The 53,387-nt window shown below is 69.7% G+C and carries 60 protein-coding genes (2 of these 60 cut by a window edge); 31 read left to right on the forward strand and 29 right to left on the reverse strand.

The features are described from left to right. From QRN19_RS00285 to QRN19_RS00295, 3 genes are all read right to left on the reverse strand, one after another. Positions 1 to 681, reverse strand: partial view of an HNH endonuclease signature motif containing protein gene (locus tag QRN19_RS00285; protein ID WP_285024536.1) — the 5' portion only. 591 nt of this gene lie to the left of the window's left edge; the window shows 681 of its 1,272 coding nt (coding positions 1-681); the start codon lies at positions 679 to 681; its stop codon lies off the left edge, out of view. A 299-nt stretch (positions 682 to 980) separates the two neighbouring features. Then, entirely contained in the window at positions 981 to 1,412 is a 432-nt protein-coding gene (locus QRN19_RS00290) for a hypothetical protein (protein WP_285024538.1), read from the reverse strand. Between the two features lie 142 nt (positions 1,413 to 1,554). After that, the gene (locus QRN19_RS00295) at positions 1,555 to 2,202 is read right to left on the reverse strand and encodes a TetR/AcrR family transcriptional regulator (RefSeq protein ID WP_079704852.1); all 648 of its coding nucleotides are present in this window, start codon (positions 2,200 to 2,202) and stop codon (positions 1,555 to 1,557) included. Between the two features lie 132 nt (positions 2,203 to 2,334). On the opposite strand from QRN19_RS00295, the gene QRN19_RS00300 reads away from it, so the two are divergent. From QRN19_RS00300 to QRN19_RS00325, 6 genes are all read left to right on the forward strand, one after another. Next, positions 2,335 to 3,993, forward strand: coding sequence for an ABC transporter substrate-binding protein (locus tag QRN19_RS00300; RefSeq protein ID WP_285024540.1), 1,659 nt, complete (start codon positions 2,335 to 2,337; stop codon positions 3,991 to 3,993). 103 nt (positions 3,994 to 4,096) lie between these two features. Beyond that, entirely contained in the window at positions 4,097 to 4,969 is an 873-nt protein-coding gene (locus QRN19_RS00305) for an ABC transporter ATP-binding protein (protein WP_138946183.1), read from the forward strand. Further along, on the forward strand, positions 4,966 to 5,763 hold the full coding sequence (locus QRN19_RS00310) for an ABC transporter ATP-binding protein (protein ID WP_285024541.1): 798 nt from the start codon (positions 4,966 to 4,968) through the stop codon (positions 5,761 to 5,763). The genes QRN19_RS00305 and QRN19_RS00310 overlap by 4 nt, the downstream gene beginning before the upstream one ends. Then, positions 5,760 to 6,743: an ABC transporter permease gene (locus QRN19_RS00315; RefSeq protein ID WP_079704856.1), complete on the forward strand. Its 984-nt coding sequence runs from the start codon at positions 5,760 to 5,762 to the stop codon at positions 6,741 to 6,743. The genes QRN19_RS00310 and QRN19_RS00315 overlap by 4 nt, the downstream gene beginning before the upstream one ends. A gap of 1 nt (position 6,744) precedes the next feature. Then, on the forward strand, positions 6,745 to 7,797 hold the full coding sequence (locus QRN19_RS00320) for an ABC transporter permease (RefSeq protein WP_285024542.1): 1,053 nt from the start codon (positions 6,745 to 6,747) through the stop codon (positions 7,795 to 7,797). Further along, positions 7,794 to 10,106 (forward strand): exo-beta-d-1,3/1,6-glucosidase, encoded by a 2,313-nt coding sequence (locus QRN19_RS00325; RefSeq protein WP_285024543.1) that lies wholly within the window; start codon positions 7,794 to 7,796, stop codon positions 10,104 to 10,106. The genes QRN19_RS00320 and QRN19_RS00325 overlap by 4 nt, the downstream gene beginning before the upstream one ends. 79 nt (positions 10,107 to 10,185) lie before the next feature. Here QRN19_RS00325 and QRN19_RS00330 read toward each other — a convergent pair whose 3' ends face one another. From QRN19_RS00330 to QRN19_RS00340, 3 genes are all read right to left on the reverse strand, one after another. After that, the gene (locus QRN19_RS00330) at positions 10,186 to 10,488 is read right to left on the reverse strand and encodes a DUF7882 family protein (protein ID WP_085512050.1); all 303 of its coding nucleotides are present in this window, start codon (positions 10,486 to 10,488) and stop codon (positions 10,186 to 10,188) included. 180 nt (positions 10,489 to 10,668) lie between these two features. Then, positions 10,669 to 10,935, reverse strand: coding sequence for a hypothetical protein (locus QRN19_RS00335; RefSeq protein WP_285024544.1), 267 nt, complete (start codon positions 10,933 to 10,935; stop codon positions 10,669 to 10,671). Further along, positions 10,932 to 11,252 (reverse strand): DUF7882 family protein, encoded by a 321-nt coding sequence (locus QRN19_RS00340; protein ID WP_064297077.1) that lies wholly within the window; start codon positions 11,250 to 11,252, stop codon positions 10,932 to 10,934. The genes QRN19_RS00335 and QRN19_RS00340 overlap by 4 nt, the downstream gene beginning before the upstream one ends. A gap of 188 nt (positions 11,253 to 11,440) precedes the next feature. On the opposite strand from QRN19_RS00340, the gene QRN19_RS00345 reads away from it, so the two are divergent. Next, the gene (locus tag QRN19_RS00345; protein ID WP_285024546.1) at positions 11,441 to 12,004 is read left to right on the forward strand and encodes a Dps family protein; all 564 of its coding nucleotides are present in this window, start codon (positions 11,441 to 11,443) and stop codon (positions 12,002 to 12,004) included. Between the two features lie 72 nt (positions 12,005 to 12,076). On the opposite strand, the gene QRN19_RS00350 is transcribed toward QRN19_RS00345, so the two are convergent. Then, positions 12,077 to 12,205, reverse strand: coding sequence for a hypothetical protein (locus tag QRN19_RS00350; protein ID WP_255467562.1), 129 nt, complete (start codon positions 12,203 to 12,205; stop codon positions 12,077 to 12,079). Between the two features lie 114 nt (positions 12,206 to 12,319). Between QRN19_RS00350 and QRN19_RS00355 the strand changes: the two genes are divergently transcribed. Further along, on the forward strand, positions 12,320 to 13,516 hold the full coding sequence (locus tag QRN19_RS00355) for an FUSC family protein (RefSeq protein ID WP_285024547.1): 1,197 nt from the start codon (positions 12,320 to 12,322) through the stop codon (positions 13,514 to 13,516). A 63-nt stretch (positions 13,517 to 13,579) separates the two neighbouring features. On the opposite strand, the gene QRN19_RS00360 is transcribed toward QRN19_RS00355, so the two are convergent. Further along, positions 13,580 to 14,419: an SDR family oxidoreductase gene (locus QRN19_RS00360; protein WP_285024549.1), complete on the reverse strand. Its 840-nt coding sequence runs from the start codon at positions 14,417 to 14,419 to the stop codon at positions 13,580 to 13,582. 185 nt (positions 14,420 to 14,604) lie between these two features. Here QRN19_RS00360 and QRN19_RS00365 point away from each other — a divergent pair, with 185 nt between their 5' ends. The 3 genes from QRN19_RS00365 (at position 14,605) to QRN19_RS00375 (ending at position 18,360) form a co-directional block, all read left to right on the forward strand. Beyond that, positions 14,605 to 16,389, forward strand: a complete 1,785-nt coding sequence (locus QRN19_RS00365) for a glycoside hydrolase family 15 protein (protein ID WP_285024550.1) — start codon at positions 14,605 to 14,607, stop codon at positions 16,387 to 16,389. Positions 16,390 to 16,496: 107 nt separating this feature from the next. Beyond that, complete coding sequence (locus QRN19_RS00370) at positions 16,497 to 17,405, forward strand: SMP-30/gluconolactonase/LRE family protein (protein ID WP_285024551.1); 909 nt, start codon at positions 16,497 to 16,499, stop codon at positions 17,403 to 17,405. A gap of 58 nt (positions 17,406 to 17,463) precedes the next feature. Next, the gene (locus tag QRN19_RS00375) at positions 17,464 to 18,360 is read left to right on the forward strand and encodes an SDR family oxidoreductase (protein ID WP_285024552.1); all 897 of its coding nucleotides are present in this window, start codon (positions 17,464 to 17,466) and stop codon (positions 18,358 to 18,360) included. Positions 18,361 to 18,454: 94 nt separating this feature from the next. On the opposite strand, the gene QRN19_RS00380 is transcribed toward QRN19_RS00375, so the two are convergent. Genes QRN19_RS00380 through QRN19_RS00390 form a run of 3 tightly spaced genes read right to left on the reverse strand, consistent with a single transcriptional unit; the run spans position 18,455 to position 20,215 of the window. Then, the gene (locus QRN19_RS00380) at positions 18,455 to 19,528 is read right to left on the reverse strand and encodes a YihY/virulence factor BrkB family protein (protein WP_285024553.1); all 1,074 of its coding nucleotides are present in this window, start codon (positions 19,526 to 19,528) and stop codon (positions 18,455 to 18,457) included. After that, complete coding sequence (locus tag QRN19_RS00385) at positions 19,521 to 19,763, reverse strand: DUF3618 domain-containing protein (protein ID WP_064297084.1); 243 nt, start codon at positions 19,761 to 19,763, stop codon at positions 19,521 to 19,523. The genes QRN19_RS00380 and QRN19_RS00385 overlap by 8 nt, the downstream gene beginning before the upstream one ends. Beyond that, positions 19,760 to 20,215 (reverse strand): phage holin family protein, encoded by a 456-nt coding sequence (locus QRN19_RS00390; protein WP_071261765.1) that lies wholly within the window; start codon positions 20,213 to 20,215, stop codon positions 19,760 to 19,762. Before QRN19_RS00390 ends, QRN19_RS00385 begins: the two co-directional genes overlap by 4 nt. A gap of 167 nt (positions 20,216 to 20,382) precedes the next feature. On the opposite strand from QRN19_RS00390, the gene QRN19_RS00395 reads away from it, so the two are divergent. Continuing rightward, complete coding sequence (locus QRN19_RS00395) at positions 20,383 to 21,297, forward strand: VOC family protein (protein ID WP_285024554.1); 915 nt, start codon at positions 20,383 to 20,385, stop codon at positions 21,295 to 21,297. After that, positions 21,294 to 21,926 carry an alpha/beta hydrolase gene (locus tag QRN19_RS00400; protein ID WP_285024555.1) on the forward strand — a complete coding sequence of 211 codons (633 nt, stop codon included), beginning with the start codon at positions 21,294 to 21,296 and terminating at the stop codon, positions 21,924 to 21,926. The genes QRN19_RS00395 and QRN19_RS00400 overlap by 4 nt, the downstream gene beginning before the upstream one ends. Positions 21,927 to 21,930: 4 nt before the next feature. On the opposite strand, the gene QRN19_RS00405 is transcribed toward QRN19_RS00400, so the two are convergent. Further along, positions 21,931 to 22,395 (reverse strand): Lrp/AsnC family transcriptional regulator, encoded by a 465-nt coding sequence (locus QRN19_RS00405; protein ID WP_285024556.1) that lies wholly within the window; start codon positions 22,393 to 22,395, stop codon positions 21,931 to 21,933. Between the two features lie 106 nt (positions 22,396 to 22,501). On the opposite strand from QRN19_RS00405, the gene QRN19_RS00410 reads away from it, so the two are divergent. The 3 genes from QRN19_RS00410 (at position 22,502) to QRN19_RS00420 (ending at position 24,290) form a co-directional block, all read left to right on the forward strand. Further along, positions 22,502 to 22,975, forward strand: coding sequence for a DUF2000 domain-containing protein (locus QRN19_RS00410; protein WP_285024558.1), 474 nt, complete (start codon positions 22,502 to 22,504; stop codon positions 22,973 to 22,975). A gap of 56 nt (positions 22,976 to 23,031) precedes the next feature. Next, positions 23,032 to 23,730: a Pr6Pr family membrane protein gene (locus tag QRN19_RS00415; protein WP_285024559.1), complete on the forward strand. Its 699-nt coding sequence runs from the start codon at positions 23,032 to 23,034 to the stop codon at positions 23,728 to 23,730. A gap of 74 nt (positions 23,731 to 23,804) precedes the next feature. Then, positions 23,805 to 24,290 carry an SRPBCC family protein gene (locus QRN19_RS00420; RefSeq protein ID WP_285024560.1) on the forward strand — a complete coding sequence of 162 codons (486 nt, stop codon included), beginning with the start codon at positions 23,805 to 23,807 and terminating at the stop codon, positions 24,288 to 24,290. Positions 24,291 to 24,298: 8 nt separating this feature from the next. Here the strand turns inward: QRN19_RS00420 and QRN19_RS00425 are convergent, their stop codons facing one another. Together QRN19_RS00425 and QRN19_RS00430 are read right to left on the reverse strand one after the other, a co-directional pair. Continuing rightward, positions 24,299 to 25,051, reverse strand: coding sequence for a YqjF family protein (locus QRN19_RS00425; RefSeq protein WP_285024561.1), 753 nt, complete (start codon positions 25,049 to 25,051; stop codon positions 24,299 to 24,301). Continuing rightward, entirely contained in the window at positions 25,048 to 26,256 is a 1,209-nt protein-coding gene (locus tag QRN19_RS00430) for an FAD-dependent monooxygenase (RefSeq protein WP_285024562.1), read from the reverse strand. The genes QRN19_RS00425 and QRN19_RS00430 overlap by 4 nt, the downstream gene beginning before the upstream one ends. 129 nt (positions 26,257 to 26,385) lie before the next feature. Here QRN19_RS00430 and QRN19_RS00435 point away from each other — a divergent pair, with 129 nt between their 5' ends. Beyond that, on the forward strand, positions 26,386 to 27,369 hold the full coding sequence (locus QRN19_RS00435; protein WP_285024563.1) for an alpha/beta fold hydrolase: 984 nt from the start codon (positions 26,386 to 26,388) through the stop codon (positions 27,367 to 27,369). A gap of 57 nt (positions 27,370 to 27,426) precedes the next feature. Here the strand turns inward: QRN19_RS00435 and QRN19_RS00440 are convergent, their stop codons facing one another. Then, the gene (locus QRN19_RS00440; protein WP_285024564.1) at positions 27,427 to 28,032 is read right to left on the reverse strand and encodes a class I SAM-dependent methyltransferase; all 606 of its coding nucleotides are present in this window, start codon (positions 28,030 to 28,032) and stop codon (positions 27,427 to 27,429) included. Between the two features lie 108 nt (positions 28,033 to 28,140). On the opposite strand from QRN19_RS00440, the gene QRN19_RS00445 reads away from it, so the two are divergent. Genes QRN19_RS00445 through QRN19_RS00455 form a run of 3 tightly spaced genes read left to right on the forward strand, consistent with a single transcriptional unit; the run spans position 28,141 to position 30,009 of the window. Further along, on the forward strand, positions 28,141 to 28,518 hold the full coding sequence (locus QRN19_RS00445) for a GntR family transcriptional regulator (RefSeq protein ID WP_285024565.1): 378 nt from the start codon (positions 28,141 to 28,143) through the stop codon (positions 28,516 to 28,518). Next, the gene (locus tag QRN19_RS00450) at positions 28,511 to 29,362 is read left to right on the forward strand and encodes an ABC transporter ATP-binding protein (RefSeq protein ID WP_285024566.1); all 852 of its coding nucleotides are present in this window, start codon (positions 28,511 to 28,513) and stop codon (positions 29,360 to 29,362) included. Before QRN19_RS00445 ends, QRN19_RS00450 begins: the two co-directional genes overlap by 8 nt. Beyond that, a complete protein-coding gene (locus QRN19_RS00455; RefSeq protein ID WP_285024567.1) occupies positions 29,359 to 30,009 on the forward strand; it encodes an ABC-2 transporter permease in 651 nt (216 codons plus the stop codon). Before QRN19_RS00450 ends, QRN19_RS00455 begins: the two co-directional genes overlap by 4 nt. A 33-nt stretch (positions 30,010 to 30,042) precedes the next feature. Here QRN19_RS00455 and QRN19_RS00460 read toward each other — a convergent pair whose 3' ends face one another. Together QRN19_RS00460 and QRN19_RS00465 are read right to left on the reverse strand one after the other, a co-directional pair. Next, positions 30,043 to 31,446, reverse strand: a complete 1,404-nt coding sequence (locus tag QRN19_RS00460) for an epoxide hydrolase N-terminal domain-containing protein (RefSeq protein ID WP_285024569.1) — start codon at positions 31,444 to 31,446, stop codon at positions 30,043 to 30,045. 4 nt (positions 31,447 to 31,450) lie between these two features. Further along, positions 31,451 to 32,641: a DUF418 domain-containing protein gene (locus tag QRN19_RS00465; RefSeq protein ID WP_285024570.1), complete on the reverse strand. Its 1,191-nt coding sequence runs from the start codon at positions 32,639 to 32,641 to the stop codon at positions 31,451 to 31,453. On the opposite strand from QRN19_RS00465, the gene QRN19_RS00470 reads away from it, so the two are divergent. Further along, positions 32,640 to 33,266, forward strand: coding sequence for a TetR/AcrR family transcriptional regulator (locus QRN19_RS00470; RefSeq protein WP_285024571.1), 627 nt, complete (start codon positions 32,640 to 32,642; stop codon positions 33,264 to 33,266). The two genes, QRN19_RS00465 and QRN19_RS00470, sit on opposite strands and share 2 nt — an antisense overlap. Positions 33,267 to 33,282: 16 nt before the next feature. Here QRN19_RS00470 and QRN19_RS00475 read toward each other — a convergent pair whose 3' ends face one another. Then, positions 33,283 to 34,497: a GNAT family N-acetyltransferase gene (locus tag QRN19_RS00475; protein ID WP_285024572.1), complete on the reverse strand. Its 1,215-nt coding sequence runs from the start codon at positions 34,495 to 34,497 to the stop codon at positions 33,283 to 33,285. Positions 34,498 to 34,979: 482 nt separating this feature from the next. On the opposite strand from QRN19_RS00475, the gene QRN19_RS00480 reads away from it, so the two are divergent. From QRN19_RS00480 to QRN19_RS00490, 3 genes are all read left to right on the forward strand, one after another. Continuing rightward, the gene (locus QRN19_RS00480; RefSeq protein WP_285024573.1) at positions 34,980 to 35,261 is read left to right on the forward strand and encodes a hypothetical protein; all 282 of its coding nucleotides are present in this window, start codon (positions 34,980 to 34,982) and stop codon (positions 35,259 to 35,261) included. Positions 35,262 to 35,272: 11 nt separating this feature from the next. Continuing rightward, positions 35,273 to 35,782 carry an RNA polymerase sigma factor gene (locus QRN19_RS00485; RefSeq protein ID WP_285024574.1) on the forward strand — a complete coding sequence of 170 codons (510 nt, stop codon included), beginning with the start codon at positions 35,273 to 35,275 and terminating at the stop codon, positions 35,780 to 35,782. 64 nt (positions 35,783 to 35,846) lie between these two features. Then, a complete protein-coding gene (locus tag QRN19_RS00490) occupies positions 35,847 to 36,734 on the forward strand; it encodes an exonuclease domain-containing protein (protein ID WP_285024576.1) in 888 nt (295 codons plus the stop codon). A 72-nt stretch (positions 36,735 to 36,806) separates the two neighbouring features. Here QRN19_RS00490 and hpaD read toward each other — a convergent pair whose 3' ends face one another. The 6 genes from hpaD to QRN19_RS00520 are packed head-to-tail and all read right to left on the reverse strand — an operon-like array spanning position 36,807 to position 43,432. Further along, positions 36,807 to 37,946, reverse strand: coding sequence for a 3,4-dihydroxyphenylacetate 2,3-dioxygenase (hpaD, locus tag QRN19_RS00495; RefSeq protein ID WP_285024577.1), 1,140 nt, complete (start codon positions 37,944 to 37,946; stop codon positions 36,807 to 36,809). A gap of 51 nt (positions 37,947 to 37,997) precedes the next feature. Beyond that, positions 37,998 to 39,512, reverse strand: a complete 1,515-nt coding sequence (hpaE, locus tag QRN19_RS00500) for a 5-carboxymethyl-2-hydroxymuconate semialdehyde dehydrogenase (protein ID WP_285024578.1) — start codon at positions 39,510 to 39,512, stop codon at positions 37,998 to 38,000. After that, a complete protein-coding gene (locus QRN19_RS00505) occupies positions 39,509 to 40,255 on the reverse strand; it encodes a GntR family transcriptional regulator (protein WP_285024579.1) in 747 nt (248 codons plus the stop codon). The genes hpaE and QRN19_RS00505 overlap by 4 nt, the downstream gene beginning before the upstream one ends. Continuing rightward, positions 40,252 to 41,793 (reverse strand): fumarylacetoacetate hydrolase family protein, encoded by a 1,542-nt coding sequence (locus QRN19_RS00510; protein ID WP_285024581.1) that lies wholly within the window; start codon positions 41,791 to 41,793, stop codon positions 40,252 to 40,254. The genes QRN19_RS00505 and QRN19_RS00510 overlap by 4 nt, the downstream gene beginning before the upstream one ends. A 59-nt stretch (positions 41,794 to 41,852) precedes the next feature. Beyond that, complete coding sequence (locus tag QRN19_RS00515) at positions 41,853 to 42,665, reverse strand: HpcH/HpaI aldolase family protein (RefSeq protein WP_285024582.1); 813 nt, start codon at positions 42,663 to 42,665, stop codon at positions 41,853 to 41,855. Beyond that, entirely contained in the window at positions 42,650 to 43,432 is a 783-nt protein-coding gene (locus QRN19_RS00520) for a 2-keto-4-pentenoate hydratase (protein ID WP_285024583.1), read from the reverse strand. The genes QRN19_RS00515 and QRN19_RS00520 overlap by 16 nt, the downstream gene beginning before the upstream one ends. A 157-nt stretch (positions 43,433 to 43,589) precedes the next feature. Here QRN19_RS00520 and QRN19_RS00525 point away from each other — a divergent pair, with 157 nt between their 5' ends. Further along, entirely contained in the window at positions 43,590 to 44,963 is a 1,374-nt protein-coding gene (locus QRN19_RS00525; RefSeq protein WP_285024584.1) for an MFS transporter, read from the forward strand. A gap of 6 nt (positions 44,964 to 44,969) precedes the next feature. Here QRN19_RS00525 and QRN19_RS00530 read toward each other — a convergent pair whose 3' ends face one another. The 3 genes from QRN19_RS00530 to QRN19_RS00540 all read right to left on the reverse strand — a co-directional run bounded on the left by QRN19_RS00530 (position 44,970) and on the right by QRN19_RS00540 (position 47,271). Beyond that, positions 44,970 to 45,668 carry an IclR family transcriptional regulator gene (locus QRN19_RS00530; protein ID WP_285024585.1) on the reverse strand — a complete coding sequence of 233 codons (699 nt, stop codon included), beginning with the start codon at positions 45,666 to 45,668 and terminating at the stop codon, positions 44,970 to 44,972. A 79-nt stretch (positions 45,669 to 45,747) separates the two neighbouring features. Continuing rightward, a complete protein-coding gene (locus QRN19_RS00535) occupies positions 45,748 to 46,632 on the reverse strand; it encodes a TolB family protein (RefSeq protein WP_285024586.1) in 885 nt (294 codons plus the stop codon). A gap of 66 nt (positions 46,633 to 46,698) precedes the next feature. Further along, the gene (locus QRN19_RS00540) at positions 46,699 to 47,271 is read right to left on the reverse strand and encodes an NADPH-dependent F420 reductase (protein WP_285024587.1); all 573 of its coding nucleotides are present in this window, start codon (positions 47,269 to 47,271) and stop codon (positions 46,699 to 46,701) included. Between the two features lie 105 nt (positions 47,272 to 47,376). Here QRN19_RS00540 and QRN19_RS00545 point away from each other — a divergent pair, with 105 nt between their 5' ends. After that, positions 47,377 to 47,859: a MarR family winged helix-turn-helix transcriptional regulator gene (locus QRN19_RS00545; RefSeq protein ID WP_285024588.1), complete on the forward strand. Its 483-nt coding sequence runs from the start codon at positions 47,377 to 47,379 to the stop codon at positions 47,857 to 47,859. Between the two features lie 97 nt (positions 47,860 to 47,956). Beyond that, the gene (locus tag QRN19_RS00550) at positions 47,957 to 48,238 is read left to right on the forward strand and encodes a hypothetical protein (RefSeq protein WP_285024589.1); all 282 of its coding nucleotides are present in this window, start codon (positions 47,957 to 47,959) and stop codon (positions 48,236 to 48,238) included. Positions 48,239 to 48,334: 96 nt separating this feature from the next. Here the strand turns inward: QRN19_RS00550 and QRN19_RS00555 are convergent, their stop codons facing one another. Further along, positions 48,335 to 49,543, reverse strand: coding sequence for a cysteine desulfurase-like protein (locus QRN19_RS00555; RefSeq protein WP_285024590.1), 1,209 nt, complete (start codon positions 49,541 to 49,543; stop codon positions 48,335 to 48,337). A 330-nt stretch (positions 49,544 to 49,873) separates the two neighbouring features. Between QRN19_RS00555 and QRN19_RS00560 the strand changes: the two genes are divergently transcribed. Continuing rightward, positions 49,874 to 50,368 (forward strand): FBP domain-containing protein, encoded by a 495-nt coding sequence (locus tag QRN19_RS00560; protein ID WP_285024591.1) that lies wholly within the window; start codon positions 49,874 to 49,876, stop codon positions 50,366 to 50,368. A gap of 59 nt (positions 50,369 to 50,427) precedes the next feature. Here the strand turns inward: QRN19_RS00560 and QRN19_RS00565 are convergent, their stop codons facing one another. Further along, positions 50,428 to 51,303: an endonuclease domain-containing protein gene (locus QRN19_RS00565; protein WP_285024592.1), complete on the reverse strand. Its 876-nt coding sequence runs from the start codon at positions 51,301 to 51,303 to the stop codon at positions 50,428 to 50,430. A 138-nt stretch (positions 51,304 to 51,441) separates the two neighbouring features. On the opposite strand from QRN19_RS00565, the gene QRN19_RS00570 reads away from it, so the two are divergent. The 3 genes from QRN19_RS00570 to QRN19_RS00580 all read left to right on the forward strand — a co-directional run. Next, positions 51,442 to 52,320 carry a CPBP family intramembrane glutamic endopeptidase gene (locus QRN19_RS00570; RefSeq protein ID WP_285024593.1) on the forward strand — a complete coding sequence of 293 codons (879 nt, stop codon included), beginning with the start codon at positions 51,442 to 51,444 and terminating at the stop codon, positions 52,318 to 52,320. Positions 52,321 to 52,363: 43 nt separating this feature from the next. Beyond that, the gene (locus QRN19_RS00575) at positions 52,364 to 53,023 is read left to right on the forward strand and encodes an IMPACT family protein (RefSeq protein WP_285024595.1); all 660 of its coding nucleotides are present in this window, start codon (positions 52,364 to 52,366) and stop codon (positions 53,021 to 53,023) included. Positions 53,024 to 53,107: 84 nt separating this feature from the next. Beyond that, positions 53,108 to 53,387, forward strand: partial view of a DUF1349 domain-containing protein gene (locus QRN19_RS00580; protein WP_285024596.1) — the 5' portion only. The gene runs 332 nt beyond the window's last position; the window shows 280 of its 612 coding nt (coding positions 1-280); it begins with the start codon at positions 53,108 to 53,110; its stop codon lies beyond the right edge, outside the window.

Consider the following 53,387-nt stretch of genomic DNA (forward strand, 5'->3'; position numbering starts at 1 on the left):
GCGAGTGTCACCCGCATTGCGCGACTCCGCTGCCGCGGCCTCGACGCGCTCCGCGATGCCCTGCGCGATGGGCGCCGTGGTGAACAGGTGCACCCACGCCATGCCGTCGGCCGCGGGCTCGAACTCGACCCGGCGGTCGGCCTCCGACCGCCGGGCGCGTGCGGTGATGGACTCGGGGTGGAGCCGTTCGCGCAGGACGCGGGCGCGTCTCCGCAGGTTCGCGTTGGTGGACTCTTCCGCAACCGGCAGGACCTCAGCTAGGAACACCGCCCGCCCTGCTGTCGGCACGTCACTGAGTTGGTCGACGATCGTCTGCGCGTGCCGGGCCGAGATGCGCCCGGCCTCGAGCGACTCGAGCACTGCTGGGGCTTCGTTGACGAGGCGTTCCGCGTAGTCCGTCGCCCGCTGGACCGTCTGCTCAGGCGTTCGGGTCGCCATGGCGAGGGCCGCGCAGGTGGAGCGGCGGGAGAGCGCCAGGCGCTCGGCCGGCGGGAATGCGGCCGGAACGACCGAGTCTGCGAACGCGTCGGCATAGGCGGCGGAACGGGCGAGCAGACGCGCTTTCCGTGCGTCCAGGACGGCTTGCTGCCGGTGGATCTCCGCCCACTCGTCCGAGAACTCCGCGAGCTGCGCGGCGTATTCGTCGCCTGCGCGGATCGCAGCGGAGGTGGTCTCGGACATGGGACAAGTTCACCATGGACCACTGACATTCCAGATGCCGAGTTGCGCCGGTTGTGGAAGTTGCTCGTGTGCCCTTCGACAAGCTCAGGGACCGGGAGAAGATCACCGGAGCAGGAGGTTCCTCGTGTGCCCTTCGACAGGCTCAGGGACCGGAAGGGGTCTGCCGGATTGGCGAGGTTTCCTCGTGGGCCCTTCGACAGGCTCAGGGAACGGGGGAAGGGCGCCCGATTCTCGGGTCCGTGTTCCCTTCTGCAGGGTCAGGGACCGGAGGAGGGCACTCGACGAGCGACCGGACGGGGTCAGACGGCCCGGGCGAGCAGGTCCGCGACGCGCTTCGCGACGGCGTCGTTCCACGCGGTGACCCCGAACGCGGTCGGCCACAGGTCGCCGTCGTCGAGCTTCGCGGAGTCGTTGAATCCGATGGTCGCGTAGCGCGCCTTGAACTTCGCCGCCGCCTGGAAGAACACGACCGCCTTACCGTCGGCACCGACGTAGGCGGGCATGCCGTACCAGGTCTTGGCCGCGAGGCCGGAGTCGCCGCCCATGATCAGTTCGTGCAACGGCTCGGCGATCGCACGGTCCGCGTCCTCCATGTCGGCGATCGCGTCGACGACGGCCTGCAGCGCCTCCTCGCGACTCGCGGCCGCCTTCAGCTCCTTGGCGCGCTCCTTCATCGCCACGCGTTCCTCGGCGCTGAATCCGCTCTTCGTGCTCGACTGCTTCTCGGCCATGTCGGCGTCCTTCCGTTCGGGGCTGTGGTCCGCCTCTCACGGTAGCCCTGAGAGCCCCACGGCGCTTCTCGAATCCTGCTCAGCCCAGTGAGTCGCCCAGAAGTGCTCGAAACGAGGCCGAAAACGGACCGATCCGGGCGACTCAGCCGTCCAGCGCGCCCGGTCCGAGCACCGACTCCACGATGACCCGGATCGCGTACTCGCTCGTCTCGGCGAGGTCGACGTCCGCAGGGTCGATGAGCCACTGGACCTGCAGGCCGTCCATGACCGCCAGGATCGACGCCGCCGCACGGTGGATCGTCTCGGGCGCATCCACGCCCCGCTCGGCGCACACCACCTCGAACGCCTCCGCGATCTCACGCCGCAGGGTCCGGTAGCGGTCGTCGAAGTAGTGCCTGGCCGGGTGGTCCTCGGTCACCGACTCAGCCGACAGGACGACGAACGCCTGCACGATCCCGGCGCGCTGCGCGTTCGCGGCTGCGGTGCGGATCAGGTGCTTGAACAGGTCGATACCGCCGGGGATGTGCTGGTCGTCGAGGTCCTGGACGTCCGTCGCGTCGCGATAGCTGAGCACCTCGAGGAGCAGCTGGTCCTTCGACCCGAAGTGGTGCAGGATGCCCGCCGGCGTCATGTCGACGAGCTCGGCGATGTCGATGAGGGTGCCGTTCGCGTACCCCTTGGCGCCGAAGACGTCCAGCGCGGAGCGGACGACCTCTGCTCGCCTCGCCACGGTCGCCGGGCGTGGCTGGGCCGGTCGTTTCGCCGTGTTCTGTCGTTTCACCGTGCTCATGGTGTCCGTTCCGCGGGGGCCTCGATGCGCCCGACACTACCGCGCTTGCTAACTTACTGAATGGTCAGTAAGTTATCACCGAATCCCGACTTGCGCCGCACTGCCGCAGCGCACACCCAAGAGGAGAAAGCGATGAAGCTGAGAACCCCACTGCTGGCCGCGTTCGCGGCCACAGCCCTGCTGCTCACCGGATGCACCGGTGGCGGCGGGTCGAGCGACGGCCCCGAGAGCGGCGCCGCCCTGACGATCGCGAAGCCGGACGGCTCGATCGCCACGGAGTCCAACAACCCCTACGTCGGCGACTCGTCCGCGATGAAGCTCGGTTACATCAACGCGATCCTGGAGCCGCTCGCGATCGTCAACCTCGTCGACCCGAGTGCCGAGGTGAAGCCCTGGCTCGCGTCCGAGATCGCCTGGTCCGACGACTACACCTCCGTCGCCCTGACCGCCCGCGAGGGCGTCACCTGGAACGACGGCGAGGCGTTCAGCGCCGACGACATCGCGTTCACCTTCCAGCAGTTCATCGACCACCCCGAACTCGACAACTCGGCCCTCGGCCTCACCACGGTCGCGACCGAGGGCGACACCGTCACCCTGTCGTTCACGAACCCGATGTTCGTGAAGCAGGACAAGGTGCTCCTCAAGCAGATCGTCCCGAAGCACGTGTGGGAGTCCGTCGACGACCCCGCCACCTTCGAGAACCCCGAGCCCGTCGGCACCGGTCCGTACACGCTCACGAGCTTCAGCACCGAGAGCGTCGAGCTCTCCGCCCGCGACGACTACTGGGGTGAGCAGCCTGCCGTGCCGACGCTCTACTACGTGTCGTACAACGACAACACGGCCCTCACCACCGCGCTCGCGAACGGTGACGCCGACTGGGCGCAGGCCTTCATCCCGAACGTGCAGTCCGCGTACCTCGACAAGGACAAGGAGCACAACGTCTACTGGGCGGCCGCCGGTCTCGCCGTCGACGCGATGTTCGTGAACACGCAGACGAAGCCGTTCAACGACCCGGCGTTCCGCCAGGCGGTGAACCTCGTCATCGACCGCGAGCAGCACCAGCAGATCGCCCGTGAGGGCGGCGTCCCCGAGCTCAGCTCGGTGACCGGCCTCCCGACCCCGGCGGGCGACGCGTTCATCGCCCCCGAGTTCGAGGGCGAGGACTACACCGTCGACGCGAAGGCCGCCAAGCAGGTCCTGACCGACGCCGGCTACACCTGGGAGGACGACGTCCTCACCGACCCGTCCGGCGAGGCCGTCACCTTCACGCTGTCGGTGCCACAGGGCTGGAACGACTACGTGACCGGCATCAGCCTCATCGCCGACTCGGTCAAGACGCTGGGCGTCACCGCCACGGTCGACACCCCCGACCAGGACACCTGGTGGGCGGCGAAGTCGGACGGCGACTTCCAGGCCATCCTGCACTGGACCGACACCGGCGCGACGCCGTACGACCTGTACTCCGACATCATGGACGGCCGCTGGCTCGTCGCCGAGGGTGAGGCGGCCGACTTCAACTTCGGTCGGTACGACAGCCCGGAGGCCACCGCGGCGCTCGCCGCCTACGCCAACGCGACGGACGACGCGACGCGGGCAGCCGCCCTCGAGACCGTCCAGAAGCTGTTCGTCTCGGACGTCCCGGCGATGCCGATCGGCACGCGTCCGTTCATCGGCTCGTACAACACGCGGAACTACACCGGATGGCCGAGCGAGGACGACCCCTACGCGCCCGCCGACCCGACGCAGCCGACCGCGGTCTACATCCTCACGCAGCTCAAGGCCGCGAAGTAGACACGGGCTCCACACCGACGGGCGGGGTGCTCATCCGCCCCGCCCGTCACCTCCGGCATGCGCAACGGCATGCACCGCGATCAGCACAGAACGGACTCATGCAGTGACCAACGACGACCTGCTGACGGTGTCCTCCTTCAGCGTCACCTACGACGTGGAGCCTCCCGTCGAAGCCGTGCGCGACGTCTCGCTCACCCTCCGCCGCGGCGAGATCCTCGGCCTGGCCGGCGAGTCCGGCTGCGGCAAGACCACCCTCGCCTACGGCCTGCAACGGCTCCTCAAACCACCGGCGGTCATCACGGGTGGGACCGCCGTCTTCCACGACGAGTCCGGCGAGGACATCGACCTCGGCAGGCTGGGTGAGGAGGAGATGCGCGCGTTCCGCTGGGACAAGGCCTCCATGGTGTTCCAGGGTGCGATGAACGCCCTCAACCCGGTCACCTCGATCGGGCGGCAGCTCGACGACGTCTTCACCACGCACCGCCGGGGCATGTCACGCGCCGAACGCCGCGAGGAGGCGGGCAAGCTGCTCGACATCGTCGGGGTCGGCCGCGACCGCCTGAAGTCCTACCCGCACGAGCTCTCCGGCGGCATGCGCCAGCGCGTCATGATCGCGATGGCGCTCGCCCTGAAGCCGCAGCTGATGATCATGGACGAGCCGACCACCGCGCTCGACGTGCTCGTGCAGCGCGAGATCCTCCAACAGATCTCCGAGCTCCGCACCGAGTTCGGCTTCTCGGTCATCTTCATCACCCACGACCTCCCGCTGCTCCTCGAGATCTCCGACCGCATCGCCGTCATGCGTGCCGGCCGGCTCGTCGAGATCGACACGGCGGAACGCATCTACCGACAGGCGAAGGACCCGTACACGCGGAAGCTGCTCGCGTCCTTCCCGAGCCTCACCGGCGAGCGCGGCGACTTCGTCCGCGGGACCGGTGCCGCCACGTCGGCCACCCAGGCAGGAGTGACCGCATGACCACCCTCGAGTTCTCGCACGTCTCGAAGCGCTACCGGGTCCGTGGTTCCGGCCACATGCTCGCGCTCGACGACGTCAGCTTCACCCTGCGGTCCGGCCAGACGCTCGCCCTCGTCGGTCAGTCCGGCAGTGGCAAGTCGACCATCGCGAAGATCGTCACCCAGTTGGAACGGGCGACGAGCGGCGACATCCTGCTCGACGGCAAGCCCATCCCGCGTCGTGGTCGTGCACTCCGCCGCTACCGCCAGCAGGTCCGCATGGTCTTCCAGGACCCGTTCGCCTCGCTGAACCCGTCGCACACGATCCGCCACCACCTGGAGCGACCGCTGCGCCTCGACCACGTCGTGCCAGAGGCCGAGGTCGAGGACGAGGTGCACCGCCTCCTCGATCGCGTGCAGCTCGACCCGGCCGGCACGATCGACCGCCGGCCCCACGAACTGTCCGGCGGTCAGCGCCAGCGGGTCGCCATCGCGCGTGCGCTCGCGTCGCGTCCGTCCCTCCTCATCGCCGACGAGCCCGTCTCGATGCTCGACGTCTCCATCCGGCTGGGTGTCCTCAACCTCCTGGCCGAGCTGCAGCGCGAGTCGCAACTCGGCGTGCTCTACATCACGCACGACCTCGCGACCGCGCGGCACTTCAGCGACGAGATCATGGTCCTGCACCACGGCGAGGTGGTCGAGCGGGGCCCGGCCGACGACGTCATCCTCCGCCCGCAGCACCCCTACACGCTCGCCCTCCGCAACGCGTCGCCCGACCCCGACCGACACTTCGCGGGAACGGAGACCATCGCATGACCTTCTTCCTCCGTCGCGCCGCCTTCTACGCGTTCACCGCCTGGGCCGCGATCACGATCAACTTCTTCCTGCCACGGATGCTCAAGGGCGACCCGGTCTCGGCGTACATCGCGAAGAACCAGGGCCGCATCAGCCCGGAGGCCGCGGACTCGCTGCGCACCCTGTTCGGACTCGACGCCGACAAGTCGATGCTCGAGCAGTACCTCGACTACTGGCGGTTGCTCTTCTCGGGCGACCTCGGACGGTCCTTCTCGAAGGGCCTCGCGCCCGTCACCGACGTGATCGCCGCCGCCCTGCCGTGGACCGTTGGTCTCGTCGGAATCGCGACGATCCTGTCGTTCGTCCTCGGCACGTCCATCGGCGCCCTCATCGGATGGCGACGCGGCAGCAAAGCGGACTTCATCGTCCCGCTGTCCACCTTCTTCTCGACGGTGCCGTACTTCTGGATGGGCCTCATCGCGATCGCGGTGTTCTCCACCCTGCTCGGCTGGTTCCCCGCCTCCCATGCGTACGGCAAGGGGTCGAGGCCCGAGTTCTCGCTCGACTTCTTCGGGCAGGTGATCGCGCACGGCTTCCTCCCGGCGGCGACGATCGTGCTCGCCTCGCTCGGCGGCTGGATCCTCGGCATGCGCAACATGATGGTCACCGTCCTCGACGAGGACTACGTGACCGTCGCGCAGGCGAAGGGGCTGCCGACCCGCCGGGTGCTCGTCGACTACGCCGCACGCAACGCGATGCTGCCGCAGCTGTCGAGCTTCGCCCTGTCGCTCGGCTTCATCGTCGGCGGCACGATCGTCATGGAGATGGTCTTCTCCTATCCGGGCGTCGGCAAGCTCCTGCTCGACGCCACGACGGCGAAGGACTACCCGCTCATGCAGGGGCTCTTCCTCGTCATCACGCTCACCGTCCTCGTCGCGAACATCCTGGCCGACGTCGCCTACGCGGTGCTCGACCCCCGCACCCGCCAGATGGAGTCCTGACATGACCATCCCCACCACCGAGGCCCTCGCCACCGCCGAGGCGCCCAAGCCGACGCCCACGGGCCGCTCGGTCGCCGCCCGCATCGCATCGTCGTTCGCGATGTTCCGGAACGGCAAGTCGATCGCGGGGCTCTGCATCCTCGGGTTCTTCGTCCTCGTCGCGGTCTTCGGCGACCTCATCGCGCCGTACGGCCCGCTCGAGAAGGACTTCACCGCGCTGCGCCAGGCACCGTCCGCCGCGCACCTGCTCGGCACGACGCACATGGGCGAGGACGTCCTGAGCCAGCTCATCTACGGCACCCGGGGCGTGCTCCTCGTCGGCTTCCTCGCGGGGATCTTCGCGACGATCATCGCCGTCGCCATCGGGGTCACCGCCGGGTACGTCTCGGGGTTCACGAGCGAGTCGCTGTCCGCACTGACGAACGTCTTCCTCGTCATCCCGGGGCTCCCGCTCATGATCATCGTGGCGTCCCAGTACGACAACCCGAGCCTGTTCCTCATCGCCGGTGTCCTCGCGCTCACCGGGTGGGCGTGGGGCGGCCGGGTGCTCCGTGCGCAGACGATGTCGCTGCGGAACCGCGACTTCATCCAGGCGGCGAAGGCGAACGGGGAGTCCCTCTTCCGGATCATCACCGTCGAGATGCTGCCGAACCTCACCGCCATCATCGCCTCGAGCTTCGTCGGCACGGTTACCGCCGCAGTGCTCGGGCTCACCACGCTCGCGTTCATCGGCGTCATCCCCATCACGAACCTCAACTGGGGCACCATCCTGTTCTGGGCCCAGCAGAACGGCGCCTTCCCCGACTTCTGGTGGTGGTACGTGCCCGCCGGTGTCTGCATCGCCCTGCTCGGCGTCGCGCTGTCGCTCATCAACTTCGGGATCGACGAGTACGTGAACCCGAGGCTCCGCTCGGCGGGTGAACGCGCCAGGGCCCTCCGCAAGCGCGGCATCAAGCCCGGGGCGAGCGTCACCGCCGTCCGCACCGAGACGACCGGCCCGGCCACGATCACCGACACGACCCACACCGAACGCGCTGGAGCGACCGAACGATGAAGACCGACACCACCCGTCACCTCGACGCGGCCCGCTACCTCGACGCCACGCTGCCCATCGCGGCCCGTGTCGACGACCTCGTCGAGCGGATGACCGTCCGCGAGAAGGTCGGGCAGATGATGCAGCTCGACGCGCGCGACGACATCGAGGCGCACGTCCTCGAGACGCACGTCGGCTCGATCCTGCACGCGTCGCCGGAGCGTCTCGCGGTCGCCCATGAACTCGTCGGGCGCACGCGACTGCAGATCCCGCTGATCGTGGGGGAGGACTGCATCCACGGTCACTCCTTCCACCTCGGCGCGACGATCTTCCCCACGCAACTGGCGATGGCCGCGAGCTGGGACGCAGGACTGCTCGAGCGGGTCGCCAGGGCCACTGCCGTCGAGGTCGCCGCGACGGGTGTCCACTGGACGTTCTCGCCCGTGCTCTGCATCGCCCGCGACCTGCGCTGGGGACGCGTCGGTGAGACCTTCGGTGAGGACCCGTTCCTCATCGGCGAGCTCGCGTCCGCGATGGTGCGCGGCTACCAGGGCGACGGCCTGTCCGACCCGACCGCCATCCTCGCGACGGCCAAGCACTTCGCCGGGTACTCCGAGACGCAGGGTGGGCGCGACGCGAGCGAGGCCGACATCTCCCCGCGCAAACTGCGGTCGTGGTTCCTCCCGCCGTTCGAGCGGGTCGCCCGCGAGGGCTGCGCCAGCTTCATGCTCGGCTACCAGTCCATCGACGGCGTGCCGATCACGGTCAACGAGTGGCTGCTCAACGACGTCCTGCGCGGTGAATGGGGGTACGAGGGGACGCTCATCACCGACTGGGACAACGTGGGCCGCATGGTGTGGGAGCAGCACGTCAGCCCGGACTACGTGCACGCCTCCGCCGCGGCGATCCGTGCCGGGAACGACATGGTGATGACCACGCCCGGCTTCTTCGAGGGTGCCCTGGAGGCGCTCGAGCGCGGGCTACTCGAGGAGGCCGATCTGGATCGGGCCGTGCGACGCATCCTCACCCTCAAGTTCGCGCTCGGCCTGTTCGAGCACCCGCGGCACCCGGACGCCGCGGAGCAGCTCGCCGTGATCGGTTCGCCGGAGCACACCGAGCTCAACCTCGAGACTGCGCGTCGCTCGCTCGTCCTGCTCCGCAACGACGGCGTGCTGCCGCTCGCCGGCGGCTACCGCGGGGACGAGGCCGGCAGGGCGATCGCGACGCCCGAGGCCGGGCCGCAGCGCATCGCCGTCGTGGGTCCGCTCGCGGACGACGCGCAGATGCAGCTCGGCGATTGGGCGGGCAACTCCGGCCAGGCCGGTTGGTTGCCCGACGGCCAGCCGCGCGAGATGATCACCACCGTCGTCGACGGCCTGCGTGCGGTCGCACCCGCCGGGAGCACGGTCACGACCGCGTTCGGAGCCGACATCCTCACGCTCTCGCCCGATCCAGCGGGCGCGACCTTCCCCGACGGCCAGCCGCGCCCACCGCTCGTCACACCGGCGGAACCCGACGATGCGCTCATCGCGGAAGCCGTCGCGCTGGCCGAGGACGCCGACGTGGTCGTCGCCGTCGTGGGCGACCGCATCGAGCTCGTGGGGGAGGGCCGCTCCACCGCGACGCTCGAACTCATCGGCGGACAGGTGGCACTGCTCGACGCTCTGGCAGCCACCGGGAAGCCGCTCGTCGTGGTCCTTCTCGCCTCGAAGCCGCTCGTCCTGCCGCCGTCCGCGCTGTACGCCGACGCGATCGTGTGGGCGGCGAGTCCCGGCATGCAGGGCGGCCGCGCGATCGCGGAACTCCTGCTCGGTCTCATCGAGCCGACCGGTCGCCTGCCGATCTCCTTCGCCCGGCACGCCGGCCAGCAGCCGACGTACTACAACCAGATCCGCGGACAGCACGGCGACCGCTACGCCGACCTCACGCAGGAGCCTGCGTTCGCCTTCGGCGACGGCCTGTCCTACACGAGCGTCGAGTACGGCGAGCCACGCCTCGACCAGGCCGTCTACGGACGTGGCGACACCCTCCGCGCCGTGGTCGAGGTGCGCAACAGCGGTTCACGCCCGGTCCTCGAGACGGTGCAGGTGTACGTCAGCGACCTCGTCACCTCGGTGAGCTGGGCCGACCAGGAGCTGAAGACGTTCCGTCAGGTCGCCGTCGAACCCGGCGAGACGGCGACGGTCACGATCGACCTGCCCGTCGCCGACTGCTCGATCGTCGACGCCAGAGGGCGAAGGGTCGTCGAAACCGGGGAGTTCGAGCTGCGGGTGGGCGGCTCGTCACGGGCCGATGCACTGCACGCGGTCCGATTCACGATCGCCGACTGAGCCGTCGGCAGCCGGGACCCTCACGGGGCCGCACGAAGTCCCTCCTGTTTCGTGCGGCACCCGTGAGTGGTCCCGAGGACTACGCCAGTTCGTCCGCGTCAGCGCGGACGGTGACCTCGCCGCCGTTGGCGCCGTGCATGAGGTCCTCGAGCAACGGGCGGTCCATCTCGAACGTCTCGTCCGAATCGAAGCTGAACTGCAGCGGGATCGACGGGTGCAGCCAGAGCGTGACGCGGCCGCGTTCCGTGGAGGTGTCGCGCAGGGTCACCGAGAACGACTCGTTCCGGCGGAGCTTCATCAGGGTGATGGTCTTGACGTGGGCCAGCATCCGGTCCTCGAGGTGGAACCGGTTCTCGCCCGTTCCGTATACGATCGCGCCCATATGCTGTGCCCTTCTCTGGACCTCCGACAATCGACACGGCGAGATGCGCCGGTGTCGAGCGGCCAGCCTGGAGACCCACTTCAACGTCCGCCGAACAAGTGTAGGAAACTTGAAATCGTCGCTCTGAACTGTTGATTTCCGAGTGTCGGCTGCGCTATGCGCGTGCGACCGCTGGGCCGGTCAGGACAGCAGGTCGGGGTCCTGTCCCTGGGGGAGTGCCGAGGACGGCGTGTCCTGGGAAGGACCGTCCGGCGTACCCATCGCGATGCCGATCCCGGGGCCGATGAGGAGGTTGATGGGCTCCAGCTGGCCCTCACCGCGGTCGACCTGCAGCCAACGGAACTGTCCGGCGGCGATGCTGTCGAGCACCTCGGCGCGGAACTCGTCCGGGTCAGAGACGGCGATCGAGTACGGCAGTCCCTGGTAGACGATCTCCATACGGCTCATGCGACTTGTCCTGTCCGGCTCGGAGCGGGCTCCGCGATGACCGAGAGGCCGTGAGCGGAGTTCGCCGTGACGTTGAGCGCGTCGATCCACGCGCGGTTGAGGTCGATCGGGACGCTGCCCGAGTACTTGAATCGCAGCGGCACCGAGGGGTGGATCCAGATGACACTGCGTCCGTCGCCTGCGCGAGGGTCGTCCTTCCAACCGAAGTAGAAGGCCTCGTTCCGGCGGAGCTTCGCACCGATCACGAACTGCAGGTGCGCAAGCAGCCGGTCCTCGAAGGTGATCGAGACCTCAGAACCGTAGATCAGTTTTCCCATGGCGGGCCATGCTCTCCTCGTTGTGCGTCACGCGGTGTCTATCGCGGTGTCGCTTCACCCTAAGACTCCCGGCTCCGAAAACCCAGCTGACGGCCGCGCGGGCGCGAATGGGACGCTTCGGCGGTGATGTCAAGGGCCCCGGGATCGACAGGTGGGGTGCGTAACCTGCCGTGCAGGAGGTGCCAACCATGGCAACAGCAGAGAAGACCAGCAAGACCGAGAGCACGACCCGATCGGCTCCCGGAGGATCCGGGCCGAAGCCCACCCGTCGGCAGAACGCCGAGAAGGGCTTCGTCGCGTCGAAGGAACTCGACGCGAACATGCAGGCCGTCCTCGTCGACCTCATCGAGCTGTCGATCCAGGGCAAGCAGGCGCACTGGAACGTCGTCGGACGCAACTTCCGCGACACGCACCTGCAGCTCGACGAGATCATCGACGCCGCGCGCGAGTTCAGCGACACCGTCGCGGAGCGCATGCGGGCCCTGCACGCTGTGCCGGACGGCCGCAGCGACATCGTGGCCGAGACCACGACGCTGCCCGAGTACCCGCAGGGCGAGATCGACACCTCGGAGACGATCGACCTGATCACCGTCCGACTCGAAGCGGTCGTCGGCACGATGCGTCGCGTCCACGACGAGGTCGACGAGGAGGACCCGACGAGCGCGGACATCCTCCACGCGATCATCCAGCAGCTGGAGCAGTTCGCGTGGATGATCAGCGCGGAGAACCGGACGGCCACCCGCAGTCGTTGACCTGGGGCGGCGTCCGACGGCGAATCGTCGTCGGACGCCGCCACCCGTCGGGGTCGGATGTCGGTTCGACGACTACTTGTCGTCGGCGCCGCCACCCGACGCCGTGTCTTCGCCGTCGTTCGGCTCGGAACCGTCGGAGCCCGACCCGTCGGGGATCTCTTCCGCGTCGGGACGTGAGGATGATGCAGATGCGTTCGTCATGTTCGCTTCCTTCCTGGTGGTACTCGTCGTCACCGTCGGAGACGACTGGCCCCACGCTACGGCTCCAAGTCGGTGGCAGGCTGGGGGTTGACGACTCGAACAGGCGGGAACAGCATGACGGCGGTGATGAGTGGCGGTGACGCACCCGGGCGGCGGACGCCGACGGGGAGCATCCGTACCCCACGACAGCGCTTCACGGCCTGGGTGACGCCCGCCCTCCGCCCATGGCGGCTCATGCTCGCTCTGAAGGTCGCCATCGCCGCCACCGCGGCCTGGTTCATCGGCAGGCTGCTCCCGGGGGAGCTCGGGGACTTCTCCTACTACGCACCCCTCGGCGCGCTCGTGAGTCTCACCCCGTCGCTGATGGACTCGGTGCGGTCCAGCGTGCAGACCCTCGTCGGTCTGGGCGTCGGCATCGGCCTGGCGTGGACGCTCATCGTGTCGCCCGCACCGGGGTGGGTGTCGGTGGGCCTGTCGGTGGGGCTCGGAACCGTGCTCGCCGGTCTGCCGGGTCTCGGTCAGGGACGCGACTACGTGCCGATCGCCGCGCTCTTCGTGATCATCATCGGCGGGGCGGACGCGAACGAGTTCTCGCTCGGGTACCTCGTGCAGATGGCCCTCGGTGTCGCCGTCGGGCTGCTCGTCAACCTGCTCATCGTCCCCCCGCTGTTCGTCCGGGAGTCGGCCGCCGGGATCGCCGCGGCGCGTGCGCGCATGGTCGACGCCCTCCGCAGCATGTCCACGACGGTCGCATCGGAGACCGAACCGGCAGCCGATGATCCCCCCGCCTGGGATCCGTCGGTGACCGCACTACGTCACGACATCGACGCGGCCCGCCGACTCGTCCGCGATGCGGCGGAGAGTCGACGGGTGAACCCCCGGACGCGCTGGACGAAGTACGACTTCCGCGGCGATGAAGGGGCGTTGACGGCACTCGAACGCATCGCGCCGGCGGTCGTGGACCTCGGTGACGCGCTGCGAGCCGCGCTGTGGGGGATCCCCGTCCCCGTCCGGCTCCCGGTTTCGGTCCGATCCACGCTCGCCGACGCCCTGCAGGCCGCCGCCGACCTGGTCGACGCCGCCATCGACGACGAGCGACTGCCCGAGGCCCTCGAGACCTCTGACCGGGCGCTCGTCGCCCTGCGGCGGGCGGTCAGGACGGCCCATGCGGAGGCGGTGAACCGTGCGTCGTCCGCTGGCGAGTCGACCGAGGATCCTGCCGACGACCCGGGCGGCGAGAACCTGCTCTTCGCCCTGCGGCGCGTCCATGCCGAGATCGAGGGCTCCAAGCGGACCGACCAGGCCGAGTGAGCGCCCGATCCGCCAATGGGACGCCCCGCGCCAGGCGGGACGTCCCATTGATCCGTTCCGGCGTCAGAGGATCGGCTTGCCGCCGGTCACCGCGATGACGGCGCCCGAGATGTAGCTCCCCTCGTCCGAGGCGAGCAGCACGTAGGGCGGAGCGACCTCGGCGGGCTGGCCCGGACGGCCGAGCGGGGTGTCCGTCCCGAACGACTCGACCGTCTCAGACGGCATCGTCGACGGGATGAGGGGTGTCCAGATCGGACCGGGCGCGACCGCGTTCACGCGGATCCCGTCGCCGCCGAGCATCTGCGCGAGCGAGGCGGTCATACTCGCGAGACCCGCCTTCGTCATGGCATAGGGCATGAGCTGCGGCGACGGCGAGTCGGCCTGCACCGAGCTCGTCGCGATGATCGACGAGCCCGGAGCCATGTGTGGGACGGCCGCCTTGCTCAGGTGGAAGAACGCGCTCAGGTTCGTGGCGAGCGTGTGGTCCCACTCCTCGTCGGGGATGTCGGCGAGGCTCTCGCGGGTCATCTGGTAGGCGGCGTTGCTCACGAGGATGTCGACCTTGCCGAACCGCTCGACCGTCGCGCGCACGATCTCGCGGCAGTGCTCGGGGCTCGTGAGGTCTCCACCGATGCTGAGGGCGGTCCGGCCCGCCTCCTCGACCCAGCGGACCGTGTCGGCTGCGTCCTCGTCCTCGTCGAGGTAGCTGACGACGACGTCCGCTCCTTCGCGCGCGTAGGCGATCGCGACGGCCTTGCCGATGCCGCTGTCGCCGCCGGTGATGATGGCGACCTTGCCCTCGAGCTTGCCCGAGCCCCGGTAGCCGGTCTCGCCGTGGTCGGCCTGCGGGGTGAGTTCGCCCTCGGTCCCGGGCGGCTGCTGCTGCTGAGCGGGCTGGTTCATGGTGTTCCTCCCTGTGCTGCTGTGGATCCGTGCTGCTGCGGTTGCGGTGCTCCAACCCAAGCCGATCCGAGCGACCCGCCTCCAGGGGTTGACGCCCGCTCGGCACGAGGGGTCCCGCGCTAGCAGCCGCGTGGCGGGGCCGCCAGCCCCGGCGATTCGGAGGCGCGGCTCGTAGGGTGAAGCGCATGACCGCAGCTGGCGAGGATCTCCGTTCGTACGCACCGATCGGGGACGGCCGTACCGTCGCCCTCATCGGCCTCCGAGGCCAGGTCGACTGGTTGCCGATCCCCGACCTCGGCTCCATGCCGGTGTTCGCCCGGCTGCTCGACGACGACTCCGGCGGGTGCATCGAGCTCGAGCCGGTCGGCGAGTACACCGTCACGCGGCGCTACGTGTCCGGCACCAACGTGCTGCGCACGACCTTCACGACCGAGCACGGGCGTGCGACGATCACGGACGCGCTCGTAACCGGCATCGCGGGTCGCCTGCCCTGGGCCGAACTCGCGCGCCGGATCGACGGAGTGTCCGGCAGCGTCGAGTTCACCTGGCGCGTCCGGCCCGGGACGGCGCTGGGGACGGCCTCGCCCTGGATCGAGGACAGCACGCGCGGCCCCATCATCCGCTCCGGCGCGACGACGATCGCGGTCGTCGGTGACGAGTACGGGCCGGAGGCGGTCGAGGTCGACGGGGCCATGCCGACGGAGCTCTCCGGTCGCTTCACGACGACCGAGAAGTCCCGTCACCTGCTGATCATCGTCGCCACCCACGGTGAGCCGATCCATCTGCCGGTCCCCGCGAACGTCGACGTGGGCATCGATCGGACGATCGACAACTGGCGCGCCTGGTCCCGGGCCTTCTCCTACGAAGGCCCCTGGGCGAATCAGGTGCAGCGGAGTGCGCTCGCGCTCAAACTCCTCATCTTCAGCCCCACGGGTGCCATCGCGGCCGCGGCGACCACCTCGCTGCCGGAGAACCCGCGCGGGGCCAAGAACTGGGACTACCGCTTCGCCTGGGTGCGCGACCTCGCGTACACCGCGCACGCGCTCGTCCGCTTCGGTCTCCGCGAGGAGACGCACGCCGCCGTGTCGTGGCTGCTGCGCACCATCCGCGAGAACGGGCCGGAGCTGCACATCTTCTACGGACTCGAGGGCGGCGTGCCCGACGGCGTCGTCGAGCACGACGTCGCAGGCTGGCGCGGCATCGGTCCGGTGGTCAGCGGGAACCCGGCCCAGGGGCAGTTGCAGCTCGGCGTCTACGGCGACCTCTTCGCGATCTGCCGCACCTACGTCGACGCCGGCAACGTGCTCGATGTGGAGACCGGCCGACTCCTCGCCGAGGTAGCCGATCGCACCTGCGACCTGTGGCGGAACCGCGACGCCGGCATGTGGGAGCTGCCCCAGGAGGAGCACTACGTCTCGTCCAAGATGGGCTGCTGGCAGGCGCTCGGCGACGCGGTGCACCTGGCGGAGCTCGGGCAGGTCGCCGGCAGCGCCGACCGCTGGCGCACCGAGCAGACCCGCATCCGGGAATGGATCGACGAGCACGGGTGGAACGAGGAGCGCGGGGCGTACGTCATGTTCCCCGGGAGCGACGACCTCGACGCCTCGGTGCTGCTGCACGCGATGAGCGGGTTCGACCGCGGTGACCGGATGTCCTCGACGATCGACGCCCTGACCGCCGAACTCGGCGAGGGGGCGCTGCTGTACCGGTACTCGGGCGTGCAGCAGGAGGAGTACACCTTCGTCGCCTGTGCGTTCTGGCGGGCCTCCGCGCTCGCCTGCGTCGGTCGTCACGACGAGGCGATCGCGGCCATGGACGAGCTCGTCGGCATGACCAACGACGTCGGGATCCTCGCCGAGATGATCGACCCGGCCGACGGTGCGCACTGGGGCAACCTGCCGCAGGCGCTGAGCCACCTCGCGCTCATCAACGCGGCGCTCACGATCAAGGAACTCACCGAGGAGGACTGAGCTCTTTGGTCCCTGAGCCTGTCGAAGGGCACGCACGCGGGTACCCGCCCGATGCTGGGAAAGCAAGCCCCGCGGGGACACCCGCTGCGGTCCGTACCGTGGAGGCGATGGATGTTCAGCCACAGGTCTTCCGAGACACCCCCGCGATCCTCGTCGAGAGCATCTGGTGGGACGCGCGCACCGACGAGGTCGTGTGGGTGGACATCACTGCGGGCACCCTGCACCGCGGCCCGATCGACGGCGCCGTCGACGGTCGCGACGACCGCGTCACTGAACTCCCACCGCCGCTGAGCGCCGTGCAGCCGCGTGCCGCGGGCGGGTACATCGCCGCTCTCGGTGACCGCATCGTCACCCTCGACGACGACGGGCTCATCGCCGAGACCCTGGCGAAGCTCGCCCACGCCCACGCGGGCCTCCGCAGCAACGAGGCGAAGGTCGACCCGTTCGGCCGGCTCCTCGTCGGCTCCATGAACGTCACCACCGGCGAACCGAACGCCGCCCTGTACCTGCTCGACGACACCGGACTCCGCACGCTCCTCGGCGGCTTCGGCGTCACCAACGGCTTCGAGTGGTCCGACGACGGTCGCACCGTGTACGTGACCGACACCACCGTGAAGACGGTCTACCGGGCGAGCACGGGAGAAGACGGCCGACTCGGGCCGCTGGAGCCCTTCCTCGTCGGCTACGACTCCGACGGCCTCGCGCTCGACACCGACGGTCGATTCTGGAACGGCGTCAACGGCGGTGGTCGCGTGCTCCGGTGGAGCCCGGACGGCATCGTCGAGGACGAGTTGAGCGTGCCGGCCCCGGGCGTCACCTCGGTGGCTTTCGGCGGGCCCGAGCTCACGACGCTCTTCGTCGGGACAGCCCGTGAGAACCTCACCGAGGCGGACCTCGTGGAAGCACCACTCAGCGGCGGCATCTTCCGATTCGACGGACTCGCGACCGGCCGACCCGTCAATTCATACGGACGCCGATCGACCTCGGTGCCCGACCCGGCGACCGACCTCAGCTGACCTGAACCCTTCCGACCTGTCCGACCACGACCGAACACTGAACGAAAGGACCATCACCATGGCCAACGACCAGTACACCTTCACCGACCCGGCGAAGCTCTACGCCCACATCACCGCCGAGAAGCAGCACCAGCCCGAGCCCGGCCTCGACGCGAAGCTCGACCCGAAGGCCGACCTCGGCGAGGAGAGCTACCGCGGCTCGGGCCGCCTCACCGGCCGGAAGGCGCTCATCACCGGCGGTGACTCCGGTATCGGTGCCGCCACCGCGATCGCCTTCGCCCGCGAGGGTGCCTCCGTCGCCCTGTCCTATCTCCCGGAGGAGGAAGAGGACGCGCAGCGCATCGCCGGCATCGTCCGCGAGGCCGGCGCCATCGTCCTCACCCTGCCGGGCGACCTGCGGGACCCGTCCTACTGCCGCGACCTCGTCGCGCAGACGGTCGAGGGCCTCGGCGGACTCGACATCCTCGTGAACAACGGCGGCAAGCAGATGTTCAACGAGGACCTCACCACCCTCACGGACGAGCAGTTCGACGACACCTTCAAGACCAACGTCTACGCGATGTTCTGGCTCTCGAAGGCCGCCCTCCCGCACCTCCCGGCAGGCGCGTCGATCATCAACACGACGTCGATCCAGGCGTACTCGCCCTCCGATATCCTCGTGGACTACGCGTCGACCAAGGCGACCATCAACGCCTTCACGAAGGCGCTGGCGCAGCAGCTCGCGCCCAAGGGCATCCGCGTCAACGCGGTCGCGCCCGGCCCGATCTGGACGCCGCTCCAGGTGTCGGACGGACAGCCGCAGGACAAGATCGCCGAGTTCGGCGAGGACACCCCGCTCGGCCGCATGGGCCAGCCGGCCGAGCTCGCGCCCGCCTACGTGTTCCTCGCGTCGGCGGAGTCGTCCTACGTCCTCGGTGAGACCCTGAACGTCAACGGCGGCATGCCCACCCCGTAACCCGTCCCACCCCACAACAGCCCGCGAACTGTCAGTTCCGGCTAGTCAGACGCCGTCCGACTAGCCGTTTCTGACAGTTCGCGGGCTGTTTGGGTCAGTCGGAGCGGTCTGCCGCACGTCGGACGCGACGGCCCTCGAGCGCGTCCTTCGCGTCGCGGTCGGCGAGCGCCTTGATCGCGGCGTCCGATCGCAAGGGCAGCTGCAGCTCCTGCTCCGCGGCGACGCCCGAGGCCAGCTGACGGCCGCGCTGGATCTCGATGTCGAGCTGTGCGCCGAACAGCAGTGCGAGGTTCGCGATCCAGATCCACAGCAGGAAGATGATGATGCCGGCGAGCGAGCCGTAGGTGGCGTCGTAGTTGCTGAAGTTGGCGATGTAAAAGCCGAACCCGACCGAAGCGATGAGCAGGATCAGGAGTGCGGTGAGCGCACCGATGCTGATCCAACGGAACTTCTCCGGCTTGATGTTCGGCGTCGCGGAGTACAGCACGGCGATGACGAAGACGAGCGCGACGGCCATGACCGGCCACTTCGCGATCGACCAGACCGTGAGGCCCGTCTCGCCGAGACCGACCGCCTGTCCGATGGCCTGGGCGACCGGGCCGGACACGATGAGTGCGAGGGCGATCACTGAGATGACGAGCAGGACGACGAGGGTCACGCCGAGCTGCGTCGGACGCAGGGACCAGATCTTGCGACCCTCCTCGACCCCGTACATGCGGTTGAGCGCGCGACCGAAGCCGCCCACGTAGCCGGACGCCGACCACACGGCACCGCCGATACCGACGATGAGCGCGAAGCCGATCGCGGGTGACTCGACGAACTGGTTCACCGCGTCGGTCAGGAAGCCGAGGCTGTCGCCCGGTGCGAGGTTGCCGACGATCTCGAGGAGGGCGTCGGTGCCGTTGCGGCTCTGTCCGAAGAGGCCGAGGATCGAGACGAGTGCGAGGACGGCCGGGAACAGCGACAGGATCGCGAAGTAGGTGAGCCCCGCGGCGAGGTCGGTGCACTGGTTCGAGGTGAAGGAGTGCAGCGTCCGCTTCAGGACGTAGCCCCAGGGGACGGGGACGCGCTGGGGGTTCATCGTCTCTTCCGCGTGGTCCGCATCGCGGTTCCGCGGATCGTCTGGAGTGCTGCGCTCGACGCGGTCCTCCTTGGCGGATTCAGACACGGTGCCCTCGGTTCGCACGCCACAGCAGGACGCCGGCGCCGACGACCGCGACCGAGGCGACGACGATGGCGGTGGTGCGCAGGTGGTATGCCACAGCGGTGCGGACGTCGAACTTCTGGAAGAGGAGGTCGAGCGTCTGCGCGAGGTGTTCGCGCGTCTGTTCGACGTCGAGCTGCAGGGTGTTCAGCCCGGCGCCCTCGGGGGGAGTGGGGCGGGCGAGATCCTGGTCGCTCATGCTGCGGCCTCCTTGGTGTCGTGCTTCGAGTCGTGCTGCTGGTGCTCGGCGAGGTGGTCGCCGGTGAGGGCTTCGACGCTGCGCTCGGGGACGGGCTTCGCGCCGGCCTTGAGCTTCTTGACGCCGACGAGCGCCAGGATCCCGGCGACGAGGATGAGGACGACGCCGACGATGAGGGCGGCGAGCCAGGCGGGGAGCACGGTGGCGAGGCCGAGGACGGCGGCCGCGATGAGCGTGCCGAAGCCGAAGAGCACGAGTACGAGGGCGACGACGAGCATGCCCGCGCCGATCCCGAGATCCTTGGCCTTCTTCGTCATCTCCGCCTTGAACAGGGCGATCTCGCCGGTGACGAGGCGGACGACGTCCTCGCGGAGGTCGGTGAGGAGGGTCTTCATGGGAGGAAGTCCGCGGCGACTCCGTCTGCGGTCGGCCGCGCTGCTGGCATCGGTCATGTGAGCACTCTTCTCGTTGTGGTCCTCCAGCCCACACCCCTCGCGCGCGCGAGACAAGGGCTTGACAGGCGTGTCGGCCGATCATGGAATACCCCGGTCTCAAATTGGTTACATCTACAAGTAAATGGGGTAGCCTGTACCGACCCCATCACCCGATCGGAGACCGAATGTCCGCTGTGCTCGACGAGCGTCTGCTCGCCCCGGAGACGTCGATGGGCGCGGTCACGCTCCGCGTCGGCGACCTCGACCTCATGTCCGGCTACTACACCAACGCCTTCGCGATGGAGCCGCTCGAGGAGCGCAGCCGCGACCGCGAGGTGCACCGGGTGCTCGGTCGTGGCGACACCCCGCTCGTGCGACTCGTGCACACGCCCGACCTGCCGGCCGTCGACCGGCGGCAGGCCGGTCTGTTCCACACCGCGTTCCTGTTCGAGGACGAGTCGAGTCTCTCGGCGACGGTCTATCGGGCGGCGCAGGACCCCCGCGGACAGTTCGTCGGGTCGAGCGACCACTTCGTGAGCGAGGCGTTCTACTTCACCGACCCGGAGGGGAACGGCGTCGAGCTGTACACGGACCGCCCGCGCAGCAGCTGGGTTCGCTCGGGCGACCAGATCGCCATGACCACCACCTACCTCGACCCGAACGCCTACCTGCAGCGGCACCTCACGGAGGACGCCCTCGGCACGGGGCCGTCGTTGGCCGGTGCCGTCGGGCACGTGCACCTGCAGGTCGGCGACCTCGCGACCGCTCGCGCCTTCTACGTCGACGCCCTCGGATTCGAGACGACGCAGACCGAGTACCCCGGCGCGATCTTCGCCTCCGCCGGCGGGTACCACCACCACATCGCGATGAACGTCTGGAACAGCCAGGGCGCCGGTCCTCGCGCGGCCGCCCTCGGTCTCGGCGACGTGTCGATCACCGTCCCCGACCTCGCGAACCTCGATACGCTGGCCGCGAGGCTGCGCGCCCGCACGATCCCCTTCGCCGCGGACGGTCGTTCCGTGACCGTCTCCGACCCGTGGGGGACCCGCGTCACCGTGGCCCTGCCCGACCTGTCGACCGAGGAGCTGCTGTCCCGATGACCACCGCACTGCGCGACGTCCGTTCCGCCGACTGGGCCGACGCCGTGGCGGGCGCGCCCGCCGTCGCGGTGCTCCTCCACGGCTACGGCTCCAACGAGCATGACCTCACCGGACTCGTCGACCCGCTCGCACTGGAGATGCCCTGGGTGTCGCTGCGCGCGCCGCTCGAGATGGGCCACGGCGGGGCGGCCTGGTTCGAGATCACGACGCCGGGCAACCCGGACCCGGAGCCGATCGCCCGCGCAACGGACGCCGTCTGGAGCTGGATCGACGAGCACGTGCGGGCCGAGGCTCGGATCGTGCCCATCGGCTTCTCGCAGGGCGGCTTCATGGCCTCGCAGCTGCTGCGCACGCGGCCAGAGCGGGTCGTGGCGCCGGTGATCATCGCCGGATTCGTGCTGAGTGCGCCGCAGTCCGGCGACGAGGTGCTGGCCGCGACGAGGCCTGCGGTGTTCTGGGGGCGCGGGCTCGAGGACCGCGTCATCGCCGCGCCGGCCGTCGCGCGCACCGCGGCCTGGTTGCCGCTCCACACCACCCTCACCGAGCGCACCTATCCGGGGCTGGCCCACGGGATCCACCAGGCCGAGATCGACGACGTCCGCGCCTTCCTCGGCGAGCACGTCGGCTGATCGCTCAGTCCCTCGGCTCCGCGGGTGACACCACCTGCGGTCGCACGTGTTCGTAGACGACGCTCGTGCGGACGTCGGCGACCTCCTCGCGCTCCGTGAGCTTGTCGATGACGAATGCGTACAGGGCGTCGTTGTCGGCGACGGCGACCTGGAGCAGGAAGTCCTCGTTCCCGGAGACGACGAACACACCGATGGTCTCGGGGAGGGTGATCGCCCAGCTGCGGAACGCGTCGATGTTGACGCGCGACGGCGGTCGGATCCGGATCGCGATGAGCGCCTGGACCGAGCGACCGAGCGACGGCAGATCGACGTCGAGTCGCGCGCCGCGGATGACGCCGCGGCGGTACAGGCCACGGGTTCGGTCGAGCGCGGTGGTGGGCGAGACGCCGACCGCGGCAGCGATGTCCCGGTTGGTGCGCCGGGCGTCGCGCTGGAGTTCACGCAGGATCGCCGTATCAAGTTCGTCCATGCGGTCGATTGTGCCAGTTCGGCCGGACGATGTACGGGGTTGAAATCGTTGTGATGTCGCTCGACATAGCCTGAGGATTGATTCACGTACGACATCAGGGAGAGACATGACGGAAGAACAGCTCGTCGGCTTTGCGCCGGAGGAGATCGACACGGCGGCGCCCACCCGGTCCGCCCGGCTGAAGTGGGTCGTCGTCGTGCAGCAGGACCTCCCCGCCGGTCGAGCCGTGAATGCGGCGGCCTGCGTCGCTGCGGCGATCGGAGCACGGGTGCAGGGACTCCTCGGGCCGGACGCCGTCGACGCCGACGGTTCGGCTCATCCCGGACTGCCGTGGGCCGGGTGCAGTGTGTTGACCGCTCCGGCCGAGCAACTGGCGGCGATCCGGGCCAAGGCGGCGGGCTCGGACGGCGTGCTCGTCGTCGACATGCCGGAGGCTGCCCAGCTCACCCGGGTCTACGACGAGTACCTCGAGGCGGTGGCGGCGACCGCGCCGGACGCACTCGCACCGCTGGCCGTCGCCCTGGTCGGGCCGCGCAACCGGGTGGACCGGATCGTCGGCAGGCTCCCGCTCCTCGCCTGAGCGCAAGCCCCGCCTCGAGGGACGGCGGTGGCCCGGCTGCTGGTTAGGGTTGACGGATGCGCTCCACCACCACGGCCGCCCGAACGGCCTCAGCGCCGGGGATCGTCACCACCAGCCGCGTGGTGTACTCCCTCATCGCCGCGATCATCGCGATCTCGCTCGTCATCCAGATCGTCCTCGTCATCACCGGCGGCGCCGACGCCCGCTCGGGTGGCGTGGACATGTCCGTCGGGCTCGCGACCCGCTTCGCACGCATCTTCAGTGCGTTCACGATCCTCAGCAACCTCATCGTGCTCACGGTGTCCGTCCTGCTGGCGATCGACCCGCTCCGTGACGGCCGGCTCTGGCGGGTGGCTCGGCTCGACGCCCTGCTCAGCATCGTCATCACCGGCATCGTCTACGCGGTGGTGCTGGCGCCGCAGGTGAACCTCACGGGGTGGGCGCTCGTCATCACGATCGGGTTCCACTACCTGTCCCCGTGGCTCACGCTCGGTGCCTGGCTCGTCTTCGGTCCGCGTCCGCGCTTCACCTGGAGCACCGTCGCCTGGGCGTTCCTCTGGCCGCTCGCCTGGGTCGTCTTCACCTTCATCCGTGGCGGCATCACCGGCTGGTACCCCTACCCTTTCCTCGATGCGACGCAGCTCGGCTTCGACGGCGCCGTCCGGAACGCGCTCCTGGTACTCGTCGTCGCGATCGTGTTCGCCGTGCTGCTCAAGCTCGTCGATCGGGTGCTGCCCGCCGCGCTCCGCCGCTGAGGTGAGGTGCCTGGTCGCCCGGCAGCGTTCCGGGCGACCATCTGCCTCACTTCGTGGCCGTGTCAGGATGGGGCATGCCCGTCGTCGAATCCCGCTGCACCGTGCCCGTCCCGCCCGACGTCGCGTTCGCGATCTCCCAGACCACGGGCGAGACCCGGATGCGCTGGGATCCGTTCATCCGGCGGCAGTACTTCCTCGACGGTGCGAAGGAAGCCGCCAAGGGCGTCCGAACCTTCACCGTCCAGCGGTTCGGGTTCCGGATGGTCAGCGAGTACGTCTCGTACCACCCGCCGACCAACGTCGGCATGAAGATGACGAAGGGCTCATGGTTCTTCGAGCGGCTCGCCGGCGGCTGGCGCTTCAGTCCGGTGGACGGCGACGACCAGCGCACCCTCGCCGTCTGGCGCTACAACTTCACGTGCAAGCCGCGGTGGCTGGCACCGATCGCCGAGCGCATCGGTGTGATCGTCCTGCAGCGCGACATCGACCGCCGCATCCGAGGCTTCGCGCGCGGCTGCGAGGACCCCGTGGTGCTCGCCGCGGTCGCTGCAGCGGACTGATCCGGCACTCAGCGGGCGAGGAACGAGCCGATCCCGAACCGGGCGGTCACGCCGGGGCTGAAGAGCACCGAGTCGGGCTCGTGCTCGACGACACCCGGGAGGCCCGCCGCCGCGCAGAGCTCGTCGCGCAATGAGACGACGTGAGCCGGGTGCAACACCCAGGGTTCGTGCTCGTTCGGCAACCACTGCGTCCGACCGAAGCGGCTCTGGAAGAGGCCCCACCGCGCCGTCAGGAACTGTGACAGCTCGTCGTCGACGGTTCTCGTCCGGTCGACGTCGACGCCGAGCTGGAAACCCGGACCTCGGGTCGTCGGCGACACGGTGATCCGCCGCGACGCGTACTCCCAGCCGTCGTCCGTCGGCCGTTGCGCGGTCCGCGCCCACTGGTAGGGCAGGCCGAACATCGCGCGGGCAGCGAGGACCGCCGGTAGGCTCGACGCTTCGAGTGACCGGAACACGACGCCGCGACGCCCCTCGGCGTCGACCCCGTACAGCCGGACGTTCACCTCGGTGAAGGATCCGCCGATGGGCGACGGCGGCAGTGGGCCGATGCGCGCGTCGCCCAGCTGGAAGGCGATGAGTCCGACCCACGTGGAGCCGTCAAAGACGTCGGGGACCACCCCGGGTGGCAGCAGTGGCGCGACGGCGCTCGCCGGGACGCGCCAGTGCACGAACGCCAGGTCCCGCCACTCCTGCGCGGCGACAACCGGGCCGGACAGGGCCGGTGCGCTCGAGGCGATCGGCCTGGGCTCGCCACTCATGCCAGGTGCTCGTACTCGGGCAGCTCGATCTTGTCGGCCGGTGGGGAGAACAGCTGCGCACCGACGAGCTTCGCGGGCTTCGACCCGGCCACGCGGAGTGCGGTGCGGAAGGCCGTGACGCCGGCCTTCGAGGTCGGATTGGCGAGCTGCGGCGTACCCGGCGGCAGCGACTGGGCCTGCTCGACGTAGGGGCGCATGATCCGTTCGTACCCGCGGAAGGCGTCCCGGTGGTGCACGTGCGCCGCCAGCTCACCGGCCAGCACGTAGGCGCCGACGATCGACAGGCTCGTCCCCATACCGCTGACGGGCGACGCGCACCAGGCCGCGTCACCGAGCAGCGCGACCCGTCCGGATGCCCAGCGGGGCGTCCTGACCTGGCCGATGGACTCGTAGTAGACGTCGTCGCTGTCGTCGAGATGCTCGAGGATCCGGTTCGCCTGCCAGGGGAGTCCGACGAACCGGTTCCTGAGATGCCGTCGCTGCGCGTCGAGGTCGCGGCGCGCGGGGACGACGCCGTCGCCGCGGTCGGACGTGACCTCCGTCAACACCGCGCGGGTGGTGCCGTGCCGGTCGGGTCGGAGCGTGACGCTGCGGCCACCGACGCCCGAGTACCACTGCCACCACGGCACGTCGGCGTCGTCGCGCGGGATGGTGAGGTACGTCATCTCCAGGCCGAGGGACCGGGTCACCGCCTCGCCGGGGAAGGCCAGCTCACGGGTCGACGATCGGATGCCGTCCGCCGCGATCACGAGGTCGAACGCCTCATCCTCGCCGTGTGCGAAGGACACGAGGACCCGTTCGCCGTCGTCGTCGAGTCCGGTGATGTGGTCGCCGTACCGATAGGTGGTGGTGCCGTCCGTCGCGTCGATGAAGATGCTGGCCAGGTCACCTCGGAGGATCTCGACCTCGGCGGTCGCGCCGTCGGTCTCGGAGTCCGACACCGGGAACTCGGCGATCGTCTCTCCGGCGTCACCGACGAACCGGGTGCCGCGCTCGCCGGTGGTCGCCTCACGTGCCGCGTCCTCGAGGCCCGCGCGTCGCAGGACCTCGCGAGCGGCGCCCCGCACGTCGATGTTCTGGCCGCCGTCGCGGAACGCCGGCGCGCGCTCGACGACCGTCGTCTCCCAGCCGTAGCGGTTCAGCCAGAACGCCAGGCCGGGGCCGGCGATGCTGGCTCCGGAGATGAGGACGCGGGGAACGGTCATGGTGGTGCCACCTCTCGGGGAGCGTGGGACTGTCGCTCCGGTCGTCCCCATCCTCGCGCCCGGCGGTGGGAATCCAGCACGGTTGACAGGGACGGCGCCGTCTCTGTCCGGCGCTTGTACGCTTGGGGCATGTCGAGGATCGAACGGAAACGCCGCCACCGCAAGGTCCGCGTCGACCGCGTCTACGACGGCGACGTCTACGTCCGGGTCAACTCCGTCGGATCCGCCGGTGACCGGTCGTTCATCCTCATCCCGGGCATCGGCGTCTCCTCGACCTACTTCGAGCGCCTCGCGCCGCACCTCAACGAGTTCGGGCCGGTGCACGCGCTCGACCTCCCCGGCTTCGGCGGGGTGCCGCACCCCTCGTCGACGCTCACGATCCGCGAGTACGCGGACCTCGTCGGCCGGGTCATCGACGAGCTCGATCTCAAGGACCCGATCATCGTCGGCCACTCGATGGGCAGCCAGGTGGTCAGCGACCTCGTCTCGCGTCGCCCGGAGCTGTCCACCCTCATCCTCATCGGGCCAGTCGTCGTGCCTGGTCAGCGGCGGGTGCTCACCCAGGCGGTCCGGTTCCTGCAGTCGAGCTGGCACGAACCGCTGACGGTGAAGGTGCTGGCCGTCAGCGCCTACGTCTTCTGTGGCTTCAAGTGGTTCTCGCGGGTCCTGCCGGAGATGCTGACCTACCCCATCGAGGAGGCCCTGCCCAAGGTGCAGGCGCACACGCTCGTCATCCGTGGCGAGTACGACGCCGTCGCGCCGCGTGAGTGGGTGGAGCGGGTAGGCGAACTCCTGCCCTCCTCACGTCTCTGGGAGATCCCCGGCGCGGCGCACTCCGTCATGTACGCGCACGCCGAGGAGGTCGCCAAACTCTGCGTCGACCACGCCAGGCGCACGGTGGCAGACGGCGACGACGACCGACTCCGGGTCTACCCCGAGGACTCGGACGGGAGCGATGACACGGAACCGGAGGCTCCGCAGCCGAAGGCGGTCATCCAGGCCATCGGAGGCCGGATCGAGGAGACGATCGGGATCGTCACCGACGACGACGACCGCGTGGCCGAGGGGAAGTCGCAGGTGGCCGACGCGGTCGCCTCCATCGACCACGACTGAGCGCCCGCTGAGATGCGGCGGACCGTCGCTCAGCCTCGGGCCCGGCGACGAACCGCTTCACCTCACCGTGTCGGCTCGCCTGGCCAGGATCGCCCCGTGCGGTCGCTGATCGAGGCTCGTCCTCGTGTGCGTCTCGATGACCTCGAAGCCCGCCCGGCGCACGTGCTCGGCCAACTCCGTGATCGGCCAACGATAGGCCCTCACCACGGCGTGATCGAACGCCTCGACCGTCGGCCCCTCGAAGCAGCCGATCAGCAACTCGCCTCCCGGCCGGAGCACGCGAGCGAACTCCGCAAGCGCGGCGTCGATCGTGTCAGGACGGTGGTGGATCAGCGAGTACCACGAGAGCACCCCGCCCACCGAGCCGGTCTCCGCGTCGAGGGTGTCGAGGCTGCCGAGATCGAACCGGATCTCCTGGTGCTCGGCGCGTGCAGCTGCGATGAAATCGGGGACCAGATCGATGCCGCGGATGTCGAGCCCGCGCGAGGCGAGGTACGCCGTCCAGTGCCCCGGGCCGCAGCCGGCGTCCAGCGCGGGACCGGCGATCCGGTCGGCCCACGCGGTCACGAGCTGCCGATCCGACGGGTGCACCGAGGTCATCGTCCCGAGCAGCTTCGCGTACTCGGCGGATCGTCGGGCGTAGGCGTCTCGGACGGTGCTCATGGCTCCACCGTAGCGAGCACGCGGCACGGTTCGTCGACGGGATGGAGGGGCCGCGCTCGCGGTTTCACCACCCAACTGTTATGGTGTTTATAAACAGATGGAGGTGCCATGGGCGTCGTGATCTCGAACAGTTCGGGAACACCGATCTACGAGCAGATCGAGACCCAGTTGCGTGCGTCGATCCTCGCCGGGGAGATCCCCGTCGGGCAGACGCTCCCGTCCTTGCGGCAGTTCGCGGCGGATCTCCGGGTGAGCGTGATCACCGTCACCCGGGCGTACAACGATCTCGTCGCCGAGGGCCTGGTGCGGAGCGAGCACGGACGGGGATTCGTCGTGCTCGACGTCGACCCCGACACGGCGACCGCCCTCCTGCAGTCGCGGGTCGACGAGGTCATCAGCGAACTCGTCGTCGCGGCTCGGCACGCGCGCCTCAGCAGGACCGACATCCAGACACGACTCGAACAGAGGTGGAATACCGATGACTGACAGCATCCTTCGCATCGACGGATTGCGCGTCCAGCGGCGATCGTTCGCCGTCGACGATGTCTCCTTCACGGTCGAACGCGGCACCGTCACAGGCCTCGTCGGACCCAACGGAGCAGGCAAGACCACGACCATCCGGGCCCTGCTGGGCCTGCTGACCCCCGATGCCGGCGAGATCGACGTCCTCGGTCAGCCGGCGGGTGCCCCGAGTGCGCTCGCCCGTATCGGCGTCGTCCTCGACCAACCGACCGCGGCTCCGGAATGGCGGGTCGCATCGATCGGTCGACGGCTCAGTCCGTTCTATCCGGCGTGGGACCAGCAGCGGTTCGAGGGGTTGCTCGACCGCCTCGGCGTGCCGCGTGAGCAGCGGGTCAGCGAGCTGTCCCGTGGCCAGGGCGTGAAGCTGTCGCTGTCGACGGCGCTCGCGCAGCAGCCGGAGCTCCTCATCCTCGACGAGCCGTCCAGCGGCCTCGACCCGGCCTCCCGCCGCGAGATCGGGGACCTGATCCGCGAGTTCATGGTCGACCCCGCGCATGCGGTGCTCTTCTCGACGCACATCACGACGGATCTCGACGAGCTCGCCGACGACCTGCTCGTGCTCGTGAACGGCCGGGTCGCCTACGACGGGCGGTTCGCGGACACCGTCGACGAGTTCGCGATGGTCCGTGGTGCGGGAGCGCCGCCGACCGGCGAAGTGCTCGGGCTCGAGCGGCGCGGGGAGCAGTGGTCCGCACTCATCCGCACGACGCAGATGGCGGACTTCGGACCCGAGACCGTGATCGACGCCGCGAGCGTCGACGACATCGTCATCCACCTGGCAGCAGCACACGGAAAGGCTTCCGCATGATCGCCTCATTCATCCGCTTCGACCTGACCTCCTGGCTGCCGCGGCGGCAGACGCTCCTCCTGCTCGCGTTCGTCGCCGTGATCGGCATCCTGCTCCCCGTCCCGGGGATGGCCCTGATGGGTGCGGCGATGGTCACCTCGCTCATGATCGCGGCGCCGTTCCTCGGCGACGAGCGTGGGCGGCTCGACACCCTCTACGGCATCCTGCCGCTCTCGCGCTCCTCGGTCGTCGTGGGGCGGGCGGGCTCCATCGTCGTCTTCGCCCTGCTCGCGTCGGCCATCGCCCTCGCCGTCACCGTCCTCATGGCCACGGTGCGCGGTGGTTCGCTGGACTGGGGCCTGCTCCTCGTGATCGAGGCCATCGCGATCGCCTTCGTCGGACTGTCGGCCAGCATCCAGTTGCCCGTCCTGTTCCGGATCGGGTACACGCGCGGCCGGCTGATCAGCTACGCCCCGGTTCTGGTCATCGCCGGCCTCGCCTGGCTCGCGCAAGCGATCGGTGTGCTGGACGGCGCGCAGGAGGCCGTCACCGGGGTCCCGCTCCCGCTCGCGGTCGGCCTCGGGCTCGCGCTCGGTGCCGTCGGGATCGTCGGGATCGTCGTCGGCGTCCTTCTCGCGGTGCCGCTGTACCGCAAGCGCGAACTCTGAGCGGCGCCGGCCCCCTCCCGGGCGTTCCCGGCGTCAGAGCGACGCCAGGAACGCCCGGATGTCGTCCGCGAGGAGCTCGGGCTCCTCGTGCGGCGCGAAATGGCCGCCTCGGGGCATCGTCGTGAACCGTCGCACGTCGTAGCTCCGCTCGGCCCAGCTGCGCGGCGGGCTCGCCAGGTCGTGTGGGAAGAGCGCGACCGCGGTCGGCACCTCGACCCGGTCGACACGCGTCGTGATCCCGGTCGCGGACTCGTAGTACGGGCGGAGCGAGGTGCCGATCGCGTTCGTGAACCAGTAGACGGAGGCGAGCGTCGCGAGGTACTCGTCGCTGAACCGGGATGAGACGTCGCCGTCGCAATCGCTCCAGGCTCGATGCTTCTCGAGGATCCACGAGAGCAGACCGACGGGGGAGTCGGTCAGCGCGGGAGCGAGCGTGAGCGGACGGGTGTGGTGCTGATGCTCGTACGCGCCCTCCGCGGCGTCCCAGGCAGCGACCCGGGCGAGATGCGCCCGCTCCTCCTCGGTGAGCGTCTCGGCGTCGACCTCGCGCGGCGCCGCGACGGCGAGGAGGTGGATGCCGGCGACCGCCTCGGGATGCGCGTGCGCCAGCCGAGAGGTGATCCCCGCCCCGAGATCACCCCCGTGGGCGGCGTACCGGGCGAACCCGAGGTGGTCGTGCATCAGCGTGTGCCACAGCTCGTGCGTCTGGTCGCCGAAGGTCGGTCGCTGCGGCGAGAAGGGCAGCCCGGGCAGCGCGGGCACGATGACGGTGACGGCGCTCGCCGGGTCTCCGCCGAACTGGGACGGCGCCGCGAGGCGCCTCGCGAGGCCGACCAGTTCGAGCGCGGTGCTCGGCCACCCGTTCGTGAGGACGAGGGGGATGCCGCCCGGAGTCTCGGCATCGAACCGGAGGTACGTGATGGTGGCCCCGTCGACGTCGACGTCGGCCCGGTGCCACGGCAGGGCGTTGATCTCCCGTTGCTGCGTCGCCCAGTCGAAGTCGTCCGCCCAGTAGGTGACGAGCCGTCGCAGCTCGTCCTGGTCGGTGCCGGCCTCCCAGCCGGCGGTCGGCCACCGCTCGGGCCAGCGGGTGTCGTGGAGCCTGCGCCGGAGGTCGGCGAGGTCGTCGTCGCTGACGTCCATGACCGTCCGGCCCGCTGACGACCGGGTCACCTGGTAGCGGCGTTCGATGCCCCCGGTCACACGTCCCCACTCGCTGGACGCGACGCGGGTCTGGTGAGCTGCGAACGACTCGTCGTCCTCGAAGACCTCGGCGACGTCCCAGACGAGCGGGTCGTCCGTCGGTGTCACGTCGAACGACACGCACCCCGGTTCGGCGCGGGTGAGAGCGACATGCTCCGGCAGATGTGTCGCGACGATCGTGGCTTCGGCCGCCGTCGTGCAGATCAGTTGTCCGTTCAGATGCACCGTGGTCATGGTCTCACCGTAGCGAGGGTCGGTCCTCCGGCTGCTTCGTTCCGAGCTCCGCGCCGCGCTTCCAGAGCCACTCGACGGGGCCGAGTGTGAACCGCCGGAGCCAGAGGTGGGCGAAGCCGGTCACCAGCGCGGCGATGACGACGAACGCGGCGACCGTGGCGGGGACGCGCCACGGGGCGGTGAGTTCCGCCAGCCCGAAGCCCCAGCCGTAGAAGAGCGCGCCGCCGAGGAGGTTCTGCAGGAGGTACGCGCTCAAGGCGACCTTGCCGAGCTCGCGCAGGCGCGCGGCGATCCAGCCGTCGGTGCCGAAGCGGCGACAGAGCTCGACGGTGGCGCCGAGGATGCCGAGCGCCACGAGGGGCGCGGCCAGGTAGCGTTCGGCGAGGAGCCCCGCGGTGCCGCCGGCGATCCCCATCAGCAGGTCGACCGGGAGCGCGCAGGCCCCGATGATCATCAGGCGGCGTCGGAGTCGACCACCGGTCTCGCCGAAGACCCCGGCTTGGAAGAGGTGTGCGCCGGCGAGGAACATCGCGAGCGTGAGGAACCCGATCAGCACAGGCTCCGCGCGGAAGGTCGCGACGTTCTCGAGCCGGAAGACCGCCAGGCCGAGGAACGAGTCAGTGGCGTAGGGGCTCGGTCCGGCGGGGAGGGGGAGGTCGCCCGACACCGCCGGCGTCGTGGCGATGAACGCGACGATCGCGCTGATGAGGAGGACGTGCAGCGCGCCGAAGACGGCGATCATGGCGCGCTGGGCGCGGGGTCTCGTGAGCAGAAGCCAGGCGACGATGGCGCCGGTGAGCGCATAGCCCATGAGGACGTCGAACTCCGCGATGAGGACGTAGTTCACGGCGCCGTCGACGAGGAGCAGGGTGGCGCGCCAGAGGTAGCGGCCCGGCCAGCGCTGCTCGCGTCGGCGTGCGGTGGCGTACTGGATCGCGAGTCCCGCGCCGAACATCAGGGTCAGCAGGGCGAGGAACTTGCCCTGCGTGAGTGCCATGAGGGCGAGCTGGATCGTGCCCGCCGCGGGGCTGGTCTCCGGCGTCACCGGAGCCGAGAGCATCCCGAGCAGGCCCCAGGGATGCGAGAACACCCAGATGTTGGTGCCGAGCGTGCCGAGGATGGCGAGCCCGCGGACGACGTCGAGTGCGGCGATGCGTCGAGAGGGCGACGGCGGCAATACGCTCGTATTGGTCATGTCAAGACCGTACCCTGTCGAGTGGGCGATGGCGAAAGTGGAGGCGATGACCGAGCAGGACACGAGCAGGGATCGGATCCTCGATGCACTGCTGCGGATCATGGCGTCGCGCGGTGCCGATGCGCTGACCATCCGCACGGTCGCGGGCGAGGCCGGTGTCTCCGTCGGCGCGGTGCAGCATCACTTCCCGACGAAGGACCGGCTGGTCGTCGCGGCGATGACCGAGGTCAACGAGCGGTTCCGACGCCGTGTGGCAGGGCGCCTCGAGGCGGCGCGCTCGGAGGAGGAGCGACTTCGGATCTTCTGTCGTGAGATCGCCTGCATCGAGGGTGACGACCTGACCGACGGGATCGTCTGGGTCGCCTTCGCCGCGCGGGCGAGCACCGAGACCGAGGTGCGAGCGATCCACGCCGTCGACTGGGCCCGCACCGAGGAGGTCCTCCTGCGGCTGCTCGTCGCAGCGTTCCCTGACGACGGCCTGGCCGCGGACGATGCGGCGCTCCTGCTCGCGGTCCTCGACGGCATCGCGGTCGCGCGAGCGGCGGAGCAGTCGGACCGGATGACGCCGGAGCGTGCCGAACGGCTGATCGACGCGACGCTGCGCGGGCTGCGCCGAGCGGGCTGAACCTCTCGGGTCCGGCTCAGTCGACGTCGAGTTCGAGTTCGACGAGATAGCCGACCAGCCGGGGCTCGACCTCGCCCGGTGGTGGGACGGTCCCGAGCGCTGCATGCGCTTCGGCTTCCGCGTCCGCGGCCGCCTGTTCCGCTGCTCGTGCTGCTGACCGAGCTCGTGCTGCCGACCGGGCGTCGTCGCCATCGACTGCGCGCCGGGGCGGGATCCGAGGCGTCTCCTCCACGACGGGCGGCCCTGGCACGGTTTCATGGTGCCTCACGAACGCGGAGTGCGGCACGCCGATGTACACGCCGCTGCCTGGGGGACCGATCAGTCGCCTCGCCGCAGGCAGAGCTCCGAGTGGCAACGGAGGGCGTTCGGTGTGGACGAGGCGCGAGAGCACGGACACCGTCGACAGCCTCGACAGTGTGCCCGACAGTTGCTCCGGAGCTGGGCCCTCCTCGTGGTGCATCTCGACACCGTCGATCCGCGCCGTGAGATCGGCCCCGATCTCATCGGTCAGCCAGGTCCGCTGTCCATCGTCGACGGGCCACACCGAGAAGGTCACCCGTTGGCCGGTTTCCAAAGGCCCGCCGCAACAATCCCACTCCCAGGGGCTGAGCCAGAGCGTCCGCCGGATCATCCATGCTGACTCGGGGTTGGCAGGTCGCAGGCGCGGCACCAGCTCCATCGTGGGTGCGTTCAGGACGCGGAGGGCGATCGCGTCGCCAGGCATCGGTACGCGACCGAGCTCCGTGAGCCCCCAGCTGCGGTACATCGCTGCCGCGTCGGTCGCGCGCTCGTAGACGCCGATGAAGGTCTGTGTCTCGGAGCGGTCCTGCAGCAGCGCGGCCAGGCAGCCGCGGGCGATCCCACGTCCGCGCTGGTCCTCCGAGACGGCGAGTTCGTGGACGACCACGGCGTCAGATGGTCGAGCGAGGGCGGCCGACGCCGCGCTGCCGGAGTCGGCCAGCTGCGCCAGGATGCCGAGCCAGGCCGGGTCGGCGTCGAGGCCATGGGCGAGCGCGAAGCCCACGATCCGGCTGTCGACCGTGGCGATGACGAGGCGTCCGCCGCGGTGGCCGAGATGCTCCGGGCCCCACTGCCGGATGGTCGCGAGGTCGATCGCGTCCTCGTTGTAGGGCTCGGCGGTGAACGCGGCGACGAACAGCCGCGTCACCTCACCCCACACGCCGTCGGGTGCGGATCCGGTGAAGGAGGTGTAGCCGACCGGGCTCATCATCCAGCCAGCATAGGGAACTGGGCGGAGGATCGAGCCCGCGAAGTGAGGCAGATCGACGTCAGCGCATCATATGAGCGACGCTCCGCCTCACCTCGGCAGCGATCGGATTGTCGCCGCGTGGACACTTCGGTGCGTTGCGGCCATGTACAGACCAGACGCACCGACAGACTGCGAGGGACGACATGGACGATGACCAGCTGACCGAACTGCTCCGCGAAAGCGGTCCGCCCACCCGGGTGCCCTTGGCGCTGGCCGAGCATCGTCGCCGCATCGTGACTGCTGGATCGCGCGCGAGGATCACGCATCGTCGGAACTGGTTCGTCGGCGGTTCCGTCGTGATCGTCCTACTCGCCGGTGGGGGAGCTGCCACCGCCGGATCCGATCTGGTCACTCCCTGGGGATGGACCGCCGACAACACCTTCGCGCGGGTCGACGATCGAGGAGGCTCGTGTTACGCCGGCGTGCGGGTCGAACCCGAAGGAGTGGCTGACGACGCACCGATCATGATCGCCGCGCGGGAGATCGCCTCCGGTATCTCGCTCGATGACCTGGACACCTCGGCCGCGGAGCGTCGCATCGTCGCCGAGAACGCCGATGCCACGGGCGATGGGCCTCGTGAAATCGGACCGAGTCAGCTCCGGCGAGAGGCGCTTGATGCGGTCGTTGCGGAGACCGTGTTCGATGGCCTCCGGGAGCAGGGCTTCCCGACAGATCCTGTGCCGGTGAGCGTCTACATTCGCGAGCGTTGTGGAGCCGGCGAATGAGGTTGACGAGTGTGGAGGTCGAGCAGCGGCTGACCGCCAACGACGCTGATCTCTTGCGCTATCTGCAGCGGCGCCTCCTCGACCGGGAAGATGCAGCCGATGCCTTCTCAGAGGTGCTCCTCGTCGCGTGGAGGCAGCGTCGCAAGATGCCCGCCGATCACGAGCAGGCTCGGATGTGGTTGTTCGGGATCGCCCGAAACGTCTTGCGGTCGACGCGGCGGGCTGGAGCAAGACGCACAGCCGCCACCCAACTGTTGATCGACGCGACACTGACCGACACGACGGCGCCCGACGAGGCGTCCGCGGTGCGCGACGCGATCGCCAGCTTGCCCAAAGAGCAGGCGGAACTCATCAGACTGACGTATTGGGATGGGTTCAGTTCGATCGAGGCCGGGTTGATGCTCGGCATCTCAGCCTCGGCCGTTCGCTCACGCCTCGTCGGAGCGCGCTCTGCGGTGCGGGCACTCCTCGCCGGTGACGCATCGACTCGCGACGCTGACCAGGGCAGCTTCACCACGTGATCGACGGACGGATATGGGGTCATCCCGCTTCCGCAGAGTCGGTCGAGCGCCTGAGACTCGGGAGGTGCCCCTGAACTTCGTCGCCATCGACTTCGAGACCGCCAACTTCGATCGCGCATCCGTGTGCGCGGTCGGCCTGACGAAGGTCGTCGACGATCGAGTCGTCGCGACCGACTCTTGGTTCGTGCGACCGCCGACCGGCCTCGACTTCACGAACACCTACCTGCACGGCATCGGACCCGCCCACGTGGCTTCGGCGCCGTCGTGGACGGAGACGCTGCAACGCATCGCCGGCGTGACGGCCGGAGTCCCGCTGGTCGCGTACAGCCCGTTCGACAAGGGCGTCTACAACGCGGCTAACACGCTCACGGGGAGCACTCCCGGCGGATTCGACTTCCTCGATGCGCTCGCCGTCGTCAGGCACCACTGTCAGTTGCCCAGTCACCGGCTGCCCCTCGTCGTCGCCCACTTCGGGTTGCCGGACTTCGACCACCACGAGGCCGGTGCCGACTCGCTCGCGTGTGCACTCATCACGCTGCGCATCGCGGAGGAACGCGGAGCAGGTTCCCTCGAGGAGCTGTGGTCCTCCATCCCGACGCGCCCACGCACGAGAGCGGCCCGTTCGTACACGAAGCAGGCCGACTTGCCCCAGGCCAGCCCCGAGGCGGATCAGGGCCATCCGCTCTTCGGCGAGGTGGTCTGTTTCTCCGGCGACCTCGACAGCTACACCCGGCCGGAAGCGCAGAAGATCGTGGCGTCGTTCGGGGCGACCGTCTCCGCAAACGTGACGAAGAAGACGTCGCTGGTGGTCATGGGCGGCTTCGACCCGGCGACGCTTCGACCCGGGGCGACGCTCAGCACGAAGATCCAACGGGCGCAGGAGCTGGCTGCCGGCGGTCAGTCCGTGGAGATCGTCACGGAACAGACCTTCCTCGAGATCCTGAGCGTCTGAGGACGTGTTCATTCGCCCATCTTTGGGCGAGCGAACGCCGCGTCGCCCAACGATGGGCGAATGAACCGGGACCTACAGCGTGTTGCCGAGCTTGAAGCCCTGGGCCTCGTCGCCCTTGCGGGTGTAGGAGAAGCCGTCGGCACCGATGGTGACCTCGAGCTCGGAGTCGTCGATCCGGGAGACCACCGGCTTCGGCTCACCGTCGAGGTCGAGCACGAGGGATGCGTCCGTGTACCAACTCGGCACGACGGCGTTGCCCCACCAGTCGCGCCGCTGGTTGTCGTGCACGTCCCACGTGACCACCGGGTTGTCGGGGTCGCCCGTGTAGTAGTCCTGGGTGTAGATCTCGATCCGGTGGCCGTCAGGGTCGCGGATGTACAGGTAGAACGCGTTCGAGACACCGTGCCTGCCGGGGCCGCGCTCGATGACGTCCGACATCCGCAGCGCACCGAGCTTGTCGCAGATCGCGATGATGTTGTGCTTCTCGTGCGTCGCGAACGCCACGTGGTGCATGCGCGGTCCGTCACCACCCGTCATCGCCGTGTCGTGCACGGTCGGCTTCCGGCGCATCCACGCCGCGTACGTCGTCCCGGCCTCGTCCTGGATGTCTTCCGTGACGCGGAACCCGAGGTCCTCCATGTACGCGACCGCGCGCGGCACGTCCGGCGTCACCTGGTTGAAGTGGTCGAGCCGCACGAGCGCGCCCGGCGTGTACAGGTCGTAGCGCCAGGCCAACCGCTCGACGTGCTCCACGTCGTAGAAGAACTCGACGGGGAAGCCGAGCGGATCCTCGACGCGCACCGAGTCGCCGATGCCCTTCACATACCCCTCGGAACGACGCTCCACCCGGCACCCGAGCTCCGTGTAGAAGGCGACCGCGCGGTCGAGGTCCTCGGGGCTCCGCACCCGGTAGCTGAACGCCGCGACCGCCGCCACCGGACCCTGCCGCAGCACGAGGTTGTGGTGGATGAACTCCTCGAAGCTCCGCAGGTAGACGGTCGTCTCGTCCTCCTCCGTGACCACGAGGTCGAGGACGTCGACGTAGAACTTCCGGCTCGCGGCGAGATCTGTGACGACGATCTCCATGTACGCACAGCGGAGGATGTCCGGCGGAGTGGCGGCGGGTGTCGGGATGCGGTTCACCGGCGCCGGGATCGGGTCGGCGGCGGTCACGACGGGCTCGGCCGACGACGGGGTGATGGGGTTCGACATGATCTGCGTCCTTGCTGATCTCGGTTGCTGGGTGGAGGTCGACCGGGTGGGTCAGTGCGCGGCCTGCAGCGGCCCGCCGGTCCCGAAGCGCGGGGAATGCGCCTGGTTCAGCGTGATGTGCACCGCCTGCTGGTCGGTGTAGAAGTCGATCGAGCGGTAGCCACCCTCGTGTCCGAGACCCGAGGCCTTCACGCCGCCGAACGGGGTGCGGAGGTCGCGCACGTTGTTCGAGTTCAGCCACACCATCCCGGCCTGCACGTTCTGGGAGAAGGTGTGGGCCCGCTTGAGGTCGTTCGTCCAGATGTACGCGGCGAGCCCGTACTTCGTGTCGTTCGCGAGCGCGAGCGCCTCCTCGTCGGAGTCGAACGGGGTGATGGCGACGACCGGCCCGAAGATCTCCTCCTGGAAGATGCGGGCGGTCGGCGGGACGTCGGCGAAGACCGTCGGCGCGACGTAGTTGCCGGTCGGGAACCCGAGGGGGCGACCGCCGCCGGCGACGAGGCGGCCCTCCGTCTTGCCGATCTCGACGTAGCCCATGACCTTCTCGTAGTGCTCCGGGTGCACGAGCGCGCCGACCTCGGTGGCCGGGTCGTTCGGGTGCCCGACGACGATGTTGCGGGCCCGCTCGGCGTAGCGCTCGACGAAGTCGTCGTAGACACTCCGCTCGACGAGGATGCGGCTGCCGGCGGTGCAGCGCTCGCCGTTCAGGGAGAACACGCCGAACACCGTCGCGTCGAGGGCGTCGTCGAGGTCGGCGTCGGCGAACACGACGGCCGGCGACTTGCCACCGAGCTCCATCGACAGCCCCTTCAGGAACGGCGCGGCGTTCGCGAAGATGAGCTGCCCGGTGCTGCTCTCCCCGGTGAACGAGATGAGCGGCACGTCCGGGTGCTTCACGAGGGCGTCGCCGGCGTCCTCGCCGAGCCCGTTCACGAGGTTGAACACCCCGTCGGGCACGCCGGCGTCGCGGAAGATGTCCGCCCACAGGCTCGCCGAGAGCGGGGTGAACTCCGCCGGCTTCAGGACGACCGTGTTCCCGGTCGCGAGAGCCGGAGCGAGCTTCCAGCTCTCGAGCATGAACGGCGTGTTCCACGGCGTGATGAGCCCAGCCACGCCGATGGGCTTGCGGTTGACGTAGTTCACCTGCCGGCCGGGCACCTTGTAGGTGTCGTCGTGCTGGGCGACGATCAGGTCGGCGAAGAACCGGAAGTTCTCGGCTGCGCGCTTCGCCTGACCGAGCGCCTGCGTGATCGGCAGTCCGGTGTCGAAGCTCTCGAGCTCGGCGAGGCGGGCGTCCTGCGCTTCGACGGCATCGGCGACCCGGTGCAGGATCCGGCTGCGCTCGCGGGGGAGGAGCCGCGGCCACGGACCCTCGTCGAAGGCGCGCTTGGCGGCGGCGACGGCGAGGTCGATGTCCGCCTGCTTGCCGGCGGCGGCCTGGACGTAGGTCTCGTTCGACACCGGGTCGAGGACGTCGAAGGTGTCGCCGTCGACCGAGTCGACGAACGCGCCGTCGATGTAGTGCCGGATACGGTCGGGCAACGCTGCCGGAACGTGCTGGGTCATGGGTGGTTCCTCCGGTCGATGGTGGACGGCGGTGACGACGGCGGGCGGGCCGCGGTGGGCGGCTGGTGCTCGGTCTGGTACGCGAGCATGGCGTCGAGTGTCGCGGTGCGGTGGTCGCGGGCGGCGATCTCGATCTCGAGGGGTTGCGCGCCGGCGGCGATGAGTTCGAGGATGCCGTCGTGTTCGGCGACCGACTCCCGCGCGCGGCCCGGAACGAAGCTGAACGTCGAGTCGCGGAGCGCGTTCAGCCGCCGCCAGCCGCGGTGGACGAGGTCGAGGACGTGCGGGTTCGGGCACTCCTCGAAGAGGACGGTGTGGAACTCCAGGTTCAGCGCCGTGAACGCGTGCGGGTCGAAGTCGTCGAGGGTGCGGCGCATCCGCTCGTTGATCTCGCGGGCGCGGGCCAGGTGGTCGTCGGTGAGGTAGGCGGCGCTCATCGAGGTCGCTGCTCCCTCGACGAGGGCGAGCGTCTGCATCGTGAAGAGGTACTCGGTCTCGTGCAGCATCGCGACCTGCGCGCCGACGTTGCGCTCGAAGGTCACGAGCCCCTCGGCCTCCAGCCGACGGATCGCCTCGCGCACCGGGACCACGCTGATGTCGAGCTCACCCGCGATCTGGCCGAGCACCAGTCGGTACCCGGGGACGAAGCGGCCCTCGTCGATCGCCTCGCGGATGAACCGGTAGGCCCGCTCGGACTTGCTGAGCGACGCTTCCTGCCCGGTCGTCGGGTGTGGTCCGCTCATCGTCCCTGCTCGCTCTCGTATCGCGCCCGCCACTCGGCGTTCAGCGGGAAGAGTCCGTCGACGGCGGCACCGCCACGGACCTGCTCGGCGATCCACGCGTCCTCCGCCTCCTGCACGACCGCCTCCACGGCGACCTCGGCGGCGAGCGCCCGGGGGATCGCGATGACGCCATCACCGTCCCCGACGATCACGTCGCCGGGCAGGACCGTCGCCCCGCCGCAGGTGACCGCGACGTCGATCTCCCACGGCACATGGCGGCGCCCGAGGACGGACGGGTGCGGACCCTGCGAGAAGGTCGGCAGGTCGAACGCCGCGACCTGCTCGGCATCGCGGATGCCGCCGTCGGTGACGACCCCGGCCGCTCCCCGCTGCTGTGCCCGAAGCGCGAGGACGTCGCCGACGGTGCCCGTGCCGCGCTCGCCGCGTGCCTCGATCACGATGACCTCGCCGGCCTCGACGGTGTCGAAGATCCGCTTCTGGGCGTTGAAGCCGTTCCCGCGCTCGGCGAAGAGGTCGGGTCGGTGGGCGACGAAGCGGAGGGTGCGGGCCACGCCGACCATGCGCGTGCCCGGTCGCGACGCGTGCACGCCCTCGACGAAGACCTCGGTGTACCCGCGGGCGCGGAGCTTGGCGCTGAGGGTCGCCGTCGAGACCGAGGCGAGCTGTTCGGCGACCGCGGGGTCGAGCGGCTCGGCGACTCGGTCTCCGTGCGCGTCCCGGCCCCCGAGAGCATCCCGGCCCCCGAGCGCATCCCGGTCCCTGAGCTTGTCGAAGGGCAGACCCGCCGCCGCAGCGTCCCCCCAGGCCTCGATGCGCTGATGGTCGTCGGCAGCCGGTTTCGCGCCGAACCCGCCGAAGGGCTCGGTGCCCTCGACGACCGTCGTCACGAGTCGACCGCTCGACGGAGCGCCCGGTGCGGTCGGTGCGTCGACCTCGACCTCGACGACGTCGCCGGGCACGACGACGGAGGAGCCGGCGGGTGTGCCGGTGAGGATGACGTCGCCGGGCTCGAGCGTCGCGAGCTGCGAGAGGTCGGCGATGAGCTGGGCGAACGGGAAGAGCAGCGTGTCGCTCGTGTCGTCCTGGACCACGACGCCGTTGACCCAGGTGCGAACGCGAAGGGCCACCGGATCGATGTGCTCGGCGGGGATGACGGACGGGCCGAGGGGCGTGTAGCCGTCGCCGCCCTTCGAGCGCACGTTCGACCCCTTGTCGGCACTGCGGAGGTCGTAGAGCCCGAAGTCGTTCGCCGCGGTGACGCCCGAGACGTGCTGCCAGGCGTCCTCGACGCGGACACGGCGGGCCGCGGTGCCGATGATGATGGCGATCTCGCCCTCGAAGGCGAGCAGTTCCGCGCCGGCCGGGCGCTCGACGGTGCCGCCCGTGCCTGAGACGGAGGACCACGGCTTGAAGAAGTACGACGGGTGCTCCGGTGTGCGGCCACGCTGGGCCGCCCGTGACGGGTAGTTGAGGTGGACGGCGATGATCTTGCCGCCCCCGCTGTTCGGGAGGCCTTCGATGCCCTGGTGGCTGCTCATCACACGTCCTCGTTGTCGGTATCCAGAATCGTATACGATCCGGACGCGATGGGAAAGAGTCAGTACCCGTCGCTGCGGGTCGTGTCGTTCCGGCCGTCGATGAAGCGCTCGGCCAACTGCTCGGATGCGCGGGCGAGGAGCGACACGTCCGCGCCGACGAGGACGAAGGACGCCCCGCGGTCGAGGTAGTGCTCGGCCATGACGGGGTCGAAGGCGTTCACGCCGGCCGGCTTCCCCGCGGCGGCGGCGGCATCGAGCACCCGCTCGACCGCGCTGACGACGGTGGGGTGCCCCTGCTGGCCGAGCAGGCCGAGCGACGCCGAGAGGTCGGCCGGACCGACGAACACCGCGTCCACGCCGTCGACCGCGAGGATGTCCTCGGCCTGCTCGACCGCCTCCGCCGACTCGATCTGCACCGTGAGCGACACCGAGTCGTCCGCCTGCGCGAGGTAGTCGTCGATCCGGTTCCAGCGGGAGGACCTCGCGAGCGCGCTACCGACCCCGCGGGCGCCCTGCGGCGGGTACCGCACGGCCTGCACGAGCGCCGCCGCCTGCTCGGCCGACGACACCATGGGCACGATGAGGTTCTGGGCCCCGAGGTCGAGCACCTGCTTGATCACGACCGCGTCGCCGAACGGCACCCGCACCAGCGGACACACCGGGAAGGCGGCCACCACCTGCAGCTGCAGCTGGATGCTCTCCAGGGTGTTCGCCGAGTGCTCGCCGTCGATGAGGAGGAGGTCGAGCCCGCTGCCCGCCGCGATCTCCGCCGCGATCGGACTGCCCGACACCACCCACATCCCGACGAGGGGACGGTCCGCGGTGCGCAGGCGCTCGCCGAAGGTCGGCGGCAGGGTCATTCGAATCGGCATGTCACGGCTCCCAGTCCCTGGTATTCGGCGTGGACGGTGTCGCCCCGTTCGACCCACATCGGCCTCGTGAACGAGCCCGACAGGATGATCTCCCCGGCGGCGAGGCTGCCGCTGTGCTGGGCGAGCTTGCCCGCGAGCCACGCGACGCCGAGTGCCGGGTGTCCGAGGACGGCGCCGGCGACGCCCGACTCCTCGATGGTCTGGTTGCGGTAGAGCAGGGCCGAGACCCATCGCGGGTCGATCGCGTCGGGGCGGACGGGCGTTCCGCCGAGCACCATGGCACCGAGCGCCGCGTTGTCGGCGATGGTGTCGACGATCGTGCGACCGCTGAGTTCGATGTGGGAGTTGAGGACCTCGAGCGCCGGCACGATGTGGTCGGTCGCGTCGAGCACCTCGAAGATCGAGCAGTGCGGCCCCTGCAGTGGGCGGCCGAGGACGAAGGCCAGCTCGACCTCCACGCGGACGTTGGAGTAGGCGTCGAAGTCGAGCGTCGCGCCCGAGTCGAAGACCTGGTCGTCGAAGATGACGCCGTAGTCGGGTTCGGTGATCCCGGTGGCCTGCTGCATCGCCTTCGAGGTGAGCCCGATCTTGTGGCCGACGACGCGCCGACCGGCGGCGATGCGGCGTTCGGCCCACAGCGCCTGCACGGCGTAGGAGTCCTCGATGGTCATGTCCGGGTGGCGGGCGGTGAGGAGGGGGATGACGCTCCGCTCCTCATGCGCCGCCGCCAGCTCGTCGGCGATCGCCTGTCGTTCGTGATCCTGCATCGCGTCCCGTCCTCATCTGCGTCGACTGCGGCCTGCGATCACGATACGGTGCGTCGTCATCGACTGCCTCTTGCGCGGCGAGCACGATTGTATACGATGTGGTGTACATTCTGGCGGTCCAATGGCGGGCCGCGACGGACAAAGGGGTCTCGAGACAATGACAACCGCATCTCTAACGCGAGCGACGACGCCCGCGGAACTCCGGCGCGTGGCCTTCGCCACCGTCATCGGCACCACGGTCGAGTGGTACGACTTCTTCCTCTACGCGAGCGCCGCCGGGCTCGTCTTCTCGCAGCTCTTCTTCCAGCCGGCAGGACCGCAGGCCGCGCTGCTGCTGTCGTTCGCGACCGTCGGCGTCAGCTTTCTGTTCCGGCCGCTCGGCGCGTTCGTCGCCGGGCACTTCGGCGACCGCATCGGCCGGAAGAAGATGCTCGTCATCACGCTCTTCCTCATGGGCGCAGCCACGACGCTCATCGGGCTGCTGCCGACGTACGACCAGATCGGGATCATCGCCCCCGCACTGCTCGTGTTCCTCCGCATCCTGCAGGGACTGTCGACCGGCGGGGAGTGGGGCGGCGCCGTCCTCATGGCCGTCGAGCACGCTCCCACCGGTCGCCGCGGCCGGTTCGGTGCCTTCCCGCAGATCGGCGTCCCGATCGGTCTCCTCCTCGCCTCCGGCATGCTCGCCCTCATGACGGGCGTGATCTCGCCCGGCGCGGCGTTCCTCGAGTGGGGCTGGCGGATCCCGTTCCTGCTGAGCTTCGTCCTGATCATCGTCGGCTACGTCGTGCGCCGGAAGGTCGACGAGAGCCCCGTCTTCGTCGCCCTCGCCCGCAACAAGGAGCGTCGCCGGGTCCCGATCGTCGAGCTCTTCCGCCACCACTGGCTGCTCGTGGTGCTCGCGGCGCTCACCTTCGCCGGCAACAACGCCGCCGGCTACATGACCACCGGCGGCTACATCCAGAACTACGCGACGACGCCCCTCGCCGACGGCGGCCTGGTGGGCATGGAGCGGACGCCGGTGCTGCTCGCGGTGACCGGGTCGGCCATCGTCTGGCTGATCGTCACGTGGTTCGCGGGTTCGCTCTCCGACCGGATCGGCCGACGCAACACCTACATCATCGGGTGGGTCGCGTTCCTGGCCACCGTCTTCGTGCTCTTCCCGCTCGTGAACACCGGCGATCCGTGGTTGTTGTTCCTCGGGCTCGCCCTGTTCACGATCGGCAACGGCTTCACGTACGGGCCGCAGGCGGCGTACTTCGCCGAGCTGTTCCCCGCCTCGATCCGGTACACGGGTGTGTCGGTCACCTACGCGATCGGCGCCATCCTCGGCGGGGCGTTCGCTCCGACGATCGCGACCTGGCTGGTGCAGGTGACGGGGTCGTCGACGAGTGTCGCGTTCTACATCGCCGGCATGCTCGTGATCGCCTTCGCGGCGACGCTCCTCCTGCGCGACCGCACCGGCATCCCGCTCGGTGGCGAGGCGGAGGACGAGCAGAGCCGTGGTCAGATCTACGGCGCCCGCCGGTAGCCCCGGTCAGACCGACGACGCGATGGTCGCGGCCCCCTCGATGAGGCGGGCCGCGATCTCGGTCTCGGGGCGGCTGCTGGAGACGTAGACGACCGCGAGGGCGGCGGCCGGCGAGCCGTGCGCGGCGAGCGGGGCCGCGACGGCGCGCAGACCGGTGATGACCTCGTCGTGGCTCGAGGCCCAACCCTGTTCGCGCACCACGGCCAGCTCGGCGCGGTGGTCGTCGTCGAGCGCGTCCGGCCATTGCGACTGCGACAGGCGGGATGCGATCGCCTTCCCGGGCGCGCCGAGACCGACCGGATGCCTGGTTCCGGGCCGCTGCGCGATCGACCCCATCGTGTGCCGTGGTTCGACGCTGACGAGCGTGACGATCTCGTCGCCGTCCAGCAGCGTGAGGAAGCAGGTCATGCCGAGCTCGTTCGCGATCGCCGTCAGCTCGGGCAGGGCGGCGGCCTGCAGATCGTGGGAGACGCCGGCGGCGAGGGCGGCCAGGCGTGATCCGAGCGCGATCCGTCCCGCACCGTCGCGGACGACCAGGCGGTGGTCTTCGAGCGTGCGCAGCAGTCGGTAGGTGACGCTGCGGTGCAGACCGAGCGTCGCGCTCAGGGCGTCGATCGTGAGCGGGGTGCGCGCGTCGGCCAGGACCTCGAGGATCCGGATGCCGCGCGAGAGCGTCTGGGAGTGGGCGCTCGTCGCTTCGGTCACCCTCCGACCCTATCGACGAGCCCGCTGAGTCGCCCGGATCGGTGCGATTCTTCGTCGAAACCATGCAGCGTCGGGCGACTCAGCGGGTGATCGGGTAGGCGACGAAGGCGAACCGCGAGCTGTCGGGGGACCAGCTGTTCACGTTGAGGGTGCCCTGCCCGCCGAACAGCGGGTAGCGGCGGAGCGGGGTCGCCCAGTCGTCGGTCGAGACGAGCCGGACCTCGACGTCGAGGTCGGCCGGGTGTCCGATCGTGCCGGCGGGGAAGGCGATGTACGAGGCCAGGCGGGCGTCGGGGGAGAGGTGCGGGAACCAGTCGACGGTGTCGCTCACGACGAGCTGCTCGAGCTCGCCGCCGCCGTCGGGGATCCGCGCGAGCTGCGCATGGCCCGGGGCCGTGCCGAAGTGTTCCGTGTTGCAGAGCAGCCACCGGCCGTCGGGCGACCATTCCGGACCGTCGAGGTGGCCGTCGCCCGTGTCGAGGACGGTGACGGGGCCGCCGCCCTCGACCGCCGGAGCGATCGCGAGTCGACCGGGGTGCTCGAAGCCTTCGAGCTCGACGTATGCGATCCGTGTGCCGTCCGGGGAGACGCCGTGGAGGAAGTGCCATCGGTCGTCGTCGGCGGTGAGCTTCGTGACCGGCCCACCGGAGAGCGCGCCGCGGTAGATGTGACCGTCCATCGCCGAGAGGAGGATGTGTTCGCCGTCGGGCTCGAGGACGTGGTCGTTGTTCAGCTCGGGAAGGCCGTGGAACTCGATCGGCGTGAGCCCTGCGGTCGGGTCGTCGACCGTGAGTGCCCAGAGTCGCCCGTTGCCGTTGAGGAGCAGCGTCCGGCCGTCGAGGGACCAGTTCGGCGCTTCGAGGAGGAGCTCGTCGGTCTCGAAGAGGAGGGCGGGCGCATCATCGTTCGGCCCGCCGAGCAGGACGCTGGAACGCTGGCCGGGGGCGAGGGCGCGGAAGGTCATGCGCCCATCGTCCTCCAGTCCGTCGTGATCCGGGAGGATCGTTCCTCCCGGATCACGATCCGACGACTACTTGACGAGCGCGAACCCGGCGGTCCAGGAGATCTGCTCCGACGCCGCCAGCGTGAGCTGCAGGAAGCCGATCGCCTCGAGTTCGTGGGCGCGCTTGAGGGACCCGGCGTCGACGGCCTCGAGGCCACCGGCGGTCACGAGCTGCTGGAGTGCGGCCTTGGCGTCGGCGTCGTCTCCGGCGATGAGGACCGTGGTGGCCACGTCGCCGACCTGCTTCGCGGCGAGGGTCGCGGCGAAGTTCGTGTTGAAGGCCTTGAGGACGTGGGAGGTCGGGAGCTTGGCCTGCAACTCCGCTGCAGCCGAGCTGCCGGCGGGGACGGTGAGCGCGTCGAAGGTCGAGAAGTCGAGGGGGTTGGTGATGTCGACGACGACCTTGCCCGCGAGCTGGTCGGCGTACTGCTCGACGATCGTCGCGAGTGCCGGGTAGGGGACCGCGAGGACGACGACGTCGCCGGTGATCGTGCCGGTCTCGGCCGACCCGAGGTGGTCGACGGAGGCGCCGCCTGCTGCGAGGACGCCGGCGATGGCGCTGCCCATGTTGCCGGTTCCGAAGATGGTGACGTTCGTCATGACGATGCTCCTTCTCGTGGCCGGATGGTCACGGGTCAATTGGTTGTTGGTACAACTAATGTAACACCGGTTAGTTGTAGGCGCAACTATTGCTACGCTGGAGTCATGACCGAGACACGATGGCTGAGCGACGACGAGCAACGCTCCTGGGTGCGCTTCGCCGCGGTGCTCGAACTCCTGCCGGCCGCGCTCGACCTCCAGCTCACGCGGGACGAGCACCTGACGCACTTCGACTACTTCACACTCGCGATGCTGTCCGAGACGCCGGACCGCACGCTGCGCACCTCGGCGCTCGCGGCCCGGACGAACGCGACGCTGCCCCGCTTGTCGCGGGTGCTGACGCGGTTGGAGGAGGCCGGCTTCGTGGCGCGGACGCCGTGCCCGGAGGATCGACGGGCGACGAACGTGACGCTCACCGACGCGGGCTGGGACAAGGTCGTGCAGTCCGCGCCGGGTCACGTCGAGCACGTGCGGTCCCTGGTCCTCGACGCACTGACGCCGGCGCAGATCGAGCAGCTCGGCGAGATCTCCGCCGCCCTCCTGACGAAGCTCGACCCCCACGGGCGGATGTTCGCCAGCGAGGCCTGATCTCCGTCACCTGGGGGATTCGCGGCGCTCGAGGGCTGCGTAGCGTGGGGTTCTACGTCGCTGACACCACCGAGCGCGACGCGGATCGGAGTGAATGATGACCGGATCGACGCAGCCCGAACCTGCACCACACGGGGACGAGGTGCCCCAGGACGTTCCCGCCTCGACGGAGCCAGAGTCGACGCCGCCACCAACGTCGCTCAACGGCGGGACGACCTCCGTCTGGTACTTCGTCGGCGCCACGTTCCTCTTCGCCGGGCCCCTGATCTTCGGCTTCGACGACTTCGGGTTCTTCCGGATCATCACCCTCGTCCTCGGGGCGGTGCTCATGGTCGCCGGATTCGTCGTCCTGCGACGCGAGAGCGGCAAGCGGTCCTGAGGTCGCTGACGCCGGGCCAGCCCGCCAACCGTTCAGCCGGCGAGCCGTTCAACCGGCGAGCCGTTCAGCCCGCGAGCCGTTCAATCGGCGAGCCGTTCAATCGGCGAGGAAGGCCCTGATGCCGTCGAGCAGGCGGTCGACGTCCTCGTCCGAGGTGTACGGGGCGACGCCGACGCGGAGGCCTCCGACGTCGTCGAGGCCCAGCGCCGCGAACGGCTCGACCGCGTAGAACGAGCCAGCCGGTGCGAGGACGTCGCGCGCGGCGAGGAAAGCGGCCGCGTCGGCGGAACGCCTGCCCGGGAACGTCATGAACAGCGTCGCCGTGCGCTCGGCGGCTTGCGAGTGCAGCTCGACGAGCGGGCCGAGCTCCGCGAGGGCGTCCTCGATGCGGGTGCGCAGCGCGAGTTCCCGTTCGTGGACGGCTGCGGCGGAGGCCACCAGGCGGTCGCGCCTCGTCGTGGCATCACCGGGGTCGATCGACGCGAGCACGCCGATGGCCGCCGTCACGCCGGCCATGAGCTCGTAGGGCAGCGTGCCGAATTCGAAGCGCTCCGGCACCACGTTCGTCGACGGCAGCAGCTTGTCGGGGTGGATCGACTCGAGCAGCGCGGGCGACGCGGCGAGGACGCCGCAGTGCGGCCCGAAGAACTTGTACGGCGAGCAGACGAAGAAGTCGGCGCCGAGGACCTCGACGTCGACGACGTGGTGCGCCGTGTAGTGGACGCCGTCGACCCAGACGAGCGCGTCGACCGCGTGTGCCCGGTCGGCGATCGTCCGCACCGGCGGGATGGTGCCGAGGAGGTTCGATGCAGCTGTCACGGCGACGAGCTTCGTCCGTTCGGTGACGAGGGCGTCGAGGTCCGCGAGGTCGAGCTCACCCGTCGCCGGGTCCAGGTCGATCCAACGAACGGTCGCACCCGCGCGGTCGGCCGCCTGCACCCACGGGCGCACGTTCGCGTCGTGGTCGAGCCGGGAGAGGACGATCTCGTCCCCGGCGATCCAGCCGCGCGACAGGTGCCTCGAGAAGTCGTACGTCAGCTGGGTCGCGCTGCGGCCGTAGACGATGCCGCGTGGATCGGCGGCGAGGAGGTCGGCGCACGCGGCGCGGAAGGCGGTCACGGCGTCGTCCGCCCGACGCTCGGAGGCGACCGAGGAACCTCGGTTGGACAGTGGCCCGGTGAAAGTGTCGAGGATGGCCTGGCCGACGGCGAGCGGCGTCTGGGTGCCGCCGGGGCCGTCGAAGTGGGCGATGCCCGAGGCGAGGGAAGGGAACGCGGTGCGGAGGAGGGCGACGTCGAGGGTCATGCGTCCATCCTGCCGCGCCACGAGCCAGAACGTGCGGACCAGGGGAGCGAGCACGCCATCGCTTGATACAGTGCGTGTGTGTCCATGCTCATCGCTCCGCCCCGTGTCGGGCGTCTGGAGGTCGTCGGCGTCCGCAACGCCGGCCCGAGAGAGTGGCGCACCCGGTCGACCACCTCGCCCACCCGGTGAGGACGTCGGCCTCGTCCGTCGCGCTCGTCCGAGCGACGACGACGACGGGGCCGCGCACCCTGACGTACCCTCCGCAGCGCCCAGCCGCGCGGAGGGTCTCTCCGCCGTCGCCACGACGGCCCAGCCGAAACCGGTGAACCCATGATCCCCCTGAACGAATCCCAGATCCGAGCCTCCTTCGTCAACGCGTCACGCAAGGAGGTCAGTGACGTGAGCCTGCCCGTCGACCTCGATTCCATCGACTTCGAGGTGCGTGACTTCCTCGGGTGGCGCGACAAGAAGCTGCCGCGACGCGCGTATGTGGTCACGATTGTCGACGGCGAACCCGTCGGCATCCTGCTCCGGCAGGCTGACGCGATGCCCCGCACCCGGCCGCAGTGCGCATGGTGCCAGGACATCACGCTCAGCAACGACGTCGTGTTCTACAGCGCGAAGCGGGCCGGACAGGCAGGCAAGAACGGCGACACCGTCGGGACGCTCGTCTGCGCCGACTTCCAGTGCTCGGCCAACGTGCGGAAGCTGCCGCCGCTCGCCTACGTCGGCTTCGACGCCGAGGCTGCCCGCCAGGAGCGGATCGCGACGCTGAGCGTCCGTGCCGCCTCCTTCGCCTCCTCGGTCCTGAACGGCGTCGGCTGAGCACCTGAGTCGCCCGGATCTGCACGAAATCCGCCCGATTTCGCGCAGATTCGGGCGACTCAGCGGCCGGTGAGGGCGGCGCGCACCGAGGCGACGACGGCGCGGAGGTCACGGAGATCGTCGGCCGTCAGCTCGATGACCGTCCAACCCGCGGCGCGCAGGCGGTTGGAGCGAGCACGGTCCTTGCGCCACCGGTCGACCTCGACCCGGTGGTAGTCGCCCTGGTACTCGATGACGATCCGCGCTGCACGGTGACAGAGGTCGGCGCGGGCGAGGAACGAACCGTTCGCCGCCCGGATCTCCTGGTTCGGTTCGAAGCCGGTGACGCCTCCGCGGACGAGCGCGACGCGGACGATGGACTCGGGCGGTGATTCCGCGCGGTGATCGAGCAGCGGGAGTGCGGCGGCGATGGCTCCACGGCCGCGCCGACTCGGATAGCGGACTGCAGCCTCCTCCAGCTCGGCCAGGCCTGCGGTACCGGTCCGAAGCAGGTGGTCGCCTGTTGCGACGAGATCGGCGAGCGGGAGCGTCGCGGCCAGGTCGAGCCACGTTCGAACAGGACTCGTCAGCCTGATGTCGCCGCGGACGATCACGTCGTCCGCTTCATCGATCGTGACCGACCGGCCGGCGATCCCGGCGGCGTGCGGAGCGCGGGCCGGCGCGGCCACGGCGAGGTCGAGGCGATCGGGAGTGGAGAGCCGGTACGGGAGCGGCAGCCCGAGCAGGAGCGCAGCGGTCGGACCGCAGACGAAGACCCGGTCGGACAGGCGGTGGAGGAACGCACGACAACGATCCTCGACCGTCTCCACCGGGCGGGTGGACCGGATGCCGTGACCCGGTTTCGCGAGCCGACGACTGCGGAGTTCGCCGGGGGTCCTGCTGCTGCGGAGCGCGTCACCGACGGGGAACGGTCCGTCCGGAAGCTCAGCTGGCATCCCTTCACTGTGCCTGCGCCGAGTGGTTCCCCGTCCACGTTCTCCACAGGTCCACTGAGTCGCCCGGATCTGCAGGAAATCCGCCCGATTTCGCGCAGATCCGGGCGACTCGGCCTGGCGGAGTGGTTGGATCGACGCATGGGCGAGCACAGAGGTCACGAGCACCGAGGTCAGCGGACACTCACCACCAGCGGATGGCACGACTTCTGGGCGAAGGGCGGCATCGGGCGGGCGTTCCTGCTGGCCATCGTCTACCTCGCCCTGTACCTCGGGGCCGGATGGGCCGTCGGGCGGCTCTTCGGCTCGCAGATCGGCGAGGACCTCTTCGCGATGCCGCAGAGCGTGTTCTTCGGGCTCATGCTGCCGCTCATCGTCGGTTCCCTGCTCCTGGCCGCGTTCGTCCTCTCCGTCGGTTGGTTCCGCGAGCTGTTCGCGAAGCAGCCGATCCGCGGACGCTGGTGGATGTGGGCCGCTCCGATCGTGATCCTCGCCGCCGTCGTCCTGCGGCTGCTCGGCATCGACTACGGCAGCTACCAGGGTTCCGTGATCGCGGTCACGATGGTGTCCGGGTTGTTCGTGGGCTTCGCCGAGGAGCTCCTGACCCGCGGTCTCGTCGTGAAGATGCTGCGTGACGCGGGAAGCTCGGAGTGGATCGTCATGGTGATCTCCTCGCTGGTCTTCTCGCTGCTGCATGCCTCGAACCTCCTGTCGGGTCAGCCGCTCGTGACCGTGCTCGTGACCGTCGTCTACACCTTCGGCTTCGGCGTGTGCATGTACCTGACGCTGCGCGTGACCGGCAACCTCATCTGGCCGATCCTCGTCCACGGCCTCTACGACCCGACGCTCTTCCTCTCGACCGGTGGGATCGACCACGCGGGAGCGGCCGCCGGTCAGAGCGTGTTCCTGGCGATCGCCGGTCCGGCCAATCTGCTCATCATGCTCGTCGCCGTGGTCGGCCTGATCTTCGTCCGTGGCCACGTGCAGGCCCACCCGGCCGACGACGTGCTGCGGCCGTAGCCGACCGGCCCCTCCGGCGGAGTGGCCGAGTACGCTCGGACGGATGACCACCGTGCGGCAGTACCCGGCGACGATCGCCGCGCCGGTCGAGCACGAACTCGTGATCAAGAAGTCGCGCTTCCTCGGCCTCGCGCATCCGGTCGACTCCCCGGAGGACGCGGAAGCCGTCATCGCGCGGGTGAAGAAGCAGGCGTGGGACGCGCGACACCACTGTGTCGCGATGGTCACCGGGCTGCTGGGCGACCAGGCCCGCTCCTCCGACGACGGTGAACCCTCCGGCACGGCCGGGATGCCGATCCTCGAGGTCGTCCGGCGGCGCGAACTGACCGACGTGGTTGTCGTCGTCACGCGGTATTTCGGTGGCGTCAAGCTCGGGGCGGGCGGGCTCGTCCGGGCGTACTCCTCGGCGGCCTCGGAGACCCTCGACCTCGCCTCGCTCGTGCGCCGCGAGACCCTGACCCGCGCGACGCTCGTCGTCCCGCACGCCGACGCCGGGCGGTACGACAACCTGCTGCGGGATTGGGCCGGCACCCACGGCGCGACGCTCGGCGACCCGGCCTACGGGGCGCAGGCGGAGCTGGAGCTGTGGGTGCCACCGGCGGAGCTGGGGCGGCTCGCGGCGGACGTCGCATCGGCCTCCAACGGATCGCTCGCCGTGGTCACGGGGGAGGAGCGGGTCGTCGACGTCCCGGCGCTTCGCTGAGCTGCCCGGATCTGCGAGGAATCAGCCGGATGCCGAGCAGATTCGGGCGGCTCAGGGGAACACACGTCCCGATAGGGTCGGACCATGCACACCGACGTGACCCGCATCGACGGGCTTCCCGACCTCGCCTGGACCTCGACCCCCGGAATCGCCTCGTTCGACGCCGATGCCGGAGCGCTCACGCTCACTTCCGAGGCGCGGGTCGACTGGTTCGACAGCCCGCTCGAGGAACGGCGGGAGCGCGGCGCGACGGCCCTCGTGTTCGATGCACCGCAACGGTTCACGCTCTCGGCGCGGGTCGCGGTCGTGGGCGAGCGCAGCACCTTCGACGCCGGGGCCCTCGCGCTCTGGATCGACGATGAGC

Origin of the sequence: Plantibacter sp. ME-Dv--P-122b (genome assembly GCF_030209375.1) — a bacterium.
GTDB lineage: Bacteria > Actinomycetota > Actinomycetes > Actinomycetales > Microbacteriaceae > Plantibacter.

Coding starts and splice junctions, on each gene's coding strand:
- QRN19_RS00290 (WP_285024538.1), bottom strand. CDS start 1,412: ATGGCCGAGAAGCAGTCGAGCACGAAGAGCGGATTCAGCGCCGAGGAA.
- QRN19_RS00295 (WP_079704852.1), bottom strand. CDS start 2,202: ATGAGCACGGTGAAACGACAGAACACGGCGAAACGACCGGCCCAGCCA.
- QRN19_RS00300 (WP_285024540.1), top strand. CDS start 2,335: ATGAAGCTGAGAACCCCACTGCTGGCCGCGTTCGCGGCCACAGCCCTG.
- QRN19_RS00310 (WP_285024541.1), top strand. CDS start 4,966: ATGACCACCCTCGAGTTCTCGCACGTCTCGAAGCGCTACCGGGTCCGT.
- QRN19_RS00315 (WP_079704856.1), top strand. CDS start 5,760: ATGACCTTCTTCCTCCGTCGCGCCGCCTTCTACGCGTTCACCGCCTGG.
- QRN19_RS00320 (WP_285024542.1), top strand. CDS start 6,745: ATGACCATCCCCACCACCGAGGCCCTCGCCACCGCCGAGGCGCCCAAG.
- QRN19_RS00325 (WP_285024543.1), top strand. CDS start 7,794: ATGAAGACCGACACCACCCGTCACCTCGACGCGGCCCGCTACCTCGAC.
- QRN19_RS00330 (WP_085512050.1), bottom strand. CDS start 10,488: ATGGGCGCGATCGTATACGGAACGGGCGAGAACCGGTTCCACCTCGAG.
- QRN19_RS00335 (WP_285024544.1), bottom strand. CDS start 10,935: ATGAGCCGTATGGAGATCGTCTACCAGGGACTGCCGTACTCGATCGCC.
- QRN19_RS00340 (WP_064297077.1), bottom strand. CDS start 11,252: ATGGGAAAACTGATCTACGGTTCTGAGGTCTCGATCACCTTCGAGGAC.
- QRN19_RS00345 (WP_285024546.1), top strand. CDS start 11,441: ATGGCAACAGCAGAGAAGACCAGCAAGACCGAGAGCACGACCCGATCG.
- QRN19_RS00350 (WP_255467562.1), bottom strand. CDS start 12,205: ATGACGAACGCATCTGCATCATCCTCACGTCCCGACGCGGAAGAGATC.
- QRN19_RS00355 (WP_285024547.1), top strand. CDS start 12,320: ATGACGGCGGTGATGAGTGGCGGTGACGCACCCGGGCGGCGGACGCCG.
- QRN19_RS00360 (WP_285024549.1), bottom strand. CDS start 14,419: ATGAACCAGCCCGCTCAGCAGCAGCAGCCGCCCGGGACCGAGGGCGAA.
- QRN19_RS00365 (WP_285024550.1), top strand. CDS start 14,605: ATGACCGCAGCTGGCGAGGATCTCCGTTCGTACGCACCGATCGGGGAC.
- QRN19_RS00370 (WP_285024551.1), top strand. CDS start 16,497: ATGGATGTTCAGCCACAGGTCTTCCGAGACACCCCCGCGATCCTCGTC.
- QRN19_RS00375 (WP_285024552.1), top strand. CDS start 17,464: ATGGCCAACGACCAGTACACCTTCACCGACCCGGCGAAGCTCTACGCC.
- QRN19_RS00385 (WP_064297084.1), bottom strand. CDS start 19,763: ATGAGCGACCAGGATCTCGCCCGCCCCACTCCCCCCGAGGGCGCCGGG.
- QRN19_RS00390 (WP_071261765.1), bottom strand. CDS start 20,215: ATGACCGATGCCAGCAGCGCGGCCGACCGCAGACGGAGTCGCCGCGGA.
- QRN19_RS00395 (WP_285024554.1), top strand. CDS start 20,383: ATGTCCGCTGTGCTCGACGAGCGTCTGCTCGCCCCGGAGACGTCGATG.
- QRN19_RS00400 (WP_285024555.1), top strand. CDS start 21,294: ATGACCACCGCACTGCGCGACGTCCGTTCCGCCGACTGGGCCGACGCC.
- QRN19_RS00405 (WP_285024556.1), bottom strand. CDS start 22,395: ATGGACGAACTTGATACGGCGATCCTGCGTGAACTCCAGCGCGACGCC.
- QRN19_RS00410 (WP_285024558.1), top strand. CDS start 22,502: ATGACGGAAGAACAGCTCGTCGGCTTTGCGCCGGAGGAGATCGACACG.
- QRN19_RS00415 (WP_285024559.1), top strand. CDS start 23,032: ATGCGCTCCACCACCACGGCCGCCCGAACGGCCTCAGCGCCGGGGATC.
- QRN19_RS00420 (WP_285024560.1), top strand. CDS start 23,805: ATGCCCGTCGTCGAATCCCGCTGCACCGTGCCCGTCCCGCCCGACGTC.
- QRN19_RS00425 (WP_285024561.1), bottom strand. CDS start 25,051: ATGAGTGGCGAGCCCAGGCCGATCGCCTCGAGCGCACCGGCCCTGTCC.
- QRN19_RS00430 (WP_285024562.1), bottom strand. CDS start 26,256: ATGACCGTTCCCCGCGTCCTCATCTCCGGAGCCAGCATCGCCGGCCCC.
- QRN19_RS00435 (WP_285024563.1), top strand. CDS start 26,386: ATGTCGAGGATCGAACGGAAACGCCGCCACCGCAAGGTCCGCGTCGAC.
- QRN19_RS00440 (WP_285024564.1), bottom strand. CDS start 28,032: ATGAGCACCGTCCGAGACGCCTACGCCCGACGATCCGCCGAGTACGCG.
- QRN19_RS00445 (WP_285024565.1), top strand. CDS start 28,141: ATGGGCGTCGTGATCTCGAACAGTTCGGGAACACCGATCTACGAGCAG.
- QRN19_RS00450 (WP_285024566.1), top strand. CDS start 28,511: ATGACTGACAGCATCCTTCGCATCGACGGATTGCGCGTCCAGCGGCGA.
- QRN19_RS00455 (WP_285024567.1), top strand. CDS start 29,359: ATGATCGCCTCATTCATCCGCTTCGACCTGACCTCCTGGCTGCCGCGG.
- QRN19_RS00460 (WP_285024569.1), bottom strand. CDS start 31,446: ATGACCACGGTGCATCTGAACGGACAACTGATCTGCACGACGGCGGCC.
- QRN19_RS00470 (WP_285024571.1), top strand. CDS start 32,640: ATGTCAAGACCGTACCCTGTCGAGTGGGCGATGGCGAAAGTGGAGGCG.
- QRN19_RS00465 (WP_285024570.1), bottom strand. CDS start 32,641: ATGACCAATACGAGCGTATTGCCGCCGTCGCCCTCTCGACGCATCGCC.
- QRN19_RS00475 (WP_285024572.1), bottom strand. CDS start 34,497: ATGATGAGCCCGGTCGGCTACACCTCCTTCACCGGATCCGCACCCGAC.
- hpaD (WP_285024577.1), bottom strand. CDS start 37,946: ATGTCGAACCCCATCACCCCGTCGTCGGCCGAGCCCGTCGTGACCGCC.
- hpaE (WP_285024578.1), bottom strand. CDS start 39,512: ATGACCCAGCACGTTCCGGCAGCGTTGCCCGACCGTATCCGGCACTAC.
- QRN19_RS00505 (WP_285024579.1), bottom strand. CDS start 40,255: ATGAGCGGACCACACCCGACGACCGGGCAGGAAGCGTCGCTCAGCAAG.
- QRN19_RS00510 (WP_285024581.1), bottom strand. CDS start 41,793: ATGAGCAGCCACCAGGGCATCGAAGGCCTCCCGAACAGCGGGGGCGGC.
- QRN19_RS00515 (WP_285024582.1), bottom strand. CDS start 42,665: ATGCCGATTCGAATGACCCTGCCGCCGACCTTCGGCGAGCGCCTGCGC.
- QRN19_RS00520 (WP_285024583.1), bottom strand. CDS start 43,432: ATGCAGGATCACGAACGACAGGCGATCGCCGACGAGCTGGCGGCGGCG.
- QRN19_RS00525 (WP_285024584.1), top strand. CDS start 43,590: ATGACAACCGCATCTCTAACGCGAGCGACGACGCCCGCGGAACTCCGG.
- QRN19_RS00535 (WP_285024586.1), bottom strand. CDS start 46,632: ATGACCTTCCGCGCCCTCGCCCCCGGCCAGCGTTCCAGCGTCCTGCTC.
- QRN19_RS00540 (WP_285024587.1), bottom strand. CDS start 47,271: ATGACGAACGTCACCATCTTCGGAACCGGCAACATGGGCAGCGCCATC.
- QRN19_RS00545 (WP_285024588.1), top strand. CDS start 47,377: ATGACCGAGACACGATGGCTGAGCGACGACGAGCAACGCTCCTGGGTG.
- QRN19_RS00550 (WP_285024589.1), top strand. CDS start 47,957: ATGACCGGATCGACGCAGCCCGAACCTGCACCACACGGGGACGAGGTG.
- QRN19_RS00555 (WP_285024590.1), bottom strand. CDS start 49,543: ATGACCCTCGACGTCGCCCTCCTCCGCACCGCGTTCCCTTCCCTCGCC.
- QRN19_RS00560 (WP_285024591.1), top strand. CDS start 49,874: ATGATCCCCCTGAACGAATCCCAGATCCGAGCCTCCTTCGTCAACGCG.
- QRN19_RS00565 (WP_285024592.1), bottom strand. CDS start 51,303: ATGCCAGCTGAGCTTCCGGACGGACCGTTCCCCGTCGGTGACGCGCTC.
- QRN19_RS00570 (WP_285024593.1), top strand. CDS start 51,442: ATGGGCGAGCACAGAGGTCACGAGCACCGAGGTCAGCGGACACTCACC.
- QRN19_RS00575 (WP_285024595.1), top strand. CDS start 52,364: ATGACCACCGTGCGGCAGTACCCGGCGACGATCGCCGCGCCGGTCGAG.